At 63.2% G+C, this 46,240-nt stretch carries 42 protein-coding genes and 1 pseudogene; 17 read left to right on the top strand and 26 right to left on the bottom strand.

What is annotated here, in order from left to right:
- Both L0B83_RS17945 and L0B83_RS17950 read left to right on the top strand, forming a co-directional pair.
- The coding region (locus tag L0B83_RS17945) for an HNH endonuclease signature motif containing protein (protein ID WP_234759915.1) at positions 1–287 on the top strand (287 nt) is incomplete at its 5' end.
- A 68-nt stretch (positions 288–355) separates the two neighbouring features.
- Complete coding sequence (locus L0B83_RS17950) at positions 356–1,111, top strand: ArsR/SmtB family transcription factor (protein WP_234759916.1); 756 nt, start codon at positions 356–358, stop codon at positions 1,109–1,111.
- Between the two features lie 75 nt (positions 1,112–1,186).
- Here the strand turns inward: L0B83_RS17950 and L0B83_RS17955 are convergent, their stop codons facing one another.
- Positions 1,187–1,867: an SDR family NAD(P)-dependent oxidoreductase gene (locus L0B83_RS17955; protein WP_234759917.1), complete on the bottom strand. Its 681-nt coding sequence runs from the start codon at positions 1,865–1,867 to the stop codon at positions 1,187–1,189.
- A gap of 35 nt (positions 1,868–1,902) precedes the next feature.
- Between L0B83_RS17955 and L0B83_RS17960 the strand changes: the two genes are divergently transcribed.
- Positions 1,903–2,370 (top strand): winged helix-turn-helix transcriptional regulator, encoded by a 468-nt coding sequence (locus L0B83_RS17960; protein WP_372461217.1) that lies wholly within the window; start codon positions 1,903–1,905, stop codon positions 2,368–2,370.
- Positions 2,371–2,383: 13 nt separating this feature from the next.
- Here L0B83_RS17960 and L0B83_RS17965 read toward each other — a convergent pair whose 3' ends face one another.
- The 4 genes from L0B83_RS17965 to L0B83_RS17980 all read right to left on the bottom strand — a co-directional run bounded on the left by L0B83_RS17965 (position 2,384) and on the right by L0B83_RS17980 (position 5,636).
- Positions 2,384–3,082, bottom strand: a complete 699-nt coding sequence (locus tag L0B83_RS17965) for a DsbA family oxidoreductase (RefSeq protein WP_234759918.1) — start codon at positions 3,080–3,082, stop codon at positions 2,384–2,386.
- Between the two features lie 77 nt (positions 3,083–3,159).
- Positions 3,160–3,513, bottom strand: coding sequence for a GNAT family N-acetyltransferase (locus L0B83_RS17970; RefSeq protein WP_234759919.1), 354 nt, complete (start codon positions 3,511–3,513; stop codon positions 3,160–3,162).
- Positions 3,514–3,627: 114 nt separating this feature from the next.
- The gene (locus L0B83_RS17975; protein WP_234759920.1) at positions 3,628–4,449 is read right to left on the bottom strand and encodes a pullulanase X25 domain-containing protein; all 822 of its coding nucleotides are present in this window, start codon (positions 4,447–4,449) and stop codon (positions 3,628–3,630) included.
- Positions 4,450–4,613: 164 nt separating this feature from the next.
- Positions 4,614–5,636: an adenosine deaminase gene (locus tag L0B83_RS17980; protein ID WP_234759921.1), complete on the bottom strand. Its 1,023-nt coding sequence runs from the start codon at positions 5,634–5,636 to the stop codon at positions 4,614–4,616.
- 74 nt (positions 5,637–5,710) lie between these two features.
- Between L0B83_RS17980 and L0B83_RS17985 the strand changes: the two genes are divergently transcribed.
- Entirely contained in the window at positions 5,711–6,616 is a 906-nt protein-coding gene (locus L0B83_RS17985; protein ID WP_234759922.1) for an MSMEG_6728 family protein, read from the top strand.
- A 32-nt stretch (positions 6,617–6,648) separates the two neighbouring features.
- Here L0B83_RS17985 and L0B83_RS17990 read toward each other — a convergent pair whose 3' ends face one another.
- Positions 6,649–7,761 (bottom strand): sensor domain-containing phosphodiesterase, encoded by a 1,113-nt coding sequence (locus tag L0B83_RS17990; RefSeq protein ID WP_234759923.1) that lies wholly within the window; start codon positions 7,759–7,761, stop codon positions 6,649–6,651.
- Positions 7,762–8,116: 355 nt separating this feature from the next.
- Complete coding sequence (locus tag L0B83_RS17995) at positions 8,117–8,701, bottom strand: PadR family transcriptional regulator (RefSeq protein ID WP_234759924.1); 585 nt, start codon at positions 8,699–8,701, stop codon at positions 8,117–8,119.
- Between the two features lie 175 nt (positions 8,702–8,876).
- Here L0B83_RS17995 and L0B83_RS18000 point away from each other — a divergent pair, with 175 nt between their 5' ends.
- The 3 genes from L0B83_RS18000 (at position 8,877) to L0B83_RS18010 (ending at position 12,469) form a co-directional block, all read left to right on the top strand.
- Entirely contained in the window at positions 8,877–9,971 is a 1,095-nt protein-coding gene (locus tag L0B83_RS18000) for an aromatic ring-hydroxylating oxygenase subunit alpha (protein ID WP_234759925.1), read from the top strand.
- A gap of 39 nt (positions 9,972–10,010) precedes the next feature.
- The gene (locus tag L0B83_RS18005; RefSeq protein ID WP_234759926.1) at positions 10,011–11,021 is read left to right on the top strand and encodes a PDR/VanB family oxidoreductase; all 1,011 of its coding nucleotides are present in this window, start codon (positions 10,011–10,013) and stop codon (positions 11,019–11,021) included.
- Between the two features lie 116 nt (positions 11,022–11,137).
- Positions 11,138–12,469 (top strand): MFS transporter, encoded by a 1,332-nt coding sequence (locus L0B83_RS18010; RefSeq protein WP_234759927.1) that lies wholly within the window; start codon positions 11,138–11,140, stop codon positions 12,467–12,469.
- A 71-nt stretch (positions 12,470–12,540) separates the two neighbouring features.
- Here the strand turns inward: L0B83_RS18010 and L0B83_RS18015 are convergent, their stop codons facing one another.
- The 4 genes from L0B83_RS18015 to L0B83_RS18030 form a co-directional block, all read right to left on the bottom strand.
- Positions 12,541–12,696 (bottom strand): hypothetical protein, encoded by a 156-nt coding sequence (locus tag L0B83_RS18015; protein ID WP_234759928.1) that lies wholly within the window; start codon positions 12,694–12,696, stop codon positions 12,541–12,543.
- A gap of 451 nt (positions 12,697–13,147) precedes the next feature.
- Positions 13,148–15,541, bottom strand: a complete 2,394-nt coding sequence (locus L0B83_RS18020) for a Tex family protein (RefSeq protein ID WP_372461218.1) — start codon at positions 15,539–15,541, stop codon at positions 13,148–13,150.
- Between the two features lie 108 nt (positions 15,542–15,649).
- On the bottom strand, positions 15,650–16,087 hold the full coding sequence (locus L0B83_RS18025; RefSeq protein WP_234759930.1) for a CBS domain-containing protein: 438 nt from the start codon (positions 16,085–16,087) through the stop codon (positions 15,650–15,652).
- Positions 16,088–16,196: 109 nt separating this feature from the next.
- Positions 16,197–16,652: a nucleoside deaminase gene (locus L0B83_RS18030; RefSeq protein WP_234759931.1), complete on the bottom strand. Its 456-nt coding sequence runs from the start codon at positions 16,650–16,652 to the stop codon at positions 16,197–16,199.
- A gap of 91 nt (positions 16,653–16,743) precedes the next feature.
- Here L0B83_RS18030 and L0B83_RS18035 point away from each other — a divergent pair.
- A pseudogene (locus tag L0B83_RS18035) lies at positions 16,744–20,400 on the top strand (TM0106 family RecB-like putative nuclease); the annotation flags it as partial.
- On the opposite strand, the gene L0B83_RS18040 reads toward L0B83_RS18035, so the two are convergent.
- The 9 genes from L0B83_RS18040 to L0B83_RS18080 all read right to left on the bottom strand — a co-directional run bounded on the left by L0B83_RS18040 (position 20,328) and on the right by L0B83_RS18080 (position 29,916).
- Positions 20,328–21,140 carry a triose-phosphate isomerase family protein gene (locus L0B83_RS18040; RefSeq protein WP_308194024.1) on the bottom strand — a complete coding sequence of 271 codons (813 nt, stop codon included), beginning with the start codon at positions 21,138–21,140 and terminating at the stop codon, positions 20,328–20,330. The pseudogene L0B83_RS18035 and the gene L0B83_RS18040 overlap by 73 nt on opposite strands.
- Before the next feature lie 25 nt (positions 21,141–21,165).
- Positions 21,166–22,515: an MFS transporter gene (locus L0B83_RS18045; protein WP_234759933.1), complete on the bottom strand. Its 1,350-nt coding sequence runs from the start codon at positions 22,513–22,515 to the stop codon at positions 21,166–21,168.
- Between the two features lie 59 nt (positions 22,516–22,574).
- Entirely contained in the window at positions 22,575–23,342 is a 768-nt protein-coding gene (locus L0B83_RS18050; protein WP_234759934.1) for an SDR family NAD(P)-dependent oxidoreductase, read from the bottom strand.
- Between the two features lie 25 nt (positions 23,343–23,367).
- On the bottom strand, positions 23,368–24,357 hold the full coding sequence (locus tag L0B83_RS18055; RefSeq protein ID WP_234759935.1) for a 3-hydroxyacyl-CoA dehydrogenase family protein: 990 nt from the start codon (positions 24,355–24,357) through the stop codon (positions 23,368–23,370).
- A gap of 1 nt (position 24,358) precedes the next feature.
- Positions 24,359–24,841: a ribose-5-phosphate isomerase gene (locus tag L0B83_RS18060; protein WP_234759936.1), complete on the bottom strand. Its 483-nt coding sequence runs from the start codon at positions 24,839–24,841 to the stop codon at positions 24,359–24,361.
- Entirely contained in the window at positions 24,838–26,577 is a 1,740-nt protein-coding gene (gene dhaL, locus L0B83_RS18065) for a dihydroxyacetone kinase subunit DhaL (protein WP_234759937.1), read from the bottom strand. Before dhaL ends, L0B83_RS18060 begins: the two co-directional genes overlap by 4 nt.
- Before the next feature lie 5 nt (positions 26,578–26,582).
- Positions 26,583–27,617, bottom strand: a complete 1,035-nt coding sequence (locus L0B83_RS18070) for a sugar phosphate isomerase/epimerase family protein (protein WP_234759938.1) — start codon at positions 27,615–27,617, stop codon at positions 26,583–26,585.
- A 250-nt stretch (positions 27,618–27,867) separates the two neighbouring features.
- Entirely contained in the window at positions 27,868–28,566 is a 699-nt protein-coding gene (locus L0B83_RS18075; RefSeq protein WP_234759939.1) for a GntR family transcriptional regulator, read from the bottom strand.
- A gap of 279 nt (positions 28,567–28,845) precedes the next feature.
- Entirely contained in the window at positions 28,846–29,916 is a 1,071-nt protein-coding gene (locus tag L0B83_RS18080; protein ID WP_234759940.1) for an alkene reductase, read from the bottom strand.
- Positions 29,917–30,187: 271 nt separating this feature from the next.
- Between L0B83_RS18080 and L0B83_RS18085 the strand changes: the two genes are divergently transcribed.
- The 6 genes from L0B83_RS18085 to L0B83_RS18110 all read left to right on the top strand — a co-directional run bounded on the left by L0B83_RS18085 (position 30,188) and on the right by L0B83_RS18110 (position 36,064).
- Positions 30,188–30,469 carry a hypothetical protein gene (locus tag L0B83_RS18085; protein WP_234759941.1) on the top strand — a complete coding sequence of 94 codons (282 nt, stop codon included), beginning with the start codon at positions 30,188–30,190 and terminating at the stop codon, positions 30,467–30,469.
- Positions 30,470–30,482: 13 nt separating this feature from the next.
- A complete protein-coding gene (locus tag L0B83_RS19930; RefSeq protein ID WP_234759942.1) occupies positions 30,483–32,591 on the top strand; it encodes an alpha/beta hydrolase in 2,109 nt (702 codons plus the stop codon).
- Positions 32,592–32,632: 41 nt separating this feature from the next.
- Positions 32,633–33,226, top strand: coding sequence for a hypothetical protein (locus tag L0B83_RS18095; protein ID WP_234759943.1), 594 nt, complete (start codon positions 32,633–32,635; stop codon positions 33,224–33,226).
- Between the two features lie 280 nt (positions 33,227–33,506).
- A complete protein-coding gene (locus L0B83_RS18100) occupies positions 33,507–34,007 on the top strand; it encodes a hypothetical protein (RefSeq protein ID WP_234759944.1) in 501 nt (166 codons plus the stop codon).
- A gap of 682 nt (positions 34,008–34,689) precedes the next feature.
- Positions 34,690–35,292 (top strand): hypothetical protein, encoded by a 603-nt coding sequence (locus tag L0B83_RS18105; RefSeq protein WP_234759945.1) that lies wholly within the window; start codon positions 34,690–34,692, stop codon positions 35,290–35,292.
- 166 nt (positions 35,293–35,458) lie between these two features.
- Entirely contained in the window at positions 35,459–36,064 is a 606-nt protein-coding gene (locus L0B83_RS18110) for a hypothetical protein (protein ID WP_234759946.1), read from the top strand.
- 33 nt (positions 36,065–36,097) lie between these two features.
- Here L0B83_RS18110 and L0B83_RS18115 read toward each other — a convergent pair whose 3' ends face one another.
- The 3 genes from L0B83_RS18115 to L0B83_RS18125 form a co-directional block, all read right to left on the bottom strand.
- Positions 36,098–36,976, bottom strand: coding sequence for a hypothetical protein (locus L0B83_RS18115; RefSeq protein WP_234759947.1), 879 nt, complete (start codon positions 36,974–36,976; stop codon positions 36,098–36,100).
- Positions 36,977–37,029: 53 nt separating this feature from the next.
- On the bottom strand, positions 37,030–37,668 hold the full coding sequence (locus tag L0B83_RS18120) for a DUF6318 family protein (protein WP_234759948.1): 639 nt from the start codon (positions 37,666–37,668) through the stop codon (positions 37,030–37,032).
- A 213-nt stretch (positions 37,669–37,881) separates the two neighbouring features.
- Positions 37,882–39,633, bottom strand: coding sequence for a purine-cytosine permease family protein (locus L0B83_RS18125; protein WP_234759949.1), 1,752 nt, complete (start codon positions 39,631–39,633; stop codon positions 37,882–37,884).
- 233 nt (positions 39,634–39,866) lie between these two features.
- Between L0B83_RS18125 and bioB the strand changes: the two genes are divergently transcribed.
- Both bioB and bsaP read left to right on the top strand, forming a co-directional pair.
- Positions 39,867–40,895, top strand: coding sequence for a biotin synthase BioB (bioB, locus tag L0B83_RS18130; RefSeq protein ID WP_234759951.1), 1,029 nt, complete (start codon positions 39,867–39,869; stop codon positions 40,893–40,895).
- Complete coding sequence (bsaP, locus tag L0B83_RS20085; RefSeq protein WP_443627145.1) at positions 40,892–41,143, top strand: biotin synthase auxiliary protein BsaP; 252 nt, start codon at positions 40,892–40,894, stop codon at positions 41,141–41,143. The genes bioB and bsaP overlap by 4 nt, the downstream gene beginning before the upstream one ends.
- Here bsaP and L0B83_RS18135 read toward each other — a convergent pair.
- Genes L0B83_RS18135 through L0B83_RS18145 form a run of 3 tightly spaced genes read right to left on the bottom strand, consistent with a single transcriptional unit; the run spans position 41,127 to position 43,600 of the window.
- On the bottom strand, positions 41,127–41,384 hold the full coding sequence (locus L0B83_RS18135) for a hypothetical protein (RefSeq protein WP_234759952.1): 258 nt from the start codon (positions 41,382–41,384) through the stop codon (positions 41,127–41,129). The genes bsaP and L0B83_RS18135 overlap by 17 nt on opposite strands.
- A gap of 2 nt (positions 41,385–41,386) precedes the next feature.
- Positions 41,387–42,796, bottom strand: coding sequence for a glycosyltransferase family 2 protein (locus tag L0B83_RS18140; protein ID WP_234759954.1), 1,410 nt, complete (start codon positions 42,794–42,796; stop codon positions 41,387–41,389).
- A 60-nt stretch (positions 42,797–42,856) separates the two neighbouring features.
- Entirely contained in the window at positions 42,857–43,600 is a 744-nt protein-coding gene (locus L0B83_RS18145) for a response regulator transcription factor (RefSeq protein WP_234759956.1), read from the bottom strand.
- A gap of 99 nt (positions 43,601–43,699) precedes the next feature.
- Here L0B83_RS18145 and L0B83_RS18150 point away from each other — a divergent pair, with 99 nt between their 5' ends.
- Positions 43,700–45,367 carry a sensor histidine kinase gene (locus tag L0B83_RS18150; protein ID WP_234759957.1) on the top strand — a complete coding sequence of 556 codons (1,668 nt, stop codon included), beginning with the start codon at positions 43,700–43,702 and terminating at the stop codon, positions 45,365–45,367.
- The last annotated feature ends 873 nt before the right edge of the window (positions 45,368–46,240 follow it).

Here is a 46,240-nt window from a genome sequence, read left to right on the forward strand (position 1 = left end):
CCCACATCCGCAAAGCCATCATCGCCCGCGACCAAGGCTGCACCTTCCCCGACTGCACCATCCCCGCACCCTGGTGCGAAGCCCACCACATCACCTACTGGTCACAAGACGGAACCACCGGAACAGACAACGGCATCCTCTTATGCAGCCACCACCACCACGTCATCCACAAAGAACAATGGACCATCACCACCGACTCCGGCACGCCATGGTTCAAACCACCACCCCACATCGACCCGGACCAAACACCCCGCCGCAACCACTACTTCAGACCCACCCGAACATAAACCCGCCCCGGCAGGAATCACTCAGAAACCCGTTGACATGTGACCAAACGGTCACCTAATCTAAATCCATGGACGCCGTCTTCAAGGCACTCTCCGACCCCACCCGCAGGGATCTGCTCGACGAGCTCTTCCGGGAGGACGGGCAGACGCTCAGTGCGCTTGAAGCACGCTTCGACATGACCCGCTTCGGGATCATGAAGCACCTCAAGATCCTTGAGGAAGCCGGGCTGGTTGTGACCCGCCGTCGCGGTCGCGAAAAGCTCCACTATCTAAATCCGGTACCCATCAGGCTCGTCCACGACCGCTGGGTGAGCAAATATGCAGAACCATGGGCCGCTGCGTTGAGCGACCTCAAAACCAGATTGGAAAGTCCCGTGGAAAAGATCTTCGAAATCTATATCAAGACCACTCCGGAGCGGCTCTGGGAAGCCATCACGGACAGCGACACCCGCAGCAAGTATCAGTTCGGCAACACCCACACCGCCGACTGGACCCCGGGCGGGCACTACGAGATGCACAATCCCAAAGCCAACGGAATGGTCCTCGGCGAGGGCGAAAACGTGGAGGTCGATCCCCCGCGGCGGCTCGTCCAGACCATGCGCGCACTCTGGGGCGAAGACGTCAAAGCCGAGGGCACATCACGTGTCACCTGGGAGATCGAACCCGTCGGCGACTCGTGCCACCTGACAGTCACCCACAGCGACCTGCGCGAGGGCGGAAACGACCAGATCTACGGCGGTTGGCCGATGATCCTCTCCGGCCTCAAGACCTGGCTGGAGACCGGCGAAGTCCTCACGACACCTGGTTCATTAATGTACGGATAAGAGGCTCTTCGGAGAAGAGATCCTTCAGGTGCGGATCTCTGGGCGGCGACCCTGACCCTCACGCAGATCGCTGGATTACGGAGCGGCGTAGGGCTGCTCCGCGCCGTCGCGGGTGTTGTAGAGCTTCCAGTAATGCTGGGCGATGGTGTCGGCCTGGGTTTCCGGGCCGCCGGTGCCGATCCAGGCGAAGATCGGCACGTGGGCTACGTAGACGCCGGTTCCGGCGGTGGCCTGGTGCAGCTTGAGCGCATAGGTGCGCAGGGCGCTCGAGCCGATGGCGGTTGCGGTGAACTCGGCAGGTCCAGCCAACGGGTCCATGGACGATCCGCCGGTGGTGTAGATGATGGTCCCCGAGTCGCGCTCAATCATGCCGGGCAGGACCTGCTCTGTCGCGGCGAGGCCGCCGTATAGGTAGTAGTCGATCTGCGGCTGGATGCCGAGGCGGTCGGCCGCGACCGGGGTCGGGTTGCTCAGCCCGGGGACGGGGTTGTGCGGCGCGGGCGAGTACTCGAGGACGTCGACGCGGCCGAAGCGCTTCTTGATACGGTCGAAGGCTTCGGCGACGGAAGCTGGCTCCATGACGTCGGCGGCGAAACCGGCGGCCTCGATCCCGGCGTCGGTCAGTTCGGCGGCGAGCGCGTCCAGAGCGGACTGCGTCCGGGAGACAAGGGCGACGGAGAAGCCGTGGCTGCCGAAGGCCTTGGCGATGGACAGTCCGAGGCCGGATCCGGCTCCAACGATGGCGATGGTGGGCATCTGTAGTTCCTTTCGATCTGTTACATACTTGTGGTGTGGCAGCAGACCAGATGGACTGCATGCCGGGTTTGTGGATGCGGAGGGTGGACGAGATGGCGACGGCGAGGACGATCAGCGGGCCGTGCCAGGCGTGGCCGGAGGAGAGCGCGTTCATCCGCGAGGTGCTGGACCGGATCGGCGACAAGTGGACGATTCTGATCATCAGCACCCTGGGCTCGGAGCCGCTGCGCTACTCCGACTTGCAGGCGAGCATCCCGGGCATCTCGCAGCGGATGCTCACGGTGACGCTGAAGGCACTGGAGCGCGACGGGCTGCTCACCCGCACGGCCTACGCCGAGGTGCCGCCGCGGGTCGAGTACGACCTGACCCCACTGGGCAGGTCACTGCTGGACGCCGTGATGACGCTCGCGGGCTGGGCGGCCAGCCATCACGGGGAGGTCGCCGCCAGCCGGCGCGAGCACGAGCTGACCGGCGTCGGTCGGGAGAAGTCGGCCATGGCCTAGCCCTCCGCGCTTTTTACTGGGGATCGGTCTTGTAGCTCTCGGCTGCGAGGGCTTCGACCGCTTGGTCGAGGGCATGGCCGTAGGCGGACACCGACTGAGCGCCGGACGCCGCGATCCGGCGGCCGAAAACCGTAAACGGCACCCCCTGCGCGCCCAGCGCCGCACCCTCGGAGGCGTTGGCCCGGACGTCGTCGGCGAACTCCTTGCCGGCGAGGACCTCGCGCACGCGTTCCCCGTCGAGGCCGAGGGACAGCGCCACCTCGACCACGACATCAGCGTCGTAGGGGTCGATCTCACCGGCGAAGAACCGGTCCTGGATCTGGGAGAAGAACTCCAAGCCCATGCCAGACTGCTCGGCGAAGTGCACTACTCGATGCAGGTCGAACGTGTTGGCGTTCAACCGATCGAGGTCGAACTCCAGGCCCTCGCGGTGGGCGATCGCCTGGATCCGCTTCTCCGCTTGCAGGACGACCGACGGGTCGCCGCCGTGCTTTCGCATGAAGACGGCTTCGATGGGCTCGGGCTCCTTCGGGGACTCCGGGTTCAGCTCGAAGGAGCGGATCTTCATCTGGAAGCGGCCAGCGTCGGGCCGGCCCTCGATCGCGCGCTGAAGCCGGTGCTTGCCAACGTAGCACCAAGGGCACCCGAGGTCGGCCCACACCTCGACGACGACGGGGGTCTGTTCGGCTGTGCTGTTCTGTTCCATACTCATCACCTCACGATTGGTTCGTAACCCCATTGTGAGTGTGTTAAACGAGGCCTACAAAAGGCACATCGAAGTGCGTGGGGTCAGGCCTTGGCGGCCGGAACCAGGGCTGCGTTGAGGTACTCCAAATGCGCCAGCGTCGGGGCAGTAGCTTGGTCCGCGTATTCCGGGTGCTTGGTGAGGTACTTCTTGATGAAAGGGCACACCGCCACGATTCCGCGCTCCTCACTCACGGTCTCGTTCAAGGCAACTTCGGCGAGCCGGCCCGCGAGCCCTTGGCCGCCAAATTCCTCGTTGATCACCGTGTGGTAGAAGATCCGCTGCGGGGACCCGCCGTCGTCGTACGCCTTGTACGCGGCCTTCCCGATCACGTGGCCATCAGCGAGCACTTCAAAGCGTTCGCGGTCAACGTTGTGGCGGAAGGTGACATCGGTCATCGCTGGCTCCTCAGATAGGTCCTTTTGACCTACCCTAACCTCGGAGCCGGGGCGCTTTGTTCCCGGGTTGCCTCCCGATCCAGATGTGGACCGGGAAGCAACCCGGAAAGGCTGCTAAGCCGTGACGATGTCGTGCGTTGCGTGGTCGTACGTGAAGGTGATCTTGCCGCCGTCGTGCTTCAGCTCGTGGTTGGCACCATCGCGCACGCCGAATGCTCCGTAGTTCTCATCCCACGAGCGGTTCAGTGCGATCTTGTAGGTGTAGAAACCGGCAGGCAGCGTGGTGGAAAGAGTCCATACCTTGCGGCGGGAGTTGAACTTCATCTGCACCTCGTCGTACTGCGGGGCCCAGTCCTCCGGCGCGCCGAGAAGGGTGCTGAAGTCGCCGGCGATCGCGACGGCGGACGGCTGCTCGAGCTTCTCGGCGGCAGCTGCTTTGGGCGCGGCCGCCTTCTTCAGGACTTCCTTGACGGCAGCTGCCGCTTTGGCCGCAGGTTCCTTGACGGCAGCAGCCGCCTTGGCCGCAGGTTTCTTGGCGGCAGCCTTCTTGGCCGGGGCCTTCTTGACCGGGGCCGTCGGAAGCGGCGTATCAGCAGGGACCGGGGTGCCCTCAGCCAAGGCGGCGGCGAACTCGTCCGGCTTGGCGAAAGCCACCGTGGCACGGAGGCCGTCTTCAGTGATGGTCCAGCCCGAGCGGCCCTTGACCAGCCAGCCGGCCTTGACCAGCTTCGCGGTATCCGTCGTCAGGCTCTTATGGCCGCGTGGAATCCCTCCACTGAGCAGTTCACTCTCGCGCTCATCCAGCGGGACACGGACAATCGCCTCGGCCAGGATCTCACCGGCATTCAACGACTTCTCGGACCACGTTCCCTCAGCCAAGACGTCCAGGACGGTCTTGAGGCGGGCACTGCTTCTTTCGACGGTGGACTTGGCCACTGGGTCTCCTTCAACGGCGAACATTCCTTCAGCAGTCTGCCAATGTTCTGTAAACTCTGGCGACTGTTCTTGGTAAACACAGTGTGTCGTGACCCACTATTACGCCCAAATCAGGGCAAGTGATGGGAGGCTCTCGGGTACCGGCCGGGAGTCAGCGCACACGGCTAAAGAGAAAGCTTCTCCCACTCCGAAACCTCGGCCAGCAATTCCGCCTTCCGCGCTTCGTCCGCGAACGATGAACGCACCGAGTTTGCCGCCAGACGCGCCCGGTCCTCAACAGAGAACCCGTGCACAGCCACGAGCTGCTCGAAGTTATCGTCTACGTAACCGCCAAAGTACGCGGGATCGTCCGAGTTCACGCTGACATTCAGCCCAGCTGCCAGCATTGCCGGCAAAGGGTGATCGGCCAGGGTATCCACGGCACGGAGCCGCACGTTGGACAACGGGCAGACTGTCAGCGGAACTTGCTCAGCCACCAAACGCTCCACAAGGGCCGAATCCTCCATGCAACGGATGCCGTGATCGATCCTCTCCGCGCCGAGCAGATCGAGGGCCTCGTAAACATAGGAGGCGGGGCCTTCTTCGCCGGCGTGGGCGATCCGCCGCAGTCCGGCCTCCGCCGCGCGGCGGTAGAGCCTTTCGAACTTCGACGGCGGGTTGCCCACCTCGGCCGAGTCGAGGCCGATTCCTGCGATCGGCGCCTTCATGGCAAGAAGCTGCTCCAAAACCTCCAGCGCGGATTCTTCTGAGAGATCCCTCAGGAAGGCGGCAATCAGGAGCGTCGAGACGCCAAACTCTTCCACCGACGTCGCGAGTGCTGACGCGACGCCGTTCACGCACGTCTCCAGGGCCACGCCGCGCGAGATGTGCGCCTGCGGATCCATCATGACCTCGACGTGCCGCACGCCGCCGGCCGCGGCACGTGCCAAATAAGCCCGGGTCATGTCCGCGAAGTCCTGCTCGGTGCGCAACACGGCCATGTTGGCGTAGTACAGATCCAGGAACGACTGCAGATCCGTGAACTCGTACCGGGCACGCAGCTCGTCCAGGTCCGCGTACGGAAGCTCGAGCCCGTTGCGTTCCGCGAGCGCGAAAATCAGTTCGGGCTGAAGGGTCCCCTCAATGTGCAGGTGCAGTTCGGCAACCGGAGGTGCCGCCGTCGTCGTCGATTCGCCAAAAGTTTCCACCCCACAAGAGTAGCGAGGGGAAGACCACACCGCGTCAACTTGGATCTACGCCGTGCGGCCCCCAAACTGAGAGGATGCAGACCTTCCTCCCGTTCCCCGATTTCAAGCAAAGTGCTGCCGTCCTGGACACCACAAGGCTTGGGAAGCAGCGTGTCGAAGCACTGCAGATCCTTCGCGCACTGGTGATTCCCGAGTTCGGCAGGCCCTCCCACCCCGCGGTCCGCATGTGGATGGGCTATGTTCCCGCGCTGACCCTCTACGGCCTGGCCATGGTGGACGAATGGGTCGCCCGCGGGAACCCGGACAACACCCGCGCCAGCATCACCGAGTTCGCGCCCCAGGCAGCCCACCCGGATTACGCCTCCAAGATTCCGATGCCGCCATGGCTGGGCGACGCCGACTTCCACCTGAGCCACCGCTCCAAGCTGCTCCAGAAAGAGCCCCGCTTCTACGCCGAGCTCTTCCCGGACACTCCGAATGACCTCGAGTACCTTTGGCCCGAACCCCGGCACGAGTTCATCCCCGAAGACCCGTACGACGAGTTCATCTGGGTGCTTCGCGCGCCGGTGGGCGACGTTGAACCCGAGAAGATCGACAAGGTGGGGATGCCGGCAGCGGGGAAGCCCAAGGCCGCCGACAGCGACGGCGACGGCTACCAGTTCGTCTACGAATCGGAGAAGTCCCGCCGCCCCGGCAAGACCGCGCGCAAGGCTCCCGTCCAAAAGGTGAAGAAGCCCAGCCGGAACCGCCAGCGCCAGGATGAAGCCTTCAGGACGCTGCCCGGCAACACGCCGGTCCTCGTGCCCGTTGAGGGCGGAGCCAAGTTTGCCCTGGGGAAGGTCTTCGGCCGGCCGATCACCTTGGAAGACGGCCGGTTCGGCCGCAACTTCGAGGTCACCAAGATCATCGACCGCGCCGACTTCGACTACCCGGCCTTGTTGCAGGATCCGCGGGCGTTCTTCCCGATCCCGGCACCCTGACGCTTCCAGCTAGACGCGAACGACGGCGGCGCTCAGGTTCCTCGCGAAACGAACCCCTCCGCCCAGCGCGCCCAATCCTCCGGCCGCGCTGAGGGCCGTCCAAGAAGGTATCCCTGACCGGCGTGCATGCCGAGCTCCGCCACCGCGCTGAGCTCGGCTTCGGTTTCGATCCCTTCGGCGACCAAGTACGCCCCGATCTCCTTGGCAAACCCGACCATGGCCGCTCCCAGGGCGCGCTGGCCTCGGTCAGTGTCGATGCCGGCGATGATGTCCCTGTCGAGCTTGATCACGTCCGGCTTGAGCAGCAAGACATGGCGCATGGACGCGAACCCGGAGCCCGCGTCATCAACGGCTATCTTCAAGCCACGGCCCCGCAACGATGCGAACGCAGCCGCCAAGGGTCCGTAATCGACTACGTGGTGGCGTTCTGTCACTTCAAGCACTATCCGCCGCATCGGGATTCCGGCGTTCACAAGAATGCCGGGCAACCGCGCGTCAAGGCATGCCTTGGGTGAGAGATTTACCGAAACCGCCAACGTGGGCGGCAGCCGGACTGCAGCGGCGAGCGCGGTCTCAAGCGCAAGGATTTCAAGCTCGACATCCAGCCCGACGGCGGCAGCTTCGACGAACCACACCTCGGGAGAAATTCCCTGTGGGTCCGCGAACCGGGTCAGCCCCTCAGCCCCGATGATTGCGTCCGTTTCCAATGACCGGATCGGTTGGAAGGCCGTCAACATGGAGCGCTCGGCAAGGACCGCTTCAACGCGTTCCCTGATCTCGTCGGTGGCCAGCGAGTCCAGTGTCAGTGGATCAAGGGCCCTGCTGGTTCCCTCAAAACCGCTGGGCCGGCCGGCGTCGTCGTAAAGGGCCCTTCCGGAAACCTCGACCACCACCCTGCGGCCGTCCTTGTGGCGGCACATGGCATGGAGTCCGGACCAACCCGCGGCAGCGTTCTGGGTGGAGATCTTTGCTTGCAGTGCTTTTGTCAGATCGTGAGGGTCGATGATCAGACGGAAATGCCTTCCCAAGAGCTCGGCGGGCTCGTAGCCGACCAACTCAACGCTCGCCGGGCTGGAGAAGGTGAAGCGCCCGTCCGCTCCTATGGCCCACAGCCATTCCCGGCTGGTGATCAGAACTGTATCCATCAAGCGGTTGGTCCGCGACGCGTCAGCGCGCTCCCGGAGCTGATGGCGCACTAAGGAAAACGCCGCGAAAACCACAACGGGCACCACGAGCAATGAAAAAACATCCGAAATCCAGACCGGCCATCCCCATGTTTCCCAGGAACCATTTCCGATGAAGTACGGCAGCCCCACCGCCAAGGCAACACACAACTCCACAGCGAGGATGACATACAACCGCCATTTAGGCCTGAACGGCCGTGTCCTCTTCCCTTGCCCGCGCATTCTGAACATGGCCCCCCGGCAAAAGCTAAGGCTGCACATCTGCTACGTGATGCCAACCATGTTCCTACATGATGCCACCCGGGTGTGAGGGTTGTTAGCGCTTGTCCAGGGAATCGATGAGATCCAGGCCGCGGCGGGCCCACTCTATTTCGGTGTCGGCGCGGGCGATCAAGCCCTCATAGGTGAAGATCTTGTACTGCACAGTGCGCTGGCGGTCAGCCTCGGGAGTCACGGCCAGCCGCTTTCTCAGCATGACGTTGGTGCCGTTCTTCAGTTCCTCGATCATTCCCGCCCACTGCTCGCGGCGCAGGGCGTGGTAGTCGAGGTGTGCCTGCATTTGGGCCCGAGCGGCAACGGGGTCCGCCCATTCCAAGTAGGCGGCTTTGAGGTGCACCGGATCGCGTTCGCGTGAGTATTCCAGGGGCGTGTTCATCCACGTCCGAAATGCCTCACGGCCTTCCGCGGTGATCCGGTATTGGGTCTTCTTGCCCCGCGGCCCCCACGGAACCTCCTCGCCGGCCAGGAGTCCATCCTTTTCCATCTTCCGCAGCTCAGGGTAGATCTGCGAATCGGGCGCGTGCCAGACATAGGCCACGGACGCTTCGAAGCGTTTGGACAGGTCATATCCGGTCATTGGCTCAACGGACAGCAATGCCAGCAGCGCGTACCGAAGACTCACAGACCCGCCTCTCTTTCATCGACCCTTGCCAAATAACTATATCCATAGATATTGTGTGACCCAAGGCACTAACTATGGAGATAGATAGTTACTCCTCCGAAGCTGCCTTCAGGATTCCCCGTCCACTTACCGGCGGCGTCATAGACGATGCCCGCCGTCACCGGAAGGAACAACCGTGACTGTTGTCCGGACCCAAAGCTCCACCACGAACAAAGTCCTTGGCTACCCGTTGAACGTTTGGTACGTCGCCGCGTGGGACAAGGAACTCACCCGCAAGCCGATGTCCCGCAAGGTGGCGGGCCGGCCCTTGGCGCTGTACCGCACCGAGGACGGCAAGGCCGTGGCCTTGGCCGACGCCTGCTGGCACCGGCTGGCGCCACTGTCGATGGGCAAGACCCTCGGCAAGGACCAGATCCAGTGCCCGTACCACGGGATCGTCTACAACTCTGCCGGACGTTGCGTGTCCATGCCCGCGCAGGAGACCATCAACCCCAGCGCCACGGTGCCCTCCTTCCCCGTGGTGGAACGGCACCGGTATGTCTGGGTCTGGCTTGGTGACCCCACCCAAGCCGATCCGGAGCTCGTGCCGGACATGCACCAGCTGGACTCAAAGGAGTGGGCCGGCGACGGCGAAACCATCCACGCCCCGTGCAACTTCCAACTGGTGCTGGACAACCTGATGGACCTTACGCATGAAGAGTTCATCCACTCCTCCTCGATCGGGCAGGAAGAACTGAGCGAATCCGACTTCGTCGTCACGCATGACGACGGAACGGTGACAGTGTCCCGCTGGATGTTCAACATCGAGGCCCCGCCGTTCTGGCTCAAGAACATGCGGGACAAGTTCCCTGGCTTTGAAGGCCGGGTGGACCGCTGGCAGATCATCACCTTCCGCTCGCCGTCGGTCATTAACATCGACGTCGGAGTTGCCAAGGCGGGGACCGGCGCCTTCGAAGGTGACCGCAGCCAAGGCGTCAACGGTTTCGTCATGAATGCGATCACGCCTGAAAGCGACAAGTCCTGCCACTACTTCTGGGCCTTCATGCGCAATTACCGCTTGGACAGCCAGCTCATCACCACCCAGCTTCGCGACGGCGTGCACGGAGTATTTGGTGAGGATGAGGCGATGCTCGCGGCGCAGCAGGCCGCCATCGACGCCAATCCGGACTACGAGTTCTACAACCTGAACATCGATGCGGGCGGGATGTGGGTCCGCCGGTTGATCGAACGCCAACTCGAAGCCGAAGGCCGCCTTGTTCCCGTCGCCTAGCGCGGGGACAGGCACCTCTGAGACAGGTATGACGTAGACATGGCCGCATCAAACATTGAGGTTTGGCAGCTGGGAACAGTTGTTGAGGTCGAGAAGATCGCCACCGATGTCCAGCGCGTTGTGCTGGAACCGTCCCTGCCGAGGAAAGCGGAACCGGGTTCACACATCGATGTGATGGTCCGCATCGACGGCACCGAGGACCGGCGCTCGTATTCGATCGTCGAGTCGAGCGAAGACGGCACCCGCCTGGCGATCAGCGTGCTGAAAGCACCGCTGTCCCGCGGCGGTTCGGTCTTCATCCACTCCCTCCTGCCGGGGGACGAGCTGGAGATCACGCAGCCCTTGCAAAACTTCCCGCTCCGCGTCGGCGCGGGTCGCTATATCCTCCTCGCAGGCGGCATCGGCATCACGGCCATGATCAACATGGCCAGGGTCCTGAAAAACATCCGGGCGGATTACACGTTCGTTTATGCAGGGCGCAGCCGCGCAGTGATGGCCTACCTGGAGGAACTGCAAGAAGTGCACGGCGAGAACCTCGTGGTCCACGTGGATGACGAAGGAACGCCCCTGGACGTCCACTCCTTGGTGGACAGTGCAACTGAGGACACCGAACTGTACATGTGCGGGCCCATCAGGCTGATGGACGCCGTCCGCCGCACGTGGACGGCGCGCGGGCTCAGCTACCCGAACTTGCGCTACGAAACCTTCGGCAACAGCGGTTGGCACGACCCCGAAGAGTTCATCGTCAAGGTCCCGAGACTGGGCTTGGAGGTGCCGGTGGGCAAGGGCCGCTCCATGCTCGAAGCGCTCGAGGATGCGGGGGCGGACATGATGTTCGACTGTCGCAAGGGCGAATGCGGGCTTTGCGAGGTCCGGGTCCTCAAGCTCGAGGGCACCATCGACCACCGCGACGTCTTCTACAGCGCCAGGCAGAAAAACGCGACGGAGAAGATGGCCTGCTGCGTATCCCGCGCCGTCACGTCGCCAACCGGTCTGGCGTCCGAAGCATCCGCCTCCGGCCCGGCGGTGGTGACCATCGAGGTCTCTTGACCCCGAGCCGGCAACGTGCCGGCAACGCGCCCAGTTCGCTGGAGCGCTCGATACGACGAAGTATCACTACGAAAGGTTTTGCCTTGGATATCAAGAATGAAATCAAGAACTCCCCAATGAGCCGCTTTCAGGTCGTCACTGTTTCGATCTGCCTGATCCTGATCATGATTGACGGCTTCGATGTGCTGGTCATGTCATTCACGGCCCCGTCCCTCTCGGCAGAATGGAAGGTCCCGCCTATTGAGCTCGGGTATCTCCTCAGTGCCGGGTTGTTCGGCATGGCGGCGGGCTCGATCTTCCTGACGCCGCTCGCGGACAAGATCGGCCGACGACACCTGACCCTGGTGGCACTGGCCATTATTTCTGTAGGCATGATCCTGTCCGTGGGCGCCGCGGACGTGACGCAGCTGATCGCCTGCAGGGTTTTCACCGGCCTGGGCATTGGCGGCATGATCGCCAATCTCAGCGTCATCGTGTCCGAATACTCTTCAGACCGGCGGCGCGGTCTGGCCATGGGAGTCTTCTCCGCCGGCTATCCGATTGGCGGCACCATTGGCGGTGTCATCGCCGCGGCACTGATCGCCGGATACGGCTGGCGGGCCGCCTTTGCTTTCGGCGCCGTCGTCAGCGTTGCCATGCTGGTTGTCAGCTGGTTCTTCCTTCCCGAATCGCTCGAATATCTTGCCGAGAAGGGCTCCCCCAGCTCACTCCCCCGGATCAATAGGATTCTCGGCAGGATGGGTCGCCCCCATCTTACGGAGCTCCCTCTGGCCGTTTCTTCGAAGCAAACATCTGGAAGTGTCTTCAAAGAGGTGTTTGGGCGGAACATGCTGAGCCGAACCCTCTTGATGTGGATCGGCTATGCGTTCCTCATCGCGGCGTTCTATTTCGCCAATACCTGGACACCGAAGATCATGGCCGAGGCCGCTGGCAACAACCAGCTCGGTGTAACCGCCGGCATCCTTGTCAGCACGGGCGGCATTGTTGGTGCGGTCGGATTCGGGATTCTTTCGACGTGGATCAAGAGCCGCCTCCTGAATACCCTCTGCTTGGTTCTTTCAGGTGTCGCCTATATCGGCTTCGCAAGTTCCTTCGGCACTGCCGGGCTTGCGTTGGCCCTGGCTGCTGTGGTCGGTATGCTCACCAACGCAGGCGTGGCCGGGTACTACACGATTGTGCCTCCGCTGTATTCGGCGAAGGCACGCGCCTCGGGATTCGGCTGGATGATCGGCGTCGGGCGCCTGGTTTCCATCGTGGCGCCCATCCTGGTGGGATACCTTATCGCCGCAGGCATGCCGCCCGTCACCATCTTCTACCTGTTTGCCGTCCCGCTTGTCCTGTCCGCGCTTTGCTGCATTGCCCTGGGACAGGTGCTTCGCCGCCAAGATGCAGTGGACACTGCGGTTGTGGAAGAGAACGCCGTCCAGGCAAGCAGCGGAGCCGCCTAGGATACGCACGACGGCGGCACTCTGGTTCCTGAAGATCGGAACCAAAGTGCCGCCGTCGTTTGCCGTTTCGGCTATCGGACCTGGCGACGTACGAGCCCCCGGATAACCAAAATCTCGTAGGCCAGCAAGGCGAGGACCCAGATGTAGTCATACCAGCGGGCGTCGAATCGAACGAGCAACGCCAGCAGCCCAAGTGCTGCAACTAGCTGGGTCGTGATGATTGCCAACCAAGGCGTGGTTTTCACCTTATCGGTGGCGCTGGCACCGTTGCCGCCGTTGCTCCGTTTATCCCGCCGAGCGACAGAGCGGCGCTGGTCACCTCTACCGAAATGCCGCTTCGAATTTTCTTCTCAATGCTCATTTCTCTCCCCTTGAGTTGACGCAAGCGAGTGACTATTCTATCGCGACTTTTGAGAGAAAACTATCGGTTAAGTCCTTTGCGCCTTCCTGATTCCGGCCCCTGAAAGCGTCAAGCCCCCAAACGCTCGGTCACGTTTGGGGCCATACTGGCGAACCCTCGTGCACATCAGGTGCACGAGGGTTCGCTTTTCGGCGCCCAAAAGTGACCGGGCGTCAGGCTTGGGACCGCTTTATCTGCCCGAGCGTCGGTCAAAAAGGGGACGTAAGTGAGTGAGCGTTCGGGGGATGCGGGCGCAAGACCACCCGGCGCCCTCCCTGCTACTTTCCTAGCCCGGCCCGGCGGAGGGCCTCTGCCATCGCAGTGTTGACCGGTGCCTTGGGCGCAGCCTTCCCAGGTGCGCCTTTCGAACCTTGTCCGGCCTGTTGGGCCGGGCGACGCTCGCCCTGTTGGGCCGGGCGACGCTCGCCCCGGTCCCCACCGCGGCCACCGCCCCGCGAACCGGAGCCGCCCGCGGTGCCGGGTTCGTCGTCGAGCCTCAAGGTCAGTGAAATCCGCTTCCGTTCCGGGTCCGCCTCCAGCACTTTCACGCGCACCACCTGTCCGGATTTCACGATCTCCCGCGGGTCGGACACGAACTTGTTGGACAGCGCGGACACGTGGACCAGCCCGTCCTGGTGGACCCCGACATCCACGAACGCGCCGAATGCCGCCACGTTGGTGACCGTGCCTTCCAGGATCATGCCGGGCTTGAGGTCGGAGATCTTCTCGATGCCCTCGGAGAACGACGCCGCAACGAACGCCGGGCGGGGGTCGCGGCCGGGCTTTTCGAGCTCGGACATGATGTCCCGCACGGTCGGCAAGCCGAAGGTTCCGTCGACGAACGCCTGCGGATCGAGCGTCGACACTGCAGCGCCCTGCGCCGCGGCGACGATCTTCCGCGCCACTGAATACGCTTCCGGGTGCACACTGGACGCGTCCAGCGGCTCCGATCCGCCGGTGATCCGCAGGAAGCCCGCACACTGTTCGAACGCCTTGGCACCCAGTCGCGGCACCTTCTTGAGGTCGGCGCGCTTGGCGAACGGGCCGTTCTCATTGCGGTAGGCCACGATGTTCTCGCTCAGGAGGGGCCCGACGCCGGCCACGCGGGCCAGCAGCGCGGGCGACGCCGTGTTCACGTCCACGCCCACCGCGTTTACGCAGTCTTCGACGACGGCGTCCAGCGAGCGGTCCAGCTTCGCGGCGGTGACGTCGTGCTGGTACTGCCCTACGCCGATCGACTTCGGCTCGATCTTCACAAGTTCCGCCAGCGGGTCCTGCAAACGCCTGGCGATGGACACGGCGCCACGCAGCGACACGTCCATGCCGGGCAGTTCCGCGGCCGCGAGCGCGGACGCTGAATACACGGATGCGCCGGCCTCCGACACCACCAGTTTCTGCAGCGTCGGGCCACCCGAGGCAGCCACGTTCTTGATGAGCTGCACTGCGAGCTTGTCAGTTTCGCGCGACGCCGTACCGTTGCCGATGGCGACGAGTTCGACGCCGTGCTGCCGCGCCAAACGCTCTAGCGTCACCAAGGCTTCGTCCCACTTCTTTGCCGGGGCATGCGGATAGACGGTGTCGGTGGCGACGACTTTGCCGGTCCCGTCGACAACGGCCACCTTCACGCCCGTCCGCAGTCCCGGGTCGAGGCCCAGCGTGGCGCGGTTTCCAGCCGGAGCAGCAAGCAGCACATCACGGAGGTTGGCCGCGAACACGCGCACGGCCTCGTCCTCCGCCTGCGCAAACATACGCCCACGGAGGTCGTTACCCAGCCGGTCCAGGATCCGGGAGCGCCACGCGATCTGGGCCGTCTGCATCAGCCACGCATCGGCTGGCCGGCCACGCTCGGCAACCCCGAGGGACTTGGCCACAGCGTTCTCCAGGGCGTCGTCGTCGGCTGGTTCCGCTTCAGCGAGGCCAAGCTCCAGGACGCCGTCGTTCTCGCCGCGCAAAAGCGCGAGCACGCGGTGGCCGGGCATACCGGAAGGAGCCTGCGAGAACTCGAAGTAGTCCTTGAACTTCTGCCCCTCGGCTTCCTGGCCCTTCTTCACCCGCGACACCATCCGGCCCTGCGTCCACAACCGCTCGCGCAAGTCCTCGGCGAGATCGGGGTCCTGCGACACCCGTTCCACGAGGATTGAGCGCGCGCCGGCGAGCGCGGCCGCAGCATCCGCGATGCTGTGCTCGGCGTTGAGGTACTTTGCAGCCTCGCGCTCGGGATCGAGTTCCGGGTTGCCGAGCAGCGCGTCGGCGAGCGGCTCGAGGCCGGCCTCGCGGGCGATCTGCGCCTTCGTGCGGCGCTTGGACTTGAAGGGCAGGTAGATGTCTTCCAGCCGGGACTTGGTATCCGCGCCGACGACGGCGGCCTCCAGTTCCGGAGTCAGCTTGCCTTGGGCGGCAATCGCCTCAAGGACCGTTCGACGGCGGTCCTCCAGGTCCCGCAGGTACCGGAGCCGTTCCTCGAGCTCGCGCAACTGGGTGTCATCGAGCGTCCCCGTGACCTCCTTGCGGTACCGGGCGATGAAGGGAACGGTGGATCCGCCGTCGAGCAGTTCAACCGCGGCTTTGACCTGCCAGGACTTCACACCGAGCTCTTGGGCGATCAAGGCGTGGATGGCGGCGTCTGCCGATTGGGGCTGTGCTGACGGGTGCTGGGGAAGATGGGTCACCATGACATTTTGCCCTAAGGGCTCGCCGTGGCCGAAGACAGCGCGGGGTTACCTATATACAGAAGCGCCACGGCCGGCGGGCCGTGACGCTTGATGAGTGCGAAGTTACGGTTAGCCCAGGTTGGACATAGGGGTCTTGGCGGAGATGTGCTCCACCAGTTCGCCCACGCGCTCCTCGGTGTAGTTCCGGGCGATGTCGCCCTGGCTGATAATGCCCACCAACTTGTGGTCGGTGATGACCGGAAGGCGCCGGATCTGGTGCTTTTCCATCAGGTCGATCGCTGCATCCACGCTGGCATCGGCGTCGATCCAGATCGGCGTGCCCTTGGCCAGCTCGGCCGCGGTCAACCGGTCAGCATCCAATCCCTCTGCAACGCACCTGACCACGATGTCGCGGTCAGTGATGAATCCTTTGAGTTTTCCATCGTTGCCGCAGATCGGCAGGGAACCTACATCCAGATCGCGCATCAGGACAGCCGCGTCACGCAACGACTGTTCTTCCTTGACGCACTGGGCATTCGTGGTCATGAATTCGCGCACAACACTCATGAGTCCTCCTTGATCGATTGGGTATCGACGCGGACCCCTCGGCACCGACGCCGATGCTTTCAGCCTACGCTTGGGGTTGGGCCGTGGCCAGATGCCGTTTCTTGCTCGATTATTCGGCGATGTCCTCGGCCCACAGTTCCGGATTCTCTGCCTGGAAGCTGCGCATCATGTCCACGCACCGCTCGTCGTCGAGAACCACTACCTCCACGCCCCGGGAACGCAACAACTCGAATTCGCCGCCGAAGGTGCGGGCCTCCCCCACCACCACCCGCGGGATTTTGAACTGGATGATGGTGCCCGTGCACATGGCACACGGCGCGAGGGTCGTGTACAGGCTGGTGTCCCGGTAGCTCTTCTGCCGGCCGGCTGCACGCAGGGCCGACATTTCCCCATGGGCGATGGGATCGCCGTTCTGGACACGTTCGTTGTGCCCGCTCGCGATCACCACCCCGTCACGGGCAAGCGCCGCGCCGATGGGAATGCCGCCTTCGCGAAGGCTCTTTTGGGCTGCTTGGTATGCGGCTTCGAAGGCGGGATCTTGCGAGGGGTGTGTTTCGTTGGCCATGCGTCATTTTTGCACGGGCCATTCTTGTCCGACCCCACTGATAGCTTGGCTTAATCAGCTCAACCGGACTGGAGCCTCAAAAGGTGGCGGTGTGTTTTTTCTCGATTCAGTAGATGCGGGCCAAGCCCAGGATTTGGTCTTCTCCGCCAGCGACCTCGTCACGGCTGCCACGTGCGAGTACCAGCTGCTCCGAAAGTTGGACGAGAAGCTGGGCCTGTCGCCAAAGCCCGACTTCGGCGTCGACCCCATGCTGGAGCGCACCGCGGTACTGGGCGACGTCCACGAGCACAGGGTGCTGGACCGTTTCGTGGCCGAGTTCGGCACCTGGGATCCGCTGGCTCGCCGGGGCGTGTTCGACGTCGTCCCCGCCGAAGCCATGGACCGCACCACCCTGCAGGCCAAGCATGAGGAATCGATCGAGGCGCTGCGATCCGGTGCGGACGTGGTCTTCCAAGCCGCGTTCTTCGACGGTCAGTTTCACGGGCGCTCCGATTTCCTGGTCAGGCAGCCGGACGGCAGCTATGCGGTTTACGACACCAAGCTGGCCCGCCACGCCAAGGTCACCGCGCTGTTGCAACTGGCGGCCTATGGCGATCAGCTATTGAAGGTGGGAATCACCCCGGCCCCGGATCTGACCCTTGTCCTCGGCGCCACGGTCCAGCGCGACGCCGGCAGTCCGGACGCTGGCTTCGATTACGAACACAGCAACCACCGTCTCGCCGACGTCCTGCCCGTCTTCCGGGAACGCCGGGACCGCTTCCTCTCCTTGACGGACGCGCACCGTTCACGGCTGGAGCCTGTCGAGTGGGGCGCACCCGGGGTCACGGCATGCGGCCGCTGCGACTACTGCAAGGAGCAAGTGCTCCTCAACCGGGACCTGCTGATGGTGGCGGGCATGAGGATCACGCGGCGCAAGAAGCTCATGGACAACGGCATCACCACCATTGATGCGCTTGCCGCGATGCCCGACGCTCCGGATTCCACCACCCGCCGCTTGCAGGAACAGGCCCGGCTCCAGACCGGAACGGCCACGCCCGACGGCACAGTCAAGTACACCGACAAGTCCGGCGAGGCCAAGACCATCAGCTATTCCGTGCTGGAGTCCAACTCCCTCGCCCGCCTCCCCCGGCCCGATGCCGGAGACATCTTCTTCGACTTCGAAGGCGATCCGCTCTGGCAGGACCCGGTGACCGGCCGCTGGGGATTGGAGTACTTGTTCGGGGTCATTGAAAATCCCACCGAACCCGGCGGAACTCCCGTGTTCAAACCGTTCTGGGCACACTCCCGGGCCGAAGAACGCCAGGCGTTCATCGACTTCCTGGACTACGTGGAAGAACGCCGCATGAAGTACCCGGACATGCGGATCTACCACTACGCCGCCTACGAGAAGACCGCCCTGAGGAACCTGTCGGTCATCCACACCGTGGGCGAAGCCGCCGTGGACAACCTCCTCCGCGACGGTGTTCTGGTGGACCTCTACGACACAGTGCGGCACAGCATCCGCATTTCCGAAGATTCGTACAGCATCAAGAAGCTCGAGCCGCTCTACATGGGCGAACATCTGCGCTCGGGAGACGTGACCGACGCCGGGGCCTCCGTGGTTGCCTACGCCAACTACTGCACGGCGCGGGATGCCCATCGCGAAGACGAAGCAGCTGACATCCTGGCTGGAATCTCCGACTACAACGAATACGACTGCCTCTCCACCTTGAAGTTGCGGAACTGGCTGCTGGGATTGGCGGCCGAACGCTTCATTGAACCCGGCCAGGTCGCGCCGTCGGGACCAGACCTGCACAAGGAAACCGAGCCCGCCAAATATGAGGCGGCACCAGAGGAAACAGCCCTCCTTGACTACCTTGAAGGCTTGTCCGATGATGCGCGACGCTCCGATGACAACAGGGCCGTGGCCTTGGTTGCCGCGGCCGTTGGCTACCACCGCCGGGAAGACAAGCAGTATTGGTGGGGCCACTTCGACCGGCTGGACCGTCCCGTGTCCGAGTGGGAGGACACCCGGGACTGCTTCATCGTCGAACGCGGCGAGGTGGTGCGCGACTGGGGCGTGCTTCCAGGAAAACGCAATCCTTCACGGGATGTGTTGTTCTTCGGCCGCGCAGCCGAAGGATCAGGGTTTGGATCCGGGAAGACCTACTTCCGGATGTACGGGCCACCAGTGCCGGAGGCGTTCGACCGGAAGGCCGCCAGCGCCCAAGGCAGGTCCGGAGCCGGCGGGACCCAGATCCTCGAAACCGGCGGGCAGGACAATTTCGGATACCAGGGCATCGACGATGCTGGCGTCGGGCTAGCTGCCGGCGAAGCCACGGACGCCGTCTTAATCCGGGAAATCCTGCCCAGCAAAGCGTCCCCGTTCAGCCAGTTGCCCATGGCGCTCACTCCGGATGTCCCCGTCAACACGAAAGGGCAGCGCGCGGCACTCTCGGAGCTTGCCGTCGAAGTACGTTCCGCTCTGCCGTCCCGGCCAAAGGATCCTGCGCTGGACCTGTTGCGGCGAATCCCGCCTAGGCTGGCCACACTCCCGGAACTGCCCGCCGTCGGGCCGGGACAGGATGGCTACGCCAATGCCGTGACGGCGGCAGTCAAGGACCTCGACCATTCCTACCTGGCAGTGCAAGGGCCGCCCGGCACGGGGAAAACCTATGTCGGCTCGCAGGTGGTGGCCCGGCTGGTGGCGGAAGGCTGGAAGGTCGGCGTGGTGGGCCAATCGAACGCCATGATCGAGCACATGCTCTGCACAGCGATCAAGGCCGGGGTCGATCCGGAACTCGTCGCGAAGGACATGAAGCACGATGGCGACGTGCCGTGGAGCCGCCGCAAGGACAAGGACGTTGAGCGGCTCCTAACATCCCCGGGCGGCTGCCTCATTGGCGGAACCGCGTGGGTCATGACGGGCAGCTCAGTACCTGCAGGTTCCTTGGACTTGCTGGTGATCGACGAGGCGGGACAGTTTTCGCTGGCCAACACCCTGGCCGTGAGCCGGGCAACGAAGAGGCTGCTGCTCCTTGGCGACCCCCAGCAATTGCCGCAAGTCACGCAGGGCAAGCATCCCGAGCCGGTGGACGAATCCGCCCTCGGCTGGTTGGCCGACGGACACCACACCCTGCCCGGGAAGCTTGGCTATTTCCTGGCCACGTCCTGGCGCATGCACCCCGACTTGTGCGCTGCCGTGTCGGAGCTGTCCTACGACGGCCGGCTGCATTCGGCACCGGCCGCTTTGGCGCGGCGTTTGTCCGGGGTGCCGGCAGGCATCGAATGCGTCTACGTTCCGCACGCCGGCAACTCCACGCAATCGCCGGAAGAAGCCCGTGAAGTTGTCCGGCAGGTGAGGGCCCACCTCGGCCTTGCGTGGCTGGATCCGCGGGAATCGTCCGAAGAACGCCCGCTGCTCGAAGAAGACATCCTCGTGGTGGCGGCGTACAACGCCCAGGTCCAGCTCATCCAACGCGAACTGAGGGCGGCTGGACACCGAGGTGTGCGGGTGGGGACCGTGGACAAATTCCAAGGCCAGGAAGCTCCCGTGGTGATCGTGTCCATGGCGGCGTCCACTGCCGCCGAGGTGCCGCGCGGCATGGAGTTCCTGCTCTCGCGCAACCGGATCAATGTTGCGGTGTCGCGCGGTCAGTGGCGCGCCGTCGTCGTACGCTCACCGGAGCTGAGCTACTACCTGCCCATCAAGCCCGAGGGGCTGGAACAGCTGGGCGCCTTCGTGGGATTGTGCCAACGGGCCAACTCCAGCGCTTCATCCGACCCGAGCGCCTCGTCCAGCCCCAGCGCTTCATCCAGTACAGCCCCGAAATTCGCGGGGTCGTGAGCGAAGCGGCCCAGGAAAAGCCCGGACACTCCCCGAAGCTCAGGCAGGAGCCCCGGCTTGGCTGAGCCGCCGTAAATGATCGGCAACGCGGCCAGGCCGTGCTCGCCGAGCAGCAAGCGCAACTGATCGACGACGTCGGACACGTACTCTGCGTTGGCGGGCTCCGCTGCGCCGATGGCCCAGACGGGCTCGTACGCAATGACCAGCCGTGCCTCCGTCGCCCAGTTGTCCCGGACGGCAGCGGCGATCTGGGCAAGCACGAACGATGCCGCCACTTCAGGATCGCCGCGGGTAACTTCGCCGACGCATAGGAGCGGCGTCAGCCCGACGTCGAGGGCTGCTTGGACTTTCAACGCCACCACGGCGTCGTCCTCGGCAAAGTGCCTGCGCCGTTCCGCGTGCCCTATCTCAACGAGCCGCACGCCGAGCTCCCCCAGCAACGACGGGGACACTTCCCCCGTCCATGGACCGTCGGCCCAGCCACAATTCTGTGCGCCGAGGATCAGCGGAGAGCCTTCCAGTATCCGGGCGGCCTCCGGCAACAGCGGGAACGAGGGGATGACGAACGGGACAACCCGCCCGGCCGCAAGGGCCGGACGGGCGTCCACTTCACTTCGGAGTCGTTCCAGCCACGACAAGCTCTGCCGGTAGCCCATGTACATCTTGGTGCTGACTCCGATGTACACGCTATTTGCCCAGGAGTTCGTCGGCCTTGTTCTTGAAGAGCTTGGTGCCGAACATCATCGCCGCCGCCAGGAAGGGCAGGATTCCCAGTGCGTAGACGCCTGCGGATCCGGTGGGATCGGCCGTGGCGCTGTTGACCGCGGTCCGCAGGATCGGGGCGACGAACCCACCGAGGTTGCCCAGCGAGTTGATCAGTCCGATGCCCGCAGCGGCCGCGGATCCGGCGAGGAACGCCGTCGGGTAAGCCCAAACCACCGGGCCGACAGCGAGGAAGCTGCACACGGCGAGCGTGATGAAGATCAGGCCAAGAACCGGCTGGTGGTTGGTCCCGGCCCACGCCGAGCCCAAGATGCACAGGCCGGTGGAGACGAACAGGATCGTGCCGAAGGTGCGGCGCTTGGCAACGGTGTTGGCGGCACGGCCGATCAGGTAGCAGGAGAAGATTCCGAAGAACCACGGAACCGCGATCAGCAGTCCGACTGCGAGGCCTACCTTCTGGCCGGTCAGCGAGGAAACCTGCTGGGGCAGGAAGAAGGTCACACCGTAGACAGCGATCTGGAGGCAGAAGTAGATGATGGTGAAGTACCAGACACGGCCGTTGCGCATCGCCGCGAACACGCCCCGCGGGCCCGTTTCGTCCTTGACGGTGTCTTCTTGCGTCATGACTTCCTTGAGCGCGAACTTCTCGTCGACGCTGAGGAACTTGGCTTTCTCCGGTCCGTTGATGAGGAAGAAGAACGCCGCGATACCAGCGGCCACAGCCAGGAGGCCCTCAGTAGCGAACATGACCTGCCAGCCGCGGACGCCGGGGATCTGGTCGCCGATGTTGATGAGCCAGCCCGAGAGCGGGTTGCCGACCATCTGGGAGAACGGCTGCGCGAGGTAGAAGATCGCGAACATCTGCACACGCACCTTGTTCGGGAACCACTCCGCCAAGTACATGATGACGCCCGGGAACAAACCTGCCTCGGTCACGCCGAGGAGGAACCTCAGGATCACGAAGGACGTCTCACCCTGCACGAAGGCGAAGCACGCGGAGACGATGCCCCAGGTGATCGCGATGCGGGCGAGCCAGACCTTGGCGCCGACCTTCTTGAGCAGCAAGTTGCTGGGGATTTCAAAAATGGCGTAGCCGATGAAGAAGATACCGGCGCCGAGCGCGAACGCTCCGGCCGAGACGCCTTTGTCGGCGCCGAGTGCAGCCTCGGCGAAGCCGACGTTGGTGCGGTCGAGGAAGGAGACAACATAAAGGATGACCAACATCGGCATGAGCCGGGTGGCAGCCTTGCGGATCGCCGATTTCAGGACCGGCGAATCCAGCATCTCCTTCGTGGATGAAGCGGCTAGGGACATCGAAACTCCTCTTTGAGTAATGACCATTGGGTAAACAGGGTTGGGTGGTGGAGATTGCTTTAGTGCATGTACAGGCCGCCATCGACATTCAGCGTCTGGCCGGAGATGAAACCGGTGTCCTCGCTGATGAGGAAGGCGATGGCCGCGGCGATGTCCCGGGTGGAGCCCACCCTGTTCACCACGAGGTCTTTGGTGAGTTCGTCCTTGCGTTCCTGGCTGAGGGTGCCTCCCATGATGTCGGTGTCGATGGGACCGGGAGAGATGGCGTTGACCGTGATGTCGAACTCGCCGAGCTCGCGGGCCGTGGCGCGGGTCAATCCGATCACGCCGGCCTTGGCCACCGAGTACGGCGTCTTGGAGAACGTGCCGCCGCCGCGCTGGGCGGATACGGAAGAGATGTTCACGATGCGTCCGATCCGGTTCTTGACCATGGACTCGGCCACGCGGCGGGTTGCGTAGTGGACGCCGTTGAGGTTGATGTTCAGGACGCGGTTCCATTCGGCCGGCTCGAGTTCGAGGTATCCGATGGGCGAGCTGACACCGGCCACGTTGGCCAGGGCGACGATCTGCGGCAACTCGGCCTCCAGTTCGTCAATCGCGGAGCGAACCGATGCTTCATCGGCCACGTTGGCGCCGACACCGTGCGCTTGGACGCCATATTCGGCGGCGATTTCCTTGGCGGTGCTCTTGCAGAGGGCGTCGTCGAGGTCGATGATGCCGATGTTCCAGCCTTGGGCGGCCAGGTAGTTGACGGTGGCCCGGCCGATGCCGCGCTCGGAGACCGCGCCGGTGACGATCGCTGTGCGTTCTGCGGGGAAGGTGCTCATGGGTGTTCTCCTGTGAATGTCGGGACTAGTTGATGGGTGCCGGGCCGAGCTCTTCAATGAGCTTCTGCATGGCCACATAGGCTTTGTTCCGGTAGGCAATCAGTTCCGGCGTTCGTTCGGCCGGGACGTTGAGGAACCCTGCTCCGGTCTTGGTTCCGAGCTTGCCCGCCTGCACCAGGTCGGAAAGGATCTTTGGCGTGGCGAAGCGTTCCGGGAATTCGGTCTGCAGGGATTTGTAGCAGAAGTCGTAGACGTCCAGTCCGGCCATGTCGGCGATCGCGAATGGACCGAAGAACGGCAAGCGGAAGCCGAACGTCGTACGGACCAGGGTGTCGACGTCGTCGGCTGTTGCGATCCCTTGCTCCACCAGCTGCGCGGCTTCATGGAAAAGCGCGTACTGCAGGCGGTTGAGGACGAACCCGGTGACGTCCTTGACGACGGCGGTCTGCTTGCCGGCCGCGTGGACCAGTTCGCGGGACGCTGCCACGGTTTCGGCGGTGGTTCCTGCGTGCGGGATGATCTCGACGCCGGGGATGAACGGCGACGGGTTGGAGAAGTGGACCCCCAGGAAACGCTCGGGACCGGTCACGGCCTCGGCGAGATCGGCGATGGAAATCGTGGAGGTGTTGGATCCGATGAGCGCGTCGGGACGCGCCGCCGCACTGATCCGGGCCAGGGTCTTGTGCTTGATGTCGAGGACCTCGGGGACGGCTTCTTCGATGAAGTCGGCGTCCGCCACGGCCTCCTCGATGTCCTTCGCGGCCCACAGGTTGGCCTTCAGGATTGCAGTGGAACCTTCCGGGAAGAGGCCGGCGGCCACGAATTCGTCCGACTCGACCAGGAGGCGTTCGTAGTTCTTCTGCGCGATTTCCGCGGACACGTCCGCCAACGCCACGCGCGCTCCGCCAAGGGCGAGGACTTGCGCGATCCCGCCGCCCATGTAGCCGGAGCCGACGACGGCGATCTTCCGGGCCGCGCTGTTCTGGCCTGCGGCGCTGCTTGTTGATTCAGTCATGTCACACTGCCTTTGTGTAATCGGGCTCGTACGAGCAAATGGCGTCCACCTTGGCGGCGGAAGATGATGTTTCGTCGAAGTGGTAGCCCAGCCATTCGCCCACCAGCTTCTTGGCCAGCTCCAAGCCGATCACTCGCTGTCCCATGGTCAGGATTTGGGCGTTGTTGCTGAGGACTGAGCGCTCAACGGAGTAGCTGTCGTGGGCGGTGACGGCCCGGATTCCGGGGACTTTGTTGGCCGCGATGGCCACGCCGAGGCCGGTGCCGCAGATCAGCAGGGCGCGGTCCGCCTCGCCCGCGGCAACTTTGCGCGCCGCGTCCACCGCAACGTGCGGGTAGGCCGTGGAGTCGTTGGCACCGACGCCCACGTCGCTGACGGACGCTACCCTGGGGTCGGCTTCCAGCAGGGCCTTGAGTGCCTGCTTATATTCGACGCCCGCTTCGTCATTGCCGACGATGATCCGCCAGCCCGCTGATGTGGTCATGCTTGAACTCCATTTCCTGCCGGGGACGCCAGCTGGGCGTCGATGTGTTGTGAGATCCTCGCCGCGATCATCCCGAAGGAGACCGCACCGGGATCAGGGTGGCCCAGGCTCTTTTCCGCGAGCGGCCGGGCCCGGCCCTTGAGCGGACGCAAACGGGCAGTATCTGCTGCCGCGGCCTCCGCCGCCGCAGCAGCCGCCGCGAGGGCCCGGTCAACCGGGGCCCCGGCGTCGAACTCTGTAAGGAACGCATCCCGGAAAGGCAGGAGCGCGTCCACCATGGTCTTGTCGCCGGGTTCGGCCTTGCCGAGCGCCGTGATCGCGTCCGCGAAGCCAGTAACGGCGGCCGCCGCGTCCTCACCCGAGTAGCCGGCCTTGTTGCCGAGCGCCTGTCCGGCTGCGATGATCGCCGAGCCCCACAGAGCGCCCGAGGTACCGCCCGCGCGTTCGCTCCAGGCCTCCCCCGCCGCCGTCAGGATCCGGCCGACCGAGGCACCGTTTGCTGCCTCGGCTGCACGGAACGCCGCCTCCACACCCCGGCGCATGCCGATGCCGTGATCGCCGTCGCCGGCGATGGCATCCAGCTTGCCGAGTTCCTCTTCGTGCTCGACGATGGCGTCCCGCACCTGGGCGAGCACGGCCACGGCCTGCCGTCCGAGCTCGGCAGCAGCATCGGTGGGCTGCTCGACGTCGGCCTCGTCCATGGTTGTGTCGGTCCCTTGCGTGCGGGGACGGCGCGGCGCGAGGTTGCCCTTGCGGAACGCCGGAGTGTCCGCGGGTGCTGACCAGTACTGTTCGAGTTCCTCGTCCAGCCACAGCAGCGTGAGCGAAAGACCGGACATGTCCAGGCTCGTCACAAGTTCGCCGCACTCCGGCTCGACCACCGTGAGGCCCGCTTTGCCGAGGAGCTTTTCGATCTTGCCGAAGAGCAGGAAGAGCTCGTCGTATTTCACGGTGCCGAGGCCGTTGACGATGGCCACCACGCGGTCCCCGGCGTCCTCCGGTTTGTCGTTGAGGAGCTTGCCGACCAAGAGTTCGGCGAGTTCGGAGGCCGTGGGCATGGCGTGCTCGGAGATACCTGGTTCGCCATGGATGCCGAGGCCCAGGGACATGCGGCCCGCCGGAACGTGGAACAGGGGGTCCGCCGCGCCCGGCAGGGTGCAACCGTCGAAGGCCACACCGAGCGAGCGGGTGCGGTAGTTGGCCTTGATGGCCAAGCGCTCGACGGCGTCGAGGTCCAGTCCGGCTTCTGCCGCGGCGCCGGCAATCTTGAAGACTGTGAGGTCGCCCGCGATCCCGCGCCGCTTCTCGATCTGGTCGAGCGGGGCGCTGGCAATATCGTCAGTGACGAGGACGGTGCGGGTTTCGATGCCTTCGGCATTCAGGCGCAGCTGGGCTTGGCCGAAATGTAGCACGTCGCCTGCGTAGTTGCCGTAGCTGAGCAGGACACCGCCGCCCGCGTTGGCTGCCTTGGCCACGCGGTAGACCTGGCCTGCGGCCGGGGAGGCGAACATGTTGCCGCACGCCGAGGCGGTTGCCAGGCCCGGTCCGACCAGGCCGGCGAAGGCCGGGTAGTGTCCCGAGCCGCCGCCGATCACCACGGCCACCTGTCCGGCGGGGACTTCGGTGGAGCGGACCACTCCGCCGTCCACCCGGGCAACGTAGCGGCGGTTGGCGGCGACGAATCCGTCCAGGGCGTCGTCCGCGAACTCTGCGGGGTTGTCGAAGATCCTTGTCATTCTTGTTAGACCCCTGCGAATTCCGCGGTCGACGTTGCGTGCTGCTGGCCTTGGCAGCTAGCCGGCTTCTGCCGCCCTTGGGCGACCTGGCTCTGGCCAAGGGTGTAGTTCTCGGTCTTGGGCAGGACTTGGCGGCGCAGGTATTCCTGGTTGCTCGCCGTGACGCTCAGCCCGTCGCCGCCGTAGTGCTCGGTGCACAGGATGCCCTGGAAGCCTACGGAGAGTGCCAGCTTGAACGCTTCGCGATAGTTGATGAGGCCGCTCTCCATCGGCGCAGGCATGGTGACGTAGCTGTCGCGGGCCACATCCTCGTCGCGGAAGTAGTTCTTCATGTGCCAGTAGTTTGAGTACGGCAAGGTCTTGGCCACCATCTCGCGCCAGTCTTCGATCGGACGGTGGAGGCGGATCAGGTTGCCCAGGTCAGGGTTGAGGCCGACGTTGTCCAGCCCGATGTCCTGGACCAGCCGGACCGAGGAGTCGGCGGTGCCGAGGTAGGTGTCCTCGTACATTTCAAGGGAGACAAGGACACCCACCTCTGCCGCGTGCCGACCGAGTTCCCGCAAGCGGGCCACGGCGTTGCCCCAGGCTTCCTTGTCCCCGACCGGGTCCTTGTAGCCTTCGACCGTCCAGAACCACAACTGCTTCTGCTGCTCTGCGGTGAGGGCTTGGTGGAGTCCGAAGGAGACAACCTCGCAGCCCAATTCGGCCGCTGCATCGATGGTCCGGTGGCTGTACGCCAGGTTGTCGGCCCAGTCCTGCTGGTGGATCACGCTGCGGCGGATCGCCGAGATCACCGGGACGCCGATGCCAACTTGTTCGGCGGTCTGCTTGAACTCTGCGAGGCGTTCCTTGCTGAGATCCCCCGGGCGGACCCAGCTATCGGTGAGGTCAGCGTTGGCGAATCCTGCGTCCTTGACTTCCTGCAGGACCTCGGCCCAAACGGAAGCATCGGCGTCGTCGATGTGCTGTCCCGTGGCGTCGGTGCCGGGGAACTGCAGCAGGGCCGCGGTGATGGGCCAGGTTTCGGCGGTGTAAGCCATAGTTTCACTCCTTCGTGCAATCCTGTTTCCTATAGGATTTACTATTCTGCCAAGACTGTCAAAATCTTTACTTCGAGTTCCGCGGCCCGGCCCCGCCTTTTCGCGACACCAAGCTGGCGCCATCGAAGATCCTATATGTCATACATATATTTGTGAAGTGAGTCACCGCATTTGTTTTGAACACGGCGTTTGGGAACGACCCTAGTGATTTGGGCGGGCGGTAATCCGGACGGGCAGTGCCCGATGATGCCTAGTCGGCGGGGGCGTCGGCGATGGCGCGGGCGCGGACCTTCTGTACATGGTCGGCCATCGCCGCGGCAGCCCGTTCCGGATCACCGCTCGCCAGCGCTTCCAACACGGACCGGTGTTCCGCAATGGCCTGCTCAGCGTCAGTGATGCCCACTCCCCCGAACAGCCGGAATCGCTGGACCTGGCCACCCAACGCGGCATAGGCGGCGAGCATGAATTGGTTGCCGGACTGCTCGGCGATCAGCTTATGGAAGCGCTCGTCGGCGTCGAGATACTCCCGGAATTCCACGAAGGACGGGCCTCGAGGAGCCGTCTCCAGGTCCTTCACGGCCTCCTGCAATTCCGCCAACCCATCCGGGGTGAGCCGGCTGCATGCCAAGCGGGCATTCACTGGCTCGATCGCGAGCCGGGCCTCCATGAGTTCCGCGAAATCTTCCTGCGTGAAAACCGGCGCCACCCTGTAACCCTTGAGGGCAACCCGGCGGACCATGCCTGTGTGCTCCAGCCGCGCCAGGGCCTCGCGCACGGGTGTCGGGGATACGTCCAGCTCCCGCGCCGTCCCGTCGATGCTCACCGCGGCACCCGGTTCCAGCCGGCCATCCATGAGCGAGGCGAGAAGTTCCTCGTAGACGTGATCGGCGAGAACCTGGCGGCTGACGGGTCGACCGGCTGCGCGGTCCCGTGAGGAGGCGAGTTTCATAGACGAATCCTATAGGAATGGTCTCCTCGTGACGGTTTTTGGTCCCTTTGTGGCAGGTGCCCGGCCTCCGCGCTGGGTGGGCGTGTCGGATTCTGCTGGATCATTCCTCTCGCAATCGAAGGATTCCTCGCGTTTCCGGGGTCTGCGGAACGTGCCAGCTCGAATCATCCAGCAGAATCGATCGCCATGGGACGGAAATCCGGCAGGACGGTGGCCTCGCAGGGGTTAAACCGAAACGGCGGCACCTTTCGCAGGTGCCGCCGTCGGGGTTTGGGGGTTCTAGTTGGCGTAGAACGGGTAGTCGGTGTAACCCTTGGCGCCTTCGCCGTAGAACGTGGACGGATCCGGTTCGTTGAGCGGGAGGCCTTCACGCCACCGGCGCGCAAGGTCCGGGTTGGCGATGGCCGGGCGGCCAACCACCACGGCGTCGGCGTGGCCGTCGGCCACGAGTGCCAGGGCTTCATCCCGCGTGGTCACGACACCGAAGCCGGTGTTCACGAGGAACGTGCCCTTGAAGCGCTCGCGCAGGTCCTGGACGAGCTCACCCTTCGGATCATGGTGCAAGATGCTGAGGTAGGCGAGGTTGAGCGGGGCGATGGTGTCCACCAGGACCTCGTAGGTGGCGCGGACGTCGGCGGGGTCGGTCTCGGCGATTCCCTGGACTGAATGCTCGGGGGAAATCCGGATGCCCACGCGGTTGGCGCCCAAAGCTTCAACCACCGCGTTGACGGTCTCGATCACGAAGCGGGCACGGTTTTCCGGTGAACCGCCGTAGCTGTCAGTGCGGACGTTGGTGTTGGGGGCCAGGAATTCGTGCAGCAGGTAGCCATTCGCCGAGTGGAGTTCGACGCCGTCGAATCCTGCCTCGATAGCGTTCCGGGACGCCAGGACGATTTCCTGGATCACGGCGGGAAGCTCATCGGTGCTCAGTTCGCGGGGAACCGGGTACGGCTTCTTGCCGTTCGGCGTGCGGACTTCGCCGTCGATGCCCACGGCACTGGGTGCCACGATTTCGTGACCGCCGGTGATGTCCGGGTGGGAAACGCGGCCGCCGTGCATGATCTGGGCAAAGATCCGTCCACCCTCTGCATGGACGGCGTCCGTCACCTTCTTCCAGCCCGCGATCTGTTCCTCGGTGACGAGGCCCGGCTGTCCCGGGTAGGACTGTCCTGCGGGCGTGGGGTAGGTGCCCTCGCTGACGATCAGCCCGAGGGAAGCACGCTGACGATAGTGCTCCACAACCAGCGGGCCGGGCACGCCTTCGACGCCGGAACGGAGCCGGGTCAGCGGCGCCATGACCAAGCGGTTGGGAATTTCAATCTCGCCGAGGGTCAAAGGGGAAAACAACATGGGCGGTGCCTTTCAAACGGGAACAGGTCCACTGTCGGCAACTGCCACGCGCCTGCAACTATTCCTGCTGAGATAGGCATCACACGACGGCGGCGACGCCTCGCCTGTGCTTCGGGTACGGGCTGCGCCGCTTGACATGGCAATCGGCTGGCGATTTGTTACTATAAACTCGCTTTAATACATTTGATGGATAAACGACTGTCCGCCTTCGCGGTTGCACGGCCGTTTTCCGTCTCCTGTGGAGGTCCGGGTCTTTGGGAGGGTGGCGCCGGTGTCTGATTTGCTGGTTGAGGTGCACGCGTTCGAGGGAACGAGCGCTGCCTTGGTGAAGGCTGCGGAGAGCGCAAATTCCGCCGGGTCCAAGCCTTCAGGAGACTTCGGGCACCCTGCTCTTTTGCAGGCGTGCGGGGCGGTCAACCTCGCTTGGGCAGTCATCGGCGCCGCCCTGCATACAAATCTGGAAGAGGATGGCCAGCAGGTCAGAAGAGCCGGGGCGGAGTTCACCCGGGTTGATAACCTCCTTTCAGAACAAGCGAAGATCGGGAAGGCCTGAGTTGGCTTGGGGAGTGTGCAGGGCTGCTGACTGGTCCTTGCTGGGCGGGACCGATCCGGCCCCGGGTAACGTTGAAGACGTCCAGCGGGCTTCCACTGCCTGGGCGGGAAATGCGGCCCGGCTGGCAGATGCACAGAACAGCCTCACGCAAACTGTGATGGCTGGCGAGGGTGCTGCGGTGTCGGCCGTTCGGATGCTTCTTGAGAGGGATGCCGAAATGATCGGGGTGTACCGGGTGGCATGTGAGGACAACGCCCGCGCCTTTCACCGCTGGGCGGCCAGTTTGGCCGGATTCCAGGTTGAAGCAGACCGCCTTCATTTCCAAGCGATGCAGGCGCACGACGACGAGGAAGCAGGGCGCAGACTGATCGAAGCGGGCAAGGAGGAACGAATCCATGCGGCCCAGCAACGCTCTCTGCTTGAGGGCATCGCCCAGAGCGCGGCCGAAATCATGGCCCCGGCCATTATGGAGATCTTCTCTGATTCCCGCGGCGAGGCGATGGTGCAGGAAGCCAGCGAACGGTTGGACGCTCTGCGCCGCCAAGCCGAGGAGCTGCGCAGCCGCTACGACGCCGAAGGCCGGCATGTCGCGGGTTCGCTGCATATACCTGCCGGGCCGGTCACCAAACAGTCATTCCTGGGCATCAAGGACAGTTCGGACGGCAGCGGCTCCTTCGCTGCGCTGCTGGCATTGGCGAACGAAGCGCGATACACGACCCTGAACACCCTCTACGACAAAGCCACACAAGGCGACGCCGCGGCCGGGCAGGAGTACTTGGCGCTGCTTGCTCAGCTGACCCCTGCTGACTTGGTGATCTACGGGATGACCAACCCGGACCGTGCCCGCAACCCCTTGGCCAGGGCAAATGACACTGCGCACGTCAAAAGCTGGTGGGGTGGGCTCGCCCCTGATACCCGGGCGCTATTGACCGCTACCGTTCCCGGGATCATCGGTAACCTCAACGGCATTCCGTACAGCGTCCGGAACACCGCCAACCGCCAACTCATCCAGATCCTGACCACCAATCCGCCAGCCGACGAAGCCACGCGCAATGCCGTAGAAGGCATCAACAACTCCCTGAGCCACGACGATGGTTCGCCGCTTACGGATCGGTTCCTGGTGTCCTTCGATCTGAACCGCGGAAAACCCCTCGCCGCAGTCGCGATTGGTGATCTGGACACTGCGGGGAACGTGACCTGGAACATTCCCGGTATGGGCACCACCGTGGCCCCGGGCGGCATCGATACCTGGACCGAAGGCGCCCAGGCAGTCTATGACGAACAGCGCGGTCTGTTCCGGCAGTTTGGTCCTGCGGGTACAGCCAATGCGGTGGTGTCCTGGGTCGGGTATGAGACCCCGGGAATGGTTCAGGACTACAACATGGAAGTCTTCGCCGGCGACAAGGCCTGGGCTGGCTCGGACAAGTTGGCGGCGACTCTAGATGGGTTTCATGTAACCCGGGACCTCGGCAACGGCGAAGGCGTCCCCAAAGTCAACGTCCTTGCCCACTCCTACGGCACCACGACTGCGGCTTACGCCTTGACGAAAACGATGCAGAACGTGGACACCGTGACGTTCTTCGGCTCCGCCGGCATTGACCCGAGCGTCGTTCCAGGTGCTTCCGCGCTCCACGTTGCACCGGGAGCGGACGGCACCCCAGCGGTGTACGCAACCCAGGCAAGCAGGGACTTGCTGGCGCCGGCCGGGATCACCGGCTCCGCCGTGGGCGGGGTAGGTGCCGCGGGCTGGGACTGGCTCACTGACCTTGGAGCGGGTCCCCGTTTCATCGATACAATCTCTGGCCATCAACCACAACAAATCCGTGTTGCTCCCACACTGTCCGGTCTTTGGCCTGGAGCGCACGTGTTCTCGTCCGAGGGCGGGATCGATCCCGAGAGCGGAGAAATCCTGGAAAACACCGACGGACATCAAGCCACCGGCGCTGGTTCATGGGGACCATTCAATGCCTCCAGCGGTCACGGCTACCTCGATCCGAAAACCGAATCCCTGCTCAACATCGGCAAGACCACCACTGGGCACGCAGACCTAATCCACGACTCACGTCCACTGACCACCGAACCCATCGGAACCGAGCAAACCTACCCGGAGCTAACAGATTGAATCCCATTAGAATCCATGCACCATTCCCAGCACCTAAACCTGTGCCCGTTTTCGTTACCGCAATTGTCATCGGCGCCGCCCTGTTGCTGCTTGGCGTCACAGGCTGCGCAATCATGCCAGGAGGAACCAACCCCGTGACATCGGACCCTGCACGCCCCTACAACGGCACCAGAACCGCAGACACCGTGCGCAAAGATTTCTACGACACCATCGATGACACCGTCAAACAGACCGGACTCACCTTTCCCGAGTGGAACCGGGCAGACCCTAAAAGCATCAGGCGAGTTACCTGTGCGGTCGGGTCCGAGTTGGGCCATCACTTCTCGATCACGCTGTGGGGCGGGGCGAGCCCGGACCCCAAAGCAGCGGTCGAGAAGATCAAGGACTACTGGAAGTCAAAGGGCTGGACCATCGAAACGATCTTCGACGAGACCAACGCTCCCAACCCCGGCATGCAAATAGCAGCGACGTCCCCCACCGGCATCCTCGTCGTCTTCAACACGATAAAGAACAATTCCGGAACGGTAGATGACAACAAATGGTCACGGATCAGTGTCGAAAGCGACTGCACCCTGGACCCCTCCCTCAACGGCGTCCCGACACCAAAAACCAGCCCACCAGGCACGGGGTCCTGATGCGGCACTCGCCAGTCCTCGTCAGCGCCCTGGCCACCGCCACCGCGCTGTTGCTGTTCGGGGTCACCGGCTGCGTCTTCATGCCAGGCGTAACCAACCCCGTGACCGCAGATCCAGCCCGCCCCTACAACGGCACCAGAACCGCCGACACCGTGCGCAAAGATTTCTACGACACCATCGATGACACCATCAAACAAACCGGACTCACCTTTCCCGACTGGAACCGGGCAAGCGAGGACGGAGTCATGCTAACCACATGCGCAGTCNAGGAACCAATCCCGTGACGGCAGATCCTGCACGCCCCTACAACGGCACCAGAACCGCCGACACCGTGCGCAAAGATTTCTACGACACCATCGATGACACCGTCAAACAGACCGGACTCACCTTTCCCGACTGGAACCGGGCAGACCCTAAAAGCATCAGGCGAGTTACCTGTGCGGTCGGGTCCGAGTTGGGCCATCACTTCTCGATCACGCTGTGGGGCGGGGCGAGCCCGGACCCCAAAGCAGCGGTCGAGAAGATCAAGGACTACTGGAAGTCAAAGGGCTGGACCATCGAAACGATCTTCGACGAGACCAACGCTCCCAACCCCGGCATGCAAATAGCAGCGACGTCCCCCACCGGCATCCTCGTCGTCTTCAACACGATAAAGAACAATTCCGGAACGGTAGATGACAACAAATGGTCACGGATCAGTGTCGAAAGCGACTGCACCCTGGACCCCTCCCTCAACGGCGTCCCGACACCAAAAACCAGCCCACCAGGCACGGGGTCCTGATGCGGCACTCGCCAGTCCTCGTCAGCGCCCTGGCCACCGCCACCGCGCTGTTGCTGTTCGGGGTCACCGGCTGCGTCTTCATGCCAGGCGTAACCAACCCCGTGACCGCAGATCCAGCCCGCCCCTACAACGGCACCAGAACCGCCGACACCGTGCGCAAAGATTTCTACGACACCATCGATGACACCGTCAAACAGACCGGACTCACCTTTCCCGACTGGAACCGGGCAGACCCTAAACGCATCGGGCGAGTCACCTGTGCGGTCGGGTCCGAGTTGGGCCATCACTTCTCGATCACTTTATGGGGCGGGGCGAGTCCGGACCCGAAAGCAGCGGTCGAGAAGATCAAGGACTACTGGAAGTCGAAGGGCTGGAANNNTTTATGGGGCGGGGCGAGTCCGGACCCGAAAGCAGCGGTCGAGAAGATCAAGGACTACTGGAAGTCGAAGGGCTGGAAAATCGGGAACGTCTTCGACGAGACCAACGCCCCCAACCCCGGCATGCAAATAGCAGGGACATCCCCCACCGGCATCCTCGTCGTCTTCAACACGATAAAGAACAATTCCGGAACGGTAGATGACAACAAATGGTCACGGATCAGTGTCGAAAGCGACTGCACCCTGGACCCCTCCCTCAACGGCGTCCCGACACCAAAAACCAGCCCACCAGGCACGGGGTCCTGATGCGGCACTCGCCAGTCCTCGTCAGCGCCCTGGCCACCGCCACCGCGCTGTTGCTGTTCGGGGTCACCGGCTGCGTCTTCATGCCAGGCGTAACCAACCCCGTGACCGCAGATCCAGCCCGCCCCTACAACGGCACCAGAACCGCCGACACCGTGCGCAAAGATTTCTACGACACCATCGATGACACCATCAAACAAACCGGACTCACCTTTCCCGACTGGAACCGGGCAAGCGAGGACGGAGTCATGCTAACCACATGCGCAGTCGGGTCCAAGTCGGGTAAACAATTCTCGATCGATTTACGGGGCGGGGCGAGCCCTGACCCGAAAGCAGCGGTCGCGAAGATCAAGGACTACTGGAAATCCAAGAACTGGACCATCGAAACGATCATTGACCACACCGACGCCCCCAACCCCAGCATGCAAATAGCAGCGACATCCCCCACTGGCATCCTCGTCGTCTACAACGCGATAAAGAACAACACGAACCCCGAAAGGACCACGGGCTGGTCAAGCCTGACCGTCGAAAGCGACTGCACCCTGGACCCCTCCCTCAACGGCGTCCCGACACCAAAAACCAGCCCACCAGGCACCGGTTCCTGATGCGGCACTCCCCTGTCCTCGTGAGCGCCTTGGCCATCTCCGCCGCGCTGTTGCTGTNCGATGACAACAAATGGTCGCGGATCAGTGTCGAAAGCGACTGCACCCTGGACCCGTCCCTCAACGGCGTCCCGACACCAAAAAACAGTCCTGCGGGAGCGGGGTCCTGATGACCCGGCCCGCCCCCGTCCTCGTTAGCGCGCTGGCCATCGCCACCGCCCTGCTGCTGTTCGGCGTCACAGGTTGCGTCTTCATGCCAGGCGTAACTAACCCCGTGACCGCAGACTCTGCCCTCCCCTACGACGGCACCAGAGCTGCAACGGCAGTGGAAAAGGACTTCTACGACACCATCGATGACACGATCCAGCAAACCGGGCTCGCCTTCCCTACCTGGAACCGGGCAAGCGAGGACGGAGTCATGCTAACCACATGTACAGTCGGGTCCGAGTCGGGCAATCAGTTCTCGATTACCCTGCGGGGCGGGGCGAGCCCGGACCCGAAAGCAGCGGTCGAGAAAGTCAAGGGCTACTGGGAGTCCAAGAACTGGACCATCGAAACGATCATTGACCACACCGACGCCCCCAACCCCGGCATGCAAATTGCAGCGACATCCCCCACCGGCATTGTGGTCGTCTACAGCACGACAAAGAACAATTCCGGAACGGTCGATGACAGCAAATGGTCGCGTATCAGTGTCGAAAGCGATTGCACCCTGGACCCCTCCCTCGACGGCATCCCGACGCAAAAGACCAGCCCTCCGAGCACCGGCGCTTGAGGCGCCGCTCCCCGCGTGCGCTTCGTCGTTGTCCTAGGCGCCCGGGCAGCCCTCGCCGCGCGGATTCACGATGCAGTTGTCGGCATAGTTGCGCGTGATCGACCTCCAGACGCTGACCCTTTGCGACGGTGACGCGAACTGTCCGGTGCCCGGAATCGGCATGTTCGGACCACCGTTCACGGAGTAGGTGCCGCGGAAGGTGGTGGTCACTGAGACCTGAAAGTCGCCGGTCTGTTGATACACGTGGCTTGTTCTCGTCTTTTGGCCCCATTCCGCCTCCGGAAGCGGTCCTCCTGCAAACGGGGTTGGCCCGAGACCGCTTCCGTCCCCGTACGAATAGGTGTACTCCACGGGTGTCGCGACTATGTGGACTCGCTGACCGAGGATCGTGACATCGAATTGCTGCTCGACGGCGTCCGCGAAGATGTTGGTTTCAGCACCTTTGAGCGTGTGCGGGCTAGGTTGCGTCGTCAGTCCTGCAGGTCTGATGGGAAGGTTGCGAAAGTCGGTCACAATTCTCTCGGCGATGCGCTGCAGGAGATCCTCAGGCTTCTGGTCATACAGGCAAGACGGGCCGTTGTTGCCCGATTTCCAGTCGACCCACGTGGGATTTGAAATCGCCTTCGGCGCGACTTTCCAGACAACAGGCGTTCCAGCCTTCCCGCCGGCCTCGCGGGGCGGGCACTGTATCTGTCCGGGAAGGCACTTCTTGTCCACGACATTATCGTCAACATGGCATTGGAGCTCTGCCTTGTATTGGTTGGGGTCGTCGCTGACGAAGCCGGGTACGGACGGAACAAATTGTCCCGATCCAGGGTCGCGGAGGTAGACCATCGGCTTTGTTCCGGTGTCAGTCCATCCGATCTCCCCATTTTCAGTAGATGCCCCCGCCTCCTGCCCGCTGATGAGCACGAAAAAGACGAAAAACAACGATCCTGATGTGCTTCGGCTCCTGGTTCTCTGTTTCATTGCAGCGGGTTTAGGCCGTCAAGCCGCCAGGCTCCTTCGACAAATCGAAGGAAAGCGACATTGCCAGTATTGGTCGCCTCGGTAGGTTGTCGATACTCAGTCCCGCCTGAGCTCCAATAGTGAATCTTGCTCTGGATCACTTGAACAACTACCGGAATGCTTTGGTCTGGTTGGGGTTTGAAAGTGGATGACACCGATGGCGTCGAAATGACGCCGCCGCTGACCCAGCGGTCGCCACTATATGCCTTCGGCACGACCTTAACGACGCCCTCGCACATCTCACAATTGGGCCCCGTGATCTTACCGAGCGGCCCGACGTCACCTGTTTCATAGGCGTAACTCATTACTTGGAACCAGTACCTCGCGAACGCCTCCACGCCTTCTTTGCTGTTCGCCTTCGCTGCCTCCGGCAACACGGGAAGGGGAACGTTCTCGGCTTTCCCCTTGGCATCGGCCGGTTTGTAGACAGCCGTCGGGGTGGCCGTGGGCGTAGGCGTGGCGCTTGCAGTCACGGTGGCTGGCGCTGATTTGTCGGACTGCGGCTGCGTGGTGTTCTCGCAGGCGGTCAGCGTCAACGCTGCTGCGAGGCTGCCAATGACGAAAGAGCGAGCAGAAACCGAGGTGCGTGGAGTCATGGTTTGCTATCCCCAAATAGTTTTCAAGACTAAACGTTTCCGGAAATCGTAACGTAATTACCGTTCCTGGCGGGAAAGTTATCCACAGGCTCTGCTTTATTACACCCATCGCCTTCCGGCGCGGTCCCGCACAAAAAACCACGGGCCTCGACGGCGGGACCGCGGCCAGGCCGCCCATCCGTCGTCGAGGCCCGTGGGACCTGTGAACTGCCGCTACGTCTGGGCCGGCAGGACCAACTCGCCCGACTTGTCCGTCGACAAAGCGAGCGAAGAGATGAACTGCCGCACGCCGTCGGGCCCGTCCTGGGCCGAGCGGACCATGTCCGGACGCTCGAACTCAAGTCCCGTCACATGGCAGAGCAGCCTGGCGTCGCTCGGGTTGCCGTCGGCGTCGAACATGGGCAGCTCGATTCCGTCGTCGGATCGGCGCAGGTAGTACTTCCCGCGGGTCAACACCGCCAGCGCGGGCGGCAGCACAAGCGCCAGCCCGACGGCGAAAATCGGCGAGTAGGGCTGCACGGCCGAGCCGAAAGCACCGAAGAACACCGCAATCGAGACAACGGCCGAAACCAGCATCGAAATGAAACCCACCGGGTTGACCGCGTAAAGCATTCCGCGGCGGAATTCGGGAACCTTGGGTGAGATCTTGAGCAAATACTTATTGATCGCTATATCCGACGCAACAGTCACCACCCACGCCATGGCGCAATTCGCGTAGAAACCGAGAATGGTGTTCAGGAACTCGAACATATTCGCTTCCATCAGCACCAGAGCAATCACCAGGTTCACCACCACAAACACCATCCGGCCAGGGTAGCTCTTGGTGATGCGCGTGAAGCTGTTGGTCCATGCGAGCGAACCGGAGTAGGCGTTGGTGACGTTGATCTTGATTTGCGAAATGACCACGAGCACCACGGCCAGGGTCATCGCCAGCCAGGCCGGCATCATTTCCTGGTACACGCCAAGGAATTGGTGCACCGGCTCGTTCGCATGCGCGGAGGCTGCTGGATCCAGCCTCGCGATCAGATAAACGGCGATGAACATGCCCACAATCTGCTTGATCGCGCCGAAAATCACCCAGCCCGGACCGGCGAGGATCACGGCCCGCCACCACGCCCCGCGGTTCTCGGCCGTCTTGGGCGGCATGAATCGCAAGTAATCAATCTGTTCCGCGATCTGCGCCATCAATGACAGGCACACACCCGCTGCCAGCATCACAGAGGCCAGATTGGTGCCTTCAGCACCGGATTTGCCCGTGAATGCGAAGAATTCCCCGATGCTATCCGGGTGCGAAATGACCAAATACCCCACGGGAACCACCATGAGCAGGAGCCACAACGGGGTGGTCCATACCTGCAACTTGGACAAAGCCTTCATGCCGTAAATCACCAAAGGAACCACAATAAGCGTGGACGCCGCATAACCGAGCCACTTCGGGATGCCCAACCCGAGTTCCAACCCTTGCGCCATGATGGAACCCTCGAGCGCGAAGAAGATGAACGTGAACGTCGCGAAAATGACGTTGGTGACCACCGAGCCGTAATAGCCGAATCCGGAGCCCCGGGTGATGAGGTCGAGGTCAATGTTGTAACGGGCCGCATAGTAGGCCAAAGGAAATCCGGTGGCGAAAATAACCACAGCCGCCACAACAATTCCGATGATGGCGTTCACCGTGCCGTAGGAAATACCGATGTTCGCACCAATGGAGAAATCAGCCAAATAGGCGATTCCGCCAAGCGCACTGGTCGCCACCACGCCCGCACCCCATTTGCGGTAAGACCGGGGCGCGAACCTGAGCGTGTAGTCCTCCAGGCTCTCCTTCGCCGCGCTCATCGCATCGGCGTTGCCCGCCGGCCGACTCCCGGCACCTATCGTCTCAGGAGGTTCGACGACGGCGACCCCCACCGGGGAGCCGCCCGCCGTCGGGGTTTCAAGCACCTGCGTTGTCTTCGATTCGTCTGTCATCCCCCGCAACTTTCCTCGTCTTTGCATGTTTCCCCTACGAACATGGGCTCGACGCTATCGGCGGGATGAAACCATGAAGTCACCACAAGGTTTCCGCGCTGTAACTTATCCAGCGAACCGGCCGCCAAGATTGCGGCTCCGGGTTTATGGACGTCCAACAAAATCCCGGTCCCATGGCCCCGATAGCGTCGTGAAGGAAAGCACTTTCCCGCAAAAAACGGCCGAGGAGCACCATGACCACCCAGCTCAACCCGAGGCATACGTCCGCGTATCCGATTCTGGAAACAGCGCGCGAGCAAGTCCTCGCGAAAGGCGAAGGACTCAGCGAATCCCAGCTTCTGGAGATCCTGGAGCTACCCGACGATGCCATCCCCGACGCACTGCAGCTTGCCCACGAGGTCCGCCTGGAGCACTGCGGCGAAGACGTGGAAGTGGAAGGAATCATCTCCATCAAGACCGGAGGATGCCCAGAGGACTGCCATTTCTGCAGCCAGTCGGGCCTGTTCGACAGCCCGGTCCGGGGCGTCTGGCTCGACATCCCCGAACTCGTGAAGGCCGCCAAGGAAACCGCTGCCACCGGCGCCACGGAGTTCTGCATCGTCGCAGCCGTCCGCGGCCCGGACATCAAGCTCATGAACCAGACCAAGTTCACGATCGAGCGAATCAACGCGGAAGTGGACATCAACATCGCGTGCTCGCTCGGCATGCTCACCCAGCGCCAAGTGGACCAGCTCGCCGAATGGGGTGTCCACCGCTACAACCACAACCTCGAAACCGCGCGCAGCTACTTCCCCGAAGTCGTCACCACCCACACCTACGAAGAACGCCTCGATACCTGCAACATGGTCAAGGCGGCGGGCATGGAGCTGTGCTGCGGTGCCCTCATCGGCATGGGCGAAACCACCGCCCAGCGGGCCGAGCTCGCCAGCCAGCTTGCCGCCCTCGAACCGCACGAAGTCCCGCTCAACTTCCTCAACCCACGCCCCGGGACGCCCCTCGAACACCAAGGAATCATGGACGGCAAAGACGCCCTGCGTGCCATCGCAGCGTTCCGCCTGGCCATGCCGCGGACCGTCCTCCGCTACGCGGGCGGCCGCGAACTCACCCTGGGCGACCTCGGAACCCGCGACGGCCTCCTGGGCGGCATCAACGCGGTGATCGTCGGCAACTACCTCACCACCCTGGGCCGTCCCGCCGCCGCCGACCTCAACCTCCTGGTGGAGCTGAACATGCCCATCAAGGAACTCCAGAAGTCACTGTGAGCACCAGCTACTGTGGGCACTGCGGCGGCCCGCAGACCGGCCCGGCAACACAAGGCGGCCCGGTCACCCAAGGTGAGCGCCCGACGTCGGACGCTCACCAGGCCTGCCGGCAGCGCCTCGCGATGGAACCTCCGCGCTATTGCGCCGTGTGTCGCCGACGCATGAAAGTCCAGGTCACGCCGCACGGCTGGACCGCAGAATGCTCGCGCCACGGCAGGATCACCTGGCCGGTCAGCGGCGGGATTTGAGGAAGTCGGTGGCTTCGTTCACGGCCGAAGCGTCGGGATGGATGCTCCGGGTTTCCGAGCGCTGATTCCGGGTGCGGACCCAATCGCCCGGGTGCACTTTCGGCAAGATTTTCGCGACGGCCAGCGCACCATACATCAACGTATTTATCGCAACGAACGTCGCCAAGATGGCAAACCACTCGGAATGCAGAATTTCCTCGGGAAACAAAATTCCGGTGGGAAGGGAGGCGGAAATAGCCAAGATTAACCTGCCTTCGGGGATTCGCCGGCCTGCGCGTGGTTGAGGTGTTTCCAGTTGGCTTGCTTGCCACGGGAGATGTCGATGATTCCCTTGACATAAACCACGTTGAGGAACATATCGAAGAACAACTCCGGAAAGACCGTAACAGCCAGGAGGCGCGCCCGCCAGCCGCCCTTCCAGGCCGTGACCACCCGCTCGGCCGAGAAGACGACGCCGATTCCCAGCCAGAAAGGGAACCAGACCCAGTCATCGAGCGACAAAACCATCAAGAGGATCAACAAAACGTAGGCGCCGAGGGCAATTACTCCATAGCCAATGCCGAATTGCTGCGCCCAGTAGCGGAGCGTCTGGGGCGTGGCCCCGTAAGCCCCGAGGTTCTCCAAGGCACCGCGCTGCCAACGAAGACGCTGTGACCACAAGGTACGGAAATTCGGCATCAACTCGGTGACCACGGTGCACTGCATGGGGGAAATCATGAGGCCGCCGAGGGACTTCAGCGCAATCGTGAGCTCATTGTCCTCGGTCAAAGCCGCCGTGTCATAAACGTCTCCCTTGATTCCCGGGATCGACTCGCCCCGGCTCTCGGCAACAGTGCGCAACGCACGGGGACGGAAAAGCGATGCCGTGCCCGTCAGGACAAAGACGCGGCCCCGCCGTCGTCCAATTTCGCGGGAATACCGGATATATTCGTTGCGCTGGAATTGGCCGACAATTCCGTGCCCCTCTTCCCCATAGAAAAGACCACCCACAGCCATCAACGCCCTGTCATTGGTCAGCCGCGCAACCGCGACCTCCAGGAATCCATCGTCGAGGCGCGTGTCCGCATCCATGACCATGACGACGTCGTTATCGCCTTGGCCGGGGAGCAGCCACTTGAGCGCCTGGTTGAGTGCGCCCGCCTTCTTTTTCGTGTTGCCCACCGATTCGAAGACCTCAACCCCGGCCTCGCGGGCGAGTGCGGCAGTCGCATCCGTGCAGTTGTCGGCAACCACAATTACGCGTTCCGGGCGATGCGATTGGGACAAGAGGGAGGCAATCGTGGCCGGCAGCGAGGCCTCTTCGTTGTGCGCAGGGATCAAAACGGTCACCGTTACGGGGCCGGCGTACACACCCCGGGTTTCGGCCATGACGATCTTGGGCGCAAGCGGCGTCCGGGGATGTGCCGAGCGACGTGACCTGGTGGTGACGCGCCGCTCCAGCAAGGCGACTCCCACGGAAAGCACCAGTGCGAAAGCAATGGCGCAGAGAATCACGCCGGGTTGCGGCGCCACCAAATCGTACAAAATACGCCAGACGCCAAGGACAATGCCCTCAGCCCGCGACTCGACCGCCGCATTCCCGGTCGAGGCGATGGCCAGCCACAATAGCGCCGCCGCACCGCCGACCGTTACCACGATGACGATGCCAACCATGCGCTGAAAAATCCCTCGACCCACGGGCGAATGCTACCAGTAGTCCGCGGAGGGAAAAATTCACTGCCTTGGCGGCGCCAGCCGGTACCCCACTCCGCGCACTGTTTGCAGCCAGCGCGGGTTTTGTGCGTCGTCGCCGAGCTTGCGGCGCAGATTGCCGATGTGGACCTCGACGGACCGTTCGTCGGCCTCGCTCGTATAGATCCCGGCGTCGTAAGGCTCGTTACGGAGGCGGCGTACAAGGTCCGCCTTGCTCAAGACCGTGCAGCCTGCTTCAAGCACGGAGTGCAGGAGGTCGAACTCGGTCGGAGTCAGCTGTACGTCCCGGCCATCGACGGAAACGGTCCGCGTCGAGTAGCTGAAGACCAGCCCGTTATGCCGGAAAGTACCTCGTGATCGCGGAGGCTCGCCTTTGCTGGCCGCCGTGGCTCCCGAGCGGGGACGCCGCATCATTGCTGCCACCCTCGCGCGAAGCTCCCGGGGCCGGAAGGGCTTGGTCAAGTAGTCGTCAGCACCGGATTCCAGGCCGAGGAGCGTATCCAGCTCGTCGGCCCTGGCCGTCAACATGACGATGTAGGCATCGGAAAAGTTCCGGACTTGCCGGGCCACCTCGAAGCCATCAATATCCGGCAACCCCAAGTCCAGAGTGATGACGTGTGGCTGCAAGTCACGTGCTGCCCGGATGCCGGCAGCCCCGCTCGTTGCCATGTGAACTTCGAAGCCGGCCTGGCTGAGGACGACGCGGATCAATTCCCGGATGTCGTGATCGTCTTCGATGACGAGCCCAACCCGTGATTCCGTCATTTGCAGCCCTCCCAGCCCGCTACAAAGGGAAGTATATCGGGCTGGCGGTATCCTTTCTGGCATGCTACGCCGCCTTCAAGAAATGCGAATTTTGGGCCGATGAAACGTCCGATTGAATGGGATGCCAAAAGCGGCCGGGTGATGTTCTTCCAGCACGCCTTCCACGAGTACTCGCTCAAGGATCGCGTTGCACTCAGCCAATTGCCGCTGACCGTGACAGTGTGCCTCACCGCGCTCCTGGTCGGCCTCTATTTTCCCGCAACCCTCGCCAATCCCCTTTTCGTCATCTTCCTGGCCACCCAAGCCGCTGCCTGGGTCCTGTGCTACGCCGTTCCGTGGGACCGCCTCCCCCATCCGACTTTCCTGGCTATCCCGCTCTTCGACATCGTGTCCATCGGCTTGGGGCGTGAGGGAGGCCAGGACAGCCCGCTAGGAATCAGCCTTTTGACCGTCTTTCCCGTCATTTGGCTCTGCGCCTCGGGGTTGTACCGACGCTCCGCCTTGGCAGTTTCCTTCCTCGCACCGCTTGCCATGATTTGGGCGCCGCAATTTAGCCACGGAACAACTTCGCCGCAGGACCTGCTGCGTGGCTTGCTGCTGCCCGTCATGATGCTCGGCATCGGCGTCTCCGTCAGCGTGCTCACCCAGAGCATGGTTGTCCAGCAAAAGCGCCTCGAGGAAAGGGACGCAGCGCTGCTCCGGGCCTTGGAGGACAGCCAGGAGAAGGAACGATTGCTCAACACAGTTCTTGAAACCGTCCACCTTGGCGTTGTCGCCATTGACGCCGATGGGCGCGAAATGATGGCGAACCGCAAGCAGCGGGAGAACCAAGTGCTCGCGACTTCCGGGGACACGGCTCGCCAGGGCGGATCCCAGCTCTTGGTTTTCGACGCGGACAGGGTGACCCCCACTGCGGCGGATCGCCGGCCGATGCGGCGGGCCGCCTTGGGACAGGAATTCACGGACTACCTGGTGTGGGTAGGGACGGCCGGCGCGCAGCGCGCCTTATCTACGAGCGCCCGCTCCATGCACGACGACGACGGCAACTACATGGGTTCGGTGATCGTTTTCGGCGATGTCACTGCCTTGGTCGACGCCCTGGCTGCGAAGGACGACTTCGTCTCGAACGTCTCCCATGAGTTCCGCACCCCACTGACGTCCATCACAGGATATGTGGATCTTGTACTGGAGGAAGCTGAAAACCTCCCGGTCTGGGTGGTGCAGCAGCTTCAAATCGTGCAACGAAACGCCGACCGGCTCTTGTCCCTCGTCTCCGACCTCTTGGCAATCCGTCAGGGCGACCTGGTCGTCCGGCCACACGCGGTTGACGTATCCGAACTGGTCCATTCGAGTGTCGCGGCGGCCGGGCCGAAAGCGAACGACGGCGGGGTGCGGCTTCACGTCGACGCCCCGGAACGCTTGGAGGCGCACGTGGATGCCAACCGTATCTCCCAGGTGCTGGACAACCTCATCTCCAACGCCATCAAGTACTCCCCCGACGGCGGCGACGTTCGCGTCACGCTCCTCCAGGAGGAAGACACGGTGGTGTGCCACGTCCAAGACACAGGCATGGGCATGGACAAGAAGGACCAAGCCGATGCCTTCACCCGATATTTCCGGGCCGGAAACGTCCGCAACACGGCGATCAACGGCGTCGGATTGGGTCTTTCCATCTGCAAGGCAATCGTCGACGCCCACGGCGGGACCATCGGCCTCGAGAGCGTCCCCGGCGAAGGAACAACCTTCACGTTCCGCGTTCCAGCCTGACCCCCACTCACATCACGGCCCTTCCCAACCAACCCCCACTCACATCACGGCCCCTTCCAACCAACGCCCGGTCACCTATCGCCCCCCTTCCAACCAACCCCCGGTCACATCACGGCCCTTGCCAACCAACGCCCGGTCACATCACGGCCCCTTCCAACCAACGCCCGGTCACCTATCGCCCCCCTTCCAACCAACCCCCGGTCACATCACGGCCCTTGCCAACCAACGCCCGGTCACATCACGGCCCCTTCCAACCAACGCCCGGTCACCTATCGCCCCCCTTCCAACCAACCCCCGGTCACATCACGGCCCCTTCCAACCAACCCCCACTCACATCACGGCCCCTTCCAACCAACCCCCGGTCACATCACGGCCCATGCCAACCAACGCCCGGTCACATCACGGCCATATCCAAGCAACCCCCGGTCACCTATCGGCCGTTCCCAACCAACGCCCGGTCACATCACGGCCCCTTCCAACCAACGCCCGGTCACCTATCGCCCCCCTTCCAACCAACCCCCGGTCACATCACGGCCCCTTCCAACCAACGCACGGTCACCTATCGCCCGTTTCCAACCAACGCGCGCTCACCTCTTGTGATTGAGGTTATACACCGACCTACCGGGCCAGGCGCGGGAGAAAGCACCGACATACCTGACCGGGCGTCGGAGAAGGCACTGTCCGACCTGACCGGGCGTCGGAGAAAGCACCCACATACCTGACCGGGCGTCGGAGAAAACACCCACACATCTGACTGGGCGTCATGCCAAGCACCGTCATAAGTGACCGGGCGTCGGGAAGGGTGCCCACATATCTGACCGGGCGTCGGAGGGGGACTGTCCGTTTAACGGTGGTTTCGGGATTGGCATTTAG

This window comes from Arthrobacter alkaliphilus, from assembly GCF_021483235.1.
Lineage (GTDB): Bacteria > Actinomycetota > Actinomycetes > Actinomycetales > Micrococcaceae > Arthrobacter > Arthrobacter alkaliphilus.

What these genes read in the sequence shown, in the direction of transcription:
- L0B83_RS18105 (WP_234759945.1), top strand. Translation starts at nt 34,690, where the DNA reads ATGCGGCACTCGCCAGTCCTCGTCAGCGCCCTGGCCACCGCCACCGCG.
- L0B83_RS17970 (WP_234759919.1), bottom strand. Translation starts at nt 3,513, where the DNA reads ATGACCGATGTCACCTTCCGCCACAACGTTGACCGCGAACGCTTTGAA.
- L0B83_RS17955 (WP_234759917.1), bottom strand. Translation starts at nt 1,867, where the DNA reads ATGCCCACCATCGCCATCGTTGGAGCCGGATCCGGCCTCGGACTGTCC.
- L0B83_RS18080 (WP_234759940.1), bottom strand. Translation starts at nt 29,916, where the DNA reads ATGTTGTTTTCCCCTTTGACCCTCGGCGAGATTGAAATTCCCAACCGC.
- bioB (WP_234759951.1), top strand. Translation starts at nt 39,867, where the DNA reads ATGACCACCCAGCTCAACCCGAGGCATACGTCCGCGTATCCGATTCTG.
- L0B83_RS18125 (WP_234759949.1), bottom strand. Translation starts at nt 39,633, where the DNA reads ATGACAGACGAATCGAAGACAACGCAGGTGCTTGAAACCCCGACGGCG.
- dhaL (WP_234759937.1), bottom strand. Translation starts at nt 26,577, where the DNA reads ATGACAAGGATCTTCGACAACCCCGCAGAGTTCGCGGACGACGCCCTG.
- L0B83_RS18120 (WP_234759948.1), bottom strand. Translation starts at nt 37,668, where the DNA reads ATGACTCCACGCACCTCGGTTTCTGCTCGCTCTTTCGTCATTGGCAGC.
- L0B83_RS18045 (WP_234759933.1), bottom strand. Translation starts at nt 22,515, where the DNA reads ATGTCCCTAGCCGCTTCATCCACGAAGGAGATGCTGGATTCGCCGGTC.
- L0B83_RS18055 (WP_234759935.1), bottom strand. Translation starts at nt 24,357, where the DNA reads ATGACTGAATCAACAAGCAGCGCCGCAGGCCAGAACAGCGCGGCCCGG.
- L0B83_RS18010 (WP_234759927.1), top strand. Translation starts at nt 11,138, where the DNA reads ATGAGCCGCTTTCAGGTCGTCACTGTTTCGATCTGCCTGATCCTGATC.
- L0B83_RS17950 (WP_234759916.1), top strand. Translation starts at nt 356, where the DNA reads ATGGACGCCGTCTTCAAGGCACTCTCCGACCCCACCCGCAGGGATCTG.
- L0B83_RS18020 (WP_372461218.1), bottom strand. Translation starts at nt 15,541, where the DNA reads ATGGTGACCCATCTTCCCCAGCACCCGTCAGCACAGCCCCAATCGGCA.
- L0B83_RS18050 (WP_234759934.1), bottom strand. Translation starts at nt 23,342, where the DNA reads ATGAGCACCTTCCCCGCAGAACGCACAGCGATCGTCACCGGCGCGGTC.
- L0B83_RS18145 (WP_234759956.1), bottom strand. Translation starts at nt 43,600, where the DNA reads ATGACGGAATCACGGGTTGGGCTCGTCATCGAAGACGATCACGACATC.
- L0B83_RS18030 (WP_234759931.1), bottom strand. Translation starts at nt 16,652, where the DNA reads ATGGCCAACGAAACACACCCCTCGCAAGATCCCGCCTTCGAAGCCGCA.
- L0B83_RS17965 (WP_234759918.1), bottom strand. Translation starts at nt 3,082, where the DNA reads ATGAGTATGGAACAGAACAGCACAGCCGAACAGACCCCCGTCGTCGTC.
- L0B83_RS18110 (WP_234759946.1), top strand. Translation starts at nt 35,459, where the DNA reads ATGACCCGGCCCGCCCCCGTCCTCGTTAGCGCGCTGGCCATCGCCACC.
- L0B83_RS18070 (WP_234759938.1), bottom strand. Translation starts at nt 27,617, where the DNA reads ATGGCTTACACCGCCGAAACCTGGCCCATCACCGCGGCCCTGCTGCAG.
- L0B83_RS18150 (WP_234759957.1), top strand. Translation starts at nt 43,700, where the DNA reads ATGAAACGTCCGATTGAATGGGATGCCAAAAGCGGCCGGGTGATGTTC.
- L0B83_RS17990 (WP_234759923.1), bottom strand. Translation starts at nt 7,761, where the DNA reads ATGGATACAGTTCTGATCACCAGCCGGGAATGGCTGTGGGCCATAGGA.
- L0B83_RS18025 (WP_234759930.1), bottom strand. Translation starts at nt 16,087, where the DNA reads ATGAGTGTTGTGCGCGAATTCATGACCACGAATGCCCAGTGCGTCAAG.
- L0B83_RS18075 (WP_234759939.1), bottom strand. Translation starts at nt 28,566, where the DNA reads ATGAAACTCGCCTCCTCACGGGACCGCGCAGCCGGTCGACCCGTCAGC.
- L0B83_RS18140 (WP_234759954.1), bottom strand. Translation starts at nt 42,796, where the DNA reads ATGGTTGGCATCGTCATCGTGGTAACGGTCGGCGGTGCGGCGGCGCTA.
- L0B83_RS18005 (WP_234759926.1), top strand. Translation starts at nt 10,011, where the DNA reads ATGGCCGCATCAAACATTGAGGTTTGGCAGCTGGGAACAGTTGTTGAG.
- L0B83_RS18040 (WP_308194024.1), bottom strand. Translation starts at nt 21,140, where the DNA reads ATGTACATGGGCTACCGGCAGAGCTTGTCGTGGCTGGAACGACTCCGA.
- L0B83_RS18060 (WP_234759936.1), bottom strand. Translation starts at nt 24,841, where the DNA reads ATGACCACATCAGCGGGCTGGCGGATCATCGTCGGCAATGACGAAGCG.
- L0B83_RS17985 (WP_234759922.1), top strand. Translation starts at nt 5,711, where the DNA reads ATGCAGACCTTCCTCCCGTTCCCCGATTTCAAGCAAAGTGCTGCCGTC.